51 protein-coding genes, 1 tRNA gene and 1 pseudogene (1 of these 53 running past the window's edge) are annotated in these 57,671 nt (G+C 46.3%); 35 read left to right on the top strand and 18 right to left on the bottom strand.

Annotated elements, in window-relative coordinates; genetic code table 11:
• From bhcA to BGP75_RS10145, 7 genes are all read left to right on the top strand, one after another.
• Positions 1-1,004, top strand: partial view of an L-aspartate--glyoxylate aminotransferase BhcA gene (gene bhcA, locus BGP75_RS10180; RefSeq protein ID WP_076718389.1) — the 3' portion only. 178 nt of this gene lie to the left of the window's left edge; the window shows 1,004 of its 1,182 coding nt (coding positions 179-1,182); its start codon lies beyond the left edge, outside the window; the stop codon is at positions 1,002-1,004.
• Positions 1,005-1,069: 65 nt separating this feature from the next.
• The gene (gene bhcB, locus BGP75_RS10175) at positions 1,070-2,047 is read left to right on the top strand and encodes a beta-hydroxyaspartate dehydratase BhcB (protein ID WP_076718387.1); all 978 of its coding nucleotides are present in this window, start codon (positions 1,070-1,072) and stop codon (positions 2,045-2,047) included.
• 51 nt (positions 2,048-2,098) lie between these two features.
• Positions 2,099-3,268 (top strand): 3-hydroxy-D-aspartate aldolase BhcC, encoded by a 1,170-nt coding sequence (bhcC, locus tag BGP75_RS10170; RefSeq protein WP_076718385.1) that lies wholly within the window; start codon positions 2,099-2,101, stop codon positions 3,266-3,268.
• Positions 3,269-3,341: 73 nt separating this feature from the next.
• Entirely contained in the window at positions 3,342-4,370 is a 1,029-nt protein-coding gene (bhcD, locus tag BGP75_RS10165) for an iminosuccinate reductase BhcD (protein ID WP_076718383.1), read from the top strand.
• Between the two features lie 425 nt (positions 4,371-4,795).
• Positions 4,796-5,236: a YtoQ family protein gene (locus tag BGP75_RS10155; RefSeq protein ID WP_076718378.1), complete on the top strand. Its 441-nt coding sequence runs from the start codon at positions 4,796-4,798 to the stop codon at positions 5,234-5,236.
• Between the two features lie 313 nt (positions 5,237-5,549).
• Entirely contained in the window at positions 5,550-5,855 is a 306-nt protein-coding gene (locus BGP75_RS10150; RefSeq protein WP_076718376.1) for a hypothetical protein, read from the top strand.
• 68 nt (positions 5,856-5,923) lie between these two features.
• Entirely contained in the window at positions 5,924-7,276 is a 1,353-nt protein-coding gene (locus tag BGP75_RS10145; protein ID WP_076718374.1) for an HD-GYP domain-containing protein, read from the top strand.
• A 107-nt stretch (positions 7,277-7,383) separates the two neighbouring features.
• Here the strand turns inward: BGP75_RS10145 and BGP75_RS10140 are convergent, their stop codons facing one another.
• A complete protein-coding gene (locus BGP75_RS10140) occupies positions 7,384-7,965 on the bottom strand; it encodes a glutathione S-transferase family protein (protein WP_233152900.1) in 582 nt (193 codons plus the stop codon).
• 327 nt (positions 7,966-8,292) lie between these two features.
• On the opposite strand from BGP75_RS10140, the gene BGP75_RS10135 reads away from it, so the two are divergent.
• Positions 8,293-8,856 (top strand): cytochrome P460 family protein, encoded by a 564-nt coding sequence (locus BGP75_RS10135; RefSeq protein WP_076718372.1) that lies wholly within the window; start codon positions 8,293-8,295, stop codon positions 8,854-8,856.
• 60 nt (positions 8,857-8,916) lie between these two features.
• On the opposite strand, the gene BGP75_RS10130 is transcribed toward BGP75_RS10135, so the two are convergent.
• The gene (locus tag BGP75_RS10130) at positions 8,917-9,825 is read right to left on the bottom strand and encodes a LysR family transcriptional regulator (RefSeq protein WP_076718370.1); all 909 of its coding nucleotides are present in this window, start codon (positions 9,823-9,825) and stop codon (positions 8,917-8,919) included.
• On the opposite strand from BGP75_RS10130, the gene BGP75_RS10125 reads away from it, so the two are divergent.
• Complete coding sequence (locus BGP75_RS10125) at positions 9,820-10,038, top strand: hypothetical protein (RefSeq protein WP_076718368.1); 219 nt, start codon at positions 9,820-9,822, stop codon at positions 10,036-10,038. The two genes, BGP75_RS10130 and BGP75_RS10125, sit on opposite strands and share 6 nt — an antisense overlap.
• Positions 10,039-10,221: 183 nt before the next feature.
• Here BGP75_RS10125 and BGP75_RS10120 read toward each other — a convergent pair whose 3' ends face one another.
• Positions 10,222-10,866 (bottom strand): hypothetical protein, encoded by a 645-nt coding sequence (locus tag BGP75_RS10120; protein ID WP_076718366.1) that lies wholly within the window; start codon positions 10,864-10,866, stop codon positions 10,222-10,224.
• Positions 10,867-11,562: 696 nt separating this feature from the next.
• On the opposite strand from BGP75_RS10120, the gene BGP75_RS10115 reads away from it, so the two are divergent.
• A complete protein-coding gene (locus BGP75_RS10115) occupies positions 11,563-15,306 on the top strand; it encodes a carbohydrate binding domain-containing protein (RefSeq protein WP_076718364.1) in 3,744 nt (1,247 codons plus the stop codon).
• A gap of 308 nt (positions 15,307-15,614) precedes the next feature.
• Entirely contained in the window at positions 15,615-16,277 is a 663-nt protein-coding gene (locus BGP75_RS10110; RefSeq protein WP_076718362.1) for a hypothetical protein, read from the top strand.
• Between the two features lie 55 nt (positions 16,278-16,332).
• Here the strand turns inward: BGP75_RS10110 and BGP75_RS10105 are convergent, their stop codons facing one another.
• Positions 16,333-17,142 carry a phytanoyl-CoA dioxygenase family protein gene (locus tag BGP75_RS10105; RefSeq protein WP_076718360.1) on the bottom strand — a complete coding sequence of 270 codons (810 nt, stop codon included), beginning with the start codon at positions 17,140-17,142 and terminating at the stop codon, positions 16,333-16,335.
• Positions 17,143-17,451: 309 nt separating this feature from the next.
• On the opposite strand from BGP75_RS10105, the gene BGP75_RS10100 reads away from it, so the two are divergent.
• Positions 17,452-17,811, top strand: coding sequence for a hypothetical protein (locus BGP75_RS10100; protein ID WP_076718358.1), 360 nt, complete (start codon positions 17,452-17,454; stop codon positions 17,809-17,811).
• A gap of 90 nt (positions 17,812-17,901) precedes the next feature.
• Here BGP75_RS10100 and BGP75_RS10095 read toward each other — a convergent pair whose 3' ends face one another.
• The 3 genes from BGP75_RS10095 to BGP75_RS10085 are packed head-to-tail and all read right to left on the bottom strand — an operon-like array spanning position 17,902 to position 19,548.
• A complete protein-coding gene (locus BGP75_RS10095; RefSeq protein WP_076718356.1) occupies positions 17,902-18,267 on the bottom strand; it encodes a Rid family hydrolase in 366 nt (121 codons plus the stop codon).
• A gap of 45 nt (positions 18,268-18,312) precedes the next feature.
• Positions 18,313-18,825, bottom strand: a complete 513-nt coding sequence (locus BGP75_RS10090; RefSeq protein ID WP_076718354.1) for an ATP-binding protein — start codon at positions 18,823-18,825, stop codon at positions 18,313-18,315.
• Positions 18,826-18,867: 42 nt separating this feature from the next.
• Entirely contained in the window at positions 18,868-19,548 is a 681-nt protein-coding gene (locus tag BGP75_RS10085; RefSeq protein WP_083704734.1) for a VOC family protein, read from the bottom strand.
• Positions 19,549-20,023: 475 nt separating this feature from the next.
• Here BGP75_RS10085 and BGP75_RS10080 point away from each other — a divergent pair, with 475 nt between their 5' ends.
• Positions 20,024-22,033, top strand: coding sequence for an EAL domain-containing protein (locus BGP75_RS10080; RefSeq protein WP_255395931.1), 2,010 nt, complete (start codon positions 20,024-20,026; stop codon positions 22,031-22,033).
• A 27-nt stretch (positions 22,034-22,060) separates the two neighbouring features.
• Here the strand turns inward: BGP75_RS10080 and BGP75_RS10075 are convergent, their stop codons facing one another.
• From BGP75_RS10075 to BGP75_RS10055, 5 genes are all read right to left on the bottom strand, one after another.
• Positions 22,061-23,236 (bottom strand): hypothetical protein, encoded by a 1,176-nt coding sequence (locus BGP75_RS10075; RefSeq protein WP_198939334.1) that lies wholly within the window; start codon positions 23,234-23,236, stop codon positions 22,061-22,063.
• Between the two features lie 204 nt (positions 23,237-23,440).
• Positions 23,441-24,595: an SPFH domain-containing protein gene (locus BGP75_RS10070; RefSeq protein WP_076718348.1), complete on the bottom strand. Its 1,155-nt coding sequence runs from the start codon at positions 24,593-24,595 to the stop codon at positions 23,441-23,443.
• 236 nt (positions 24,596-24,831) lie between these two features.
• Entirely contained in the window at positions 24,832-25,239 is a 408-nt protein-coding gene (locus BGP75_RS10065) for a GFA family protein (protein ID WP_076718346.1), read from the bottom strand.
• Between the two features lie 172 nt (positions 25,240-25,411).
• Positions 25,412-26,707 (bottom strand): DEAD/DEAH box helicase, encoded by a 1,296-nt coding sequence (locus BGP75_RS10060; RefSeq protein WP_076718344.1) that lies wholly within the window; start codon positions 26,705-26,707, stop codon positions 25,412-25,414.
• Between the two features lie 9 nt (positions 26,708-26,716).
• Positions 26,717-28,324, bottom strand: coding sequence for an NAD(P)/FAD-dependent oxidoreductase (locus BGP75_RS10055; RefSeq protein WP_076718342.1), 1,608 nt, complete (start codon positions 28,322-28,324; stop codon positions 26,717-26,719).
• A 403-nt stretch (positions 28,325-28,727) separates the two neighbouring features.
• On the opposite strand from BGP75_RS10055, the gene BGP75_RS10050 reads away from it, so the two are divergent.
• Positions 28,728-29,525, top strand: a complete 798-nt coding sequence (locus tag BGP75_RS10050; RefSeq protein ID WP_076718340.1) for a CHAP domain-containing protein — start codon at positions 28,728-28,730, stop codon at positions 29,523-29,525.
• Between the two features lie 152 nt (positions 29,526-29,677).
• Here BGP75_RS10050 and BGP75_RS10045 read toward each other — a convergent pair whose 3' ends face one another.
• The 5 genes from BGP75_RS10045 to BGP75_RS10030 all read right to left on the bottom strand — a co-directional run bounded on the left by BGP75_RS10045 (position 29,678) and on the right by BGP75_RS10030 (position 31,963).
• Positions 29,678-30,073, bottom strand: coding sequence for a DUF2391 family protein (locus BGP75_RS10045; protein ID WP_076718338.1), 396 nt, complete (start codon positions 30,071-30,073; stop codon positions 29,678-29,680).
• A 56-nt stretch (positions 30,074-30,129) separates the two neighbouring features.
• Positions 30,130-30,396 (bottom strand): hypothetical protein, encoded by a 267-nt coding sequence (locus BGP75_RS26790; protein WP_143821033.1) that lies wholly within the window; start codon positions 30,394-30,396, stop codon positions 30,130-30,132.
• Positions 30,397-30,450: 54 nt separating this feature from the next.
• The gene (locus BGP75_RS10040) at positions 30,451-30,786 is read right to left on the bottom strand and encodes a hypothetical protein (RefSeq protein ID WP_076718336.1); all 336 of its coding nucleotides are present in this window, start codon (positions 30,784-30,786) and stop codon (positions 30,451-30,453) included.
• Positions 30,786-31,262 carry a DM13 domain-containing protein gene (locus BGP75_RS10035; protein ID WP_076718334.1) on the bottom strand — a complete coding sequence of 159 codons (477 nt, stop codon included), beginning with the start codon at positions 31,260-31,262 and terminating at the stop codon, positions 30,786-30,788. Before BGP75_RS10035 ends, BGP75_RS10040 begins: the two co-directional genes overlap by 1 nt.
• A 272-nt stretch (positions 31,263-31,534) precedes the next feature.
• Complete coding sequence (locus tag BGP75_RS10030) at positions 31,535-31,963, bottom strand: CBS domain-containing protein (RefSeq protein ID WP_076718332.1); 429 nt, start codon at positions 31,961-31,963, stop codon at positions 31,535-31,537.
• A gap of 302 nt (positions 31,964-32,265) precedes the next feature.
• Here BGP75_RS10030 and BGP75_RS10025 point away from each other — a divergent pair.
• The 21 genes and pseudogenes from BGP75_RS10025 to BGP75_RS09920 form a co-directional block, all read left to right on the top strand.
• Positions 32,266-32,667, top strand: a pseudogene (locus BGP75_RS10025) (NADH-quinone oxidoreductase subunit A); the annotation flags it as partial.
• A 181-nt stretch (positions 32,668-32,848) separates the two neighbouring features.
• The gene (locus BGP75_RS10020; protein WP_076718328.1) at positions 32,849-33,481 is read left to right on the top strand and encodes an NADH-quinone oxidoreductase subunit B family protein; all 633 of its coding nucleotides are present in this window, start codon (positions 32,849-32,851) and stop codon (positions 33,479-33,481) included.
• 115 nt (positions 33,482-33,596) lie between these two features.
• Entirely contained in the window at positions 33,597-35,360 is a 1,764-nt protein-coding gene (gene nuoC, locus BGP75_RS10015) for an NADH-quinone oxidoreductase subunit C/D (protein WP_076718326.1), read from the top strand.
• A gap of 87 nt (positions 35,361-35,447) precedes the next feature.
• Positions 35,448-36,002 (top strand): NADH-quinone oxidoreductase subunit NuoE, encoded by a 555-nt coding sequence (nuoE, locus tag BGP75_RS10010; RefSeq protein ID WP_076718323.1) that lies wholly within the window; start codon positions 35,448-35,450, stop codon positions 36,000-36,002.
• A 71-nt stretch (positions 36,003-36,073) separates the two neighbouring features.
• Entirely contained in the window at positions 36,074-37,348 is a 1,275-nt protein-coding gene (gene nuoF / locus BGP75_RS10005; protein WP_076718322.1) for an NADH-quinone oxidoreductase subunit NuoF, read from the top strand.
• An 87-nt stretch (positions 37,349-37,435) separates the two neighbouring features.
• A complete protein-coding gene (gene nuoG / locus BGP75_RS10000; RefSeq protein WP_076718319.1) occupies positions 37,436-40,384 on the top strand; it encodes an NADH-quinone oxidoreductase subunit NuoG in 2,949 nt (982 codons plus the stop codon).
• Positions 40,377-41,330, top strand: a complete 954-nt coding sequence (gene nuoH, locus BGP75_RS09995) for an NADH-quinone oxidoreductase subunit NuoH (protein ID WP_076718317.1) — start codon at positions 40,377-40,379, stop codon at positions 41,328-41,330. Before nuoG ends, nuoH begins: the two co-directional genes overlap by 8 nt.
• Before the next feature lie 163 nt (positions 41,331-41,493).
• Positions 41,494-42,009: an NADH-quinone oxidoreductase subunit NuoI gene (gene nuoI, locus BGP75_RS09990; protein WP_076718315.1), complete on the top strand. Its 516-nt coding sequence runs from the start codon at positions 41,494-41,496 to the stop codon at positions 42,007-42,009.
• A complete protein-coding gene (nuoJ, locus tag BGP75_RS09985; RefSeq protein WP_076718313.1) occupies positions 42,006-42,626 on the top strand; it encodes an NADH-quinone oxidoreductase subunit J in 621 nt (206 codons plus the stop codon). The genes nuoI and nuoJ overlap by 4 nt, the downstream gene beginning before the upstream one ends.
• A complete protein-coding gene (gene nuoK / locus BGP75_RS09980) occupies positions 42,626-42,934 on the top strand; it encodes an NADH-quinone oxidoreductase subunit NuoK (RefSeq protein ID WP_076718311.1) in 309 nt (102 codons plus the stop codon). The genes nuoJ and nuoK overlap by 1 nt, the downstream gene beginning before the upstream one ends.
• A gap of 1 nt (position 42,935) precedes the next feature.
• Complete coding sequence (gene nuoL / locus BGP75_RS09975) at positions 42,936-44,777, top strand: NADH-quinone oxidoreductase subunit L (protein WP_076718309.1); 1,842 nt, start codon at positions 42,936-42,938, stop codon at positions 44,775-44,777.
• Between the two features lie 121 nt (positions 44,778-44,898).
• Positions 44,899-46,599: an NADH-quinone oxidoreductase subunit M gene (gene nuoM, locus BGP75_RS09970; protein ID WP_076718307.1), complete on the top strand. Its 1,701-nt coding sequence runs from the start codon at positions 44,899-44,901 to the stop codon at positions 46,597-46,599.
• A complete protein-coding gene (locus BGP75_RS09965; protein ID WP_076718305.1) occupies positions 46,596-48,095 on the top strand; it encodes an NADH-quinone oxidoreductase subunit N in 1,500 nt (499 codons plus the stop codon). Before nuoM ends, BGP75_RS09965 begins: the two co-directional genes overlap by 4 nt.
• Positions 48,096-48,211: 116 nt before the next feature.
• A tRNA-Tyr gene (locus tag BGP75_RS09960) sits at positions 48,212-48,295 on the top strand.
• A 201-nt stretch (positions 48,296-48,496) separates the two neighbouring features.
• A complete protein-coding gene (locus BGP75_RS09955; RefSeq protein ID WP_076718401.1) occupies positions 48,497-49,210 on the top strand; it encodes a lytic transglycosylase domain-containing protein in 714 nt (237 codons plus the stop codon).
• A gap of 228 nt (positions 49,211-49,438) precedes the next feature.
• Entirely contained in the window at positions 49,439-49,858 is a 420-nt protein-coding gene (locus BGP75_RS09950) for a PilZ domain-containing protein (protein ID WP_083704733.1), read from the top strand.
• Positions 49,859-49,979: 121 nt separating this feature from the next.
• On the top strand, positions 49,980-50,822 hold the full coding sequence (gene kdsA, locus BGP75_RS09945) for a 3-deoxy-8-phosphooctulonate synthase (protein WP_076718396.1): 843 nt from the start codon (positions 49,980-49,982) through the stop codon (positions 50,820-50,822).
• A 36-nt stretch (positions 50,823-50,858) separates the two neighbouring features.
• Positions 50,859-52,934, top strand: a complete 2,076-nt coding sequence (locus BGP75_RS26785) for an SUMF1/EgtB/PvdO family nonheme iron enzyme (protein ID WP_076718303.1) — start codon at positions 50,859-50,861, stop codon at positions 52,932-52,934.
• 227 nt (positions 52,935-53,161) lie between these two features.
• Positions 53,162-54,142 (top strand): malate dehydrogenase, encoded by a 981-nt coding sequence (locus BGP75_RS09935; protein ID WP_076718301.1) that lies wholly within the window; start codon positions 53,162-53,164, stop codon positions 54,140-54,142.
• 144 nt (positions 54,143-54,286) lie between these two features.
• Complete coding sequence (locus tag BGP75_RS09930) at positions 54,287-55,618, top strand: TAXI family TRAP transporter solute-binding subunit (RefSeq protein WP_076718299.1); 1,332 nt, start codon at positions 54,287-54,289, stop codon at positions 55,616-55,618.
• An 18-nt stretch (positions 55,619-55,636) separates the two neighbouring features.
• Positions 55,637-56,935: an ankyrin repeat domain-containing protein gene (locus BGP75_RS09920; protein WP_143821032.1), complete on the top strand. Its 1,299-nt coding sequence runs from the start codon at positions 55,637-55,639 to the stop codon at positions 56,933-56,935.
• 274 nt (positions 56,936-57,209) lie between these two features.
• On the opposite strand, the gene tnpA is transcribed toward BGP75_RS09920, so the two are convergent.
• A complete protein-coding gene (tnpA, locus tag BGP75_RS27030; protein WP_158070089.1) occupies positions 57,210-57,359 on the bottom strand; it encodes an IS66 family insertion sequence element accessory protein TnpA in 150 nt (49 codons plus the stop codon).
• Between the last annotated feature and the right edge of the window lie 312 nt (positions 57,360-57,671).

Below are 57,671 nucleotides of genomic sequence, written 5' to 3'. Positions count from 1 at the left end.
TCCCGTCTACCGGTACAGGTGGCTGGGAAGCAACTATCAGCAATACACTTTCTCCGGGAGACAAGGTACTTATCGCGCGTTATGGTATGTTCTCACACCGCTGGATCGACCTCTGCCAGCGCCATGGCCTGGACGTTCAGATAATCGAATGCCCGTGGGGCAATGGGGCACCAGCCGATCAGTTCGAAGCTATTCTTCGGGAAGACAACGAGCAACAAATCAAAGCTGTTTTGACGACTCACAACGAGACGGCCACCGGTGTACGCAGTGATATTGGCGCAATTCGCAAAGCGATGGATGCTTCAAATCACCCCGCTCTATTGTTTGTCGACTGTGTTAGTTCATTGGCATCGATGCCTTTTGAGATGGATACCTGGGGGGTTGATATCGCGGTATCAGGATCACAAAAGGGCTTTATGCTAAGTACAGGCCTGGCAATCCTGGGAGTGAGCCAAAAGGCGCAGGCAGCCATGGAAACAGCCCAACTGCCCCGCACTTTCTTTGATTTTCGCGACATGATGGCAGCCAATTCCAGCGGTGGTTTTCCCTATACACCACCTCTACAGCTGATTTACGGACTCAAAGAAAGCTTAAAAATGCTGTTTGAAGAAGGTCTCGATAATGTCTATGCCCGGCATCACAGACTGGCTGAAGGCGTCAGAAAAGCGGTTGACGCCTGGGGAATGAAACTATGCGCCAGCTCTCCCGAGCTTTATTCCGATACCGTAAGTGCTATTTATGTTCCTGAAGGTTTTGACAGTAACGAACTGACCGAACATGCATTCAATACTTACGGCGTATCCTTCGGTATTGGTCTTGGTGAAATGAACGGCAAGGCATTCCGGATTGGTCATCTGGGTTCTCTGACAGACGTTATGGTTTTGTCTGGATTGGCAACCATTGAAATGGCAATGGCCGATCTTAATTACCCGATAGAACTGGGCTCCGGGGTTCGTGCTGCGCAAGAACACTTCCGCAGTACCGCTCGCTACCTAAAAGACTGAAACTCCAATAAGAGCATAAAAAAGAAGTAGTTATTCATCTATCATTTTATTTCGTGAGGCACAACATGAGCAGTTCAACCGAACAGACCATGAGGATTCCGACTTACGATGACGTACTGGTCGCCCATGAGCGCATTAAGCCCTATATCCATGAAACACCGGTACTGACATCTCGATTTTTAAACGAATTGACTGGCGCTGAATTGTTTTTCAAGTGCGAGAACTTCCAAAAAGCAGGTGCCTTCAAAGTACGTGGGGCCTGCAATGCTGTTTTTGGACTCGACGAAGCAACGGCCTCTATCGGCGTGGCCACCCACTCTTCCGGTAACCATGCCCTGTCACTGTCCTATGCAGCAGGACAACGAGGCATTCCTGTTACAGTGGTAATGCCAAAAACAGCACCGCAGGCTAAGAAAGATGCAGTGCGTGGCTATGGCGGTACTATCGTAGAATGTGAGCCGTCAACCAGCTCCAGAGAAGCAGTATTTGCCGAAGTCGTCGCTGAATCCGGAGCGGAGTTTGTCCATCCTTACAACGATCCCCGGGTTATTGCCGGCCAGGGAACCTGTTCAAAAGAACTCCTCAGTCAGGTGGATGATCTGGATGCGGTCGTTGCACCTATCGGTGGTGGTGGAATGATCTCAGGCACCTGCCTGACATTATCCAACATCGCTCCCGAAGTAAAAATTTATGCCGCAGAGCCATTGAATGCCGACGATGCCGCCCGCTCTTTTCGCGCTGGCCATATTATTGCCGATGATGCGCCTGAGACTATAGCTGATGGTCTTAAAGTACCACTCAAAGACCTGACCTGGCATTTTGTCAGCAACCATGTCACCGATATCCTCACAGCAACCGAGGAAGAAATCGTAGATGCCATGAAACTGATCTGGAAGCGCATGAAGATAGTAATGGAGCCCAGCAGCGCTGTCCCCTTAGCAACAATCCTGAAAAACCCTGAAGTGTTTAAAGGAAAGCGCGTCGGAGTAATTATCACCGGTGGCAATGTTGATCTCGACAAACTGCCATGGCTGAGCAACTAAGAAAGGCCCCATGGCTTAACAACTGATATAAGTTTCCACAGGAGAATACCAATGACTTCATTGACCCCCACCACGTTGACCCCCACAGAACAGGAAGTTGGCTACGATGTACCTGCAGTTGTAGGTATGGACGAAGCGGATATCCAGACTCCTTGCCTGATTGTGGACCTGGATGCACTCGAAAAGAACATCCGCACCATGGGTCAGTACGCCAAAGAAATGGGCGTTCGTCACCGTGTTCACGGCAAAATGCACAAATCCGTAGATATTGCGCTACTTCAGGAAAAACTGGGAAATAGCTGTGGTGTTTGCTGCCAGAAAGTTTCAGAAGCTGAAGTCTTTGCTCGTGGCGGCATAAAGGATGTGTTGGTATCAAACCAGGTTCGTGATCCAGCAAAAATCGACCGTCTTGCACGCATGCCAAAGCTTGGAGCGCGCACTATCTGCTGCGTTGATGACATAGAAAACGTCGCGGAATTATCAGCAGCTGTTCAAAGGCATGACACACAAATCGAATGCCTGGTGGAAATCGATTGTGGCGCAGGCCGTTGTGGTGTTGAAGCAGGTCAGCCAGTTGTCGATATTGCCAAAGCGGTCGAAGCAGCGCCAGGCTTAAAGTTTGCCGGCATTCAGGCATATCAGGGTGCAATGCAGCACATGCAAAATTATACCGACCGTAAAGAAAAAATAGATATCGCGGTTGAAATGGTTGCCCGCACCATTGAAATGCTCAAAAGTGAAGGACTGGAGTGCGACATTGTGGGTGGCGGAGGAACGGGCTCCTACTACTTTGAAGGCAACTCAGGTGTATTCAACGAGCTTCAGTGCGGTTCTTATGCATTCATGGATGCTGACTACCAGACCATCCACGATGAAAACGGTAAGCGAATTTCCGAATTTGAAAACTCACTTTTCATCCTGACCAGCATCATGAGCCACTCTAAAGCCGACAAAGCAATCTGTGATGCAGGCCTTAAAGCTCAATCAGTAGACAGCGGTCTACCCTACATCTTCGGCCGCGACGATGTGGAATACATCAAGTGTTCAGATGAGCACGGTGTTATTACTGATCCAAACGGTGCATTAAAAGTTAACGACAAGCTGAAGCTGGTTCCTGGTCACTGTGATCCAACCTGTAATGTGCATGACTATTACGTTGGCGTTCGCAATGGCAAAGTAGAAACCCTTTGGCCGGTATCGGCACGCGGTAAAGCGTTCTAATCCATTCTGATCAGACCATCCCGAACGATTCTTTGTTCGGGGTGATTTCAGTCCAATTCAAAGGAGAAAGTCGATGGCGCCTTCTATAAGTGCCGCTACCAGCGCAGTATCTAACCAACCTTCGGTTGATAAAGGCATTTCCATTGTCTCCGAAGCTACTTGTGAAGCAGTCGTTGGCAGGGCTGATGCATTTACTGCGGTTGAAAACGTATTTGCTGCTATGGCGAGGGGAGATGCCTATAATTTTCCCGTTGTTCGTGAAGCCATAGGTCATGCAGATGCACTTTACGGGTTTAAATCCGGATTTGATCGTGCAGGTATGACACTGGGTGTCAAATCTGGAGGTTACTGGCCGGGGAATGTAGTTAAAAACCTCACAAACCATCAGTCAACAGTCATTTTGTTCGATCCGGATACTGGAAAACTGAAGTCCATTGTCGGTGGTAATTACCTGACCGCAGTTCGCACAGCAGCATCTTCAGCCGTTTCTATCGCCCACCTGGCTAGAAAAGACGCAAAAGTATTAGCAATGGTCGGAGCTGGACACCAGTCAACCTTTCAGCTACGTGCTGCAGTCGAGCAACGAAACTTTGAAAAAGTGATTGCCTGGAATCCACACCCAGAATACCTACCAAGACTGGCCAAGGTCTGCGAAGAGTTAGGACTGCCTTTCAAGAGTGTAGAACGAGAACAACTGGGGGCTGAAGCCGATGTTATTATTACCATCACTTCTGCTTTTGAACCGCTGATAATGAAGGAATGGATCAAGCCAGGAACTCATATTGCCTGTATGGGAACAGACACTAAGGGTAAACAGGAAGTAGACCCGGCATTGCTAGCAGCGGCAACCCTGTTTACCGATGAAGTGGAACAATCCATCACCATTGGAGAGGCCCAGCATGCCGTTACTTCTGGGGCGATTAAGGCTGAAGACATTACCCCTATTGGGGAGGTGATCAACGGTACTCATTCCGGGCGAACCTCCGATGAGGAGATTACCCTGTTTGATGGCACCGGTGTTGGCCTTCAGGACCTGGCTGTAGCTTCAGCGGCGGCCAGACTGGCTGACGAAAAGGGATTATCCAACCAGATCAACCTGTAGATTGTCAGCCCGGTCTGATTTGACTCGTACGAGTCCACACATTTGATTTGGCGGGAGACGATGACAGCTTTCAATGAACATTGTCATCTGATCCCTGCGACGCGAAATCCGTTCTTGCCGAGCTTTGCTCGGCTTTTTTTCGCCAGTTTCACCGGAATTAAATCCGTAAAGCACTTTTCCGGGACACATAAATTCTGGACAATAATGAGCATGGAAGCGATCAAGCCTAAAGCTGATGCTATTAAACCCAGGCAGATTTAGATCCCAAAATGGCGATATCCAAGCACAATCACAGCTAAGTGCTGCTGAATCGACATACGACTATATCCAGGTATTATCAAAACTGAGTACAGTTAAGCTTGAATGCGCTCAAATTTGAGCACGATAAACTTAAGTACAAACAAACCTGCATCAGGAGAAAAAACATGAGCTACAGAGTCTATCTTTCCGGGGAAATTCACTCTAACTGGAGAGAGGAAATAAAACAGGGGTCAGAAACTCTGGGACTCAATATCGAGTTTTTATCTCCAGTAACTGATCATGACTCCAGTGACGCTGCCGGTGACCAGCTAGGTCAGGAAACAGATAGCTACTGGAGGGATCATAAATCCTCCAAGGTCAATTTAATTCGAACCAAAGGACAGATCGAAAAAGCCGACCTGGTCGTCGTACGCTTTGGGGACAAATACAAGCAATGGAACGCAGCCTTCGACGCTGGCTATTGTGCAGCATTAGGGAAGCCATACATCACGCTTCATTCCGAGGACATCATCCACCCTCTGAAAGAAGTAGACGCATCAGCAATGGCTTGGGCACAGTCAACAGAACAGGTTGTTAAAATACTTCAATATGTACTCCAACCCTAATGAACCTGATACCACTGTATTAGGACCATTGAACTTCACAATTTTCAATAACTAAGTTATCCCCTTGGCAATATGCCGTTTGGCCGGATTTATCCGGCCTTTTTTCTCTGGGTATAACCCTTCTTACTCGTCGTTGGCGGCAAGAGGAGCTGTAAGAGAACCTCTGAACAACGGGCTTCAAACATTCGCCAAAACACCTTCTGATTTCCATTTCATTGTTTTTAGGCTAAATATTAATTGCGCTGCTTAGCCTGCCCCAGCTATTGTTAGGAAACAGTGACAAAGGCATCGATGGCCACAGGGAGCATAGGAAATGTTTATCTGGATTCTGGTTGTGGTAATACTGGTAGCATTTTGTGTCTTTAACTGGGCGGAACTGGGACAACGTATGCATGGACGTAATCTTTGGATGGTCCTTGCCTGGTCTGCTGCAGCTTTGACCACCTGGCAGATATCATTAGAAATACTTGGACTCAACCAAATATTGTCCTTTTTCATACTATTGCTGACGCTAGTCCTGGGCTACTACCACCTACACAAAATCAACCCCAAAGCCAAACGCTCAGTAAAACGAACGAAATCCCGTTCGAAAAAACATCGATATAAAAAACATCACTGAATATCAGCCTACCGCTAGCCGTCTGTGTCCAGCCACACTAATTACCACACCTGAATAGAAGTCTATCCATGCCAGAACAGACCAACCATTATTTGCAGCGACTTACCGAACTCAACGATACCCAGGAAGTCACCGCCAGCGAAGATATTTTCAATCAATTCGGTGTGCTGTTAATCGCCAAAGGTAGTCGGATCAACAGTAAGGCACAAGCCCAGCTTCAGCGACACCAGTTAAAAAAAGATATTGACGATCAGGTTTCACTTGAAACCACCTTTAGTGACAAACAGATCTATCAAAAAACGCTGGCAATATTGGATCAGTCCCCCGAACTGAACAATTTACAGCAGCAAAATCAGTTTGAAGACCCATTTCGACACATCTGTCTATCTGGCAATCTACCACTGCAAATGCGCCAGAAACTAACGGTTATGTCACACCAGCTACCGGAACAGTTCCAACACAGCCTATTCAACGGCTGGGCATCTTCATTGATCGCGAAGGAAATGGGGCTAGCTCCTGAAGATTGCCGTGAAGCATATATTTGCGGCCTGCTACACGATGTCGGATTACTGCACCTATCACCAGATGTACAAACTCAAACTCCTCTGAGTGAAGAGAACTGGAGAGCCTTACAAAGCCACGTTATCATCGGCCAACGCTGTGCGGACACTTCAGGTTTACCCTCGACAATAGGACGTGGCATTCTTGAGCACCATGAACGGCTCGATCAAACAGGCTACCCGACTCGTAAAGCTGCAACAATGCTGGGCCCACTGGGTCAAATAGTGGCCAGCTCCGATTTACTCCACAACCTATGTACCAATGAACTAAGCTACTCAAAAGGATCAATTCACGAAGCTTTACCCTACTTCAAGATTCATCGCAGCAGTTTTAACGAGTCCATTCACTCTGCGCTGATGCGGATACTGTCTCGATCTGAACTTGACCAAATTGATAACAAACAATCAGTCCAACCCGTCAATCTGGAACGGGTACGAGCAATAAACTCCCAACTACTGTCTTTGCTGGCTCCGCTGGCTGACTTGAGCAGTGAAATAGTTGCATCTAAACGAACGGAAAGCCTGAGCGTTGCCACCATGATGCAATCAATTATTTCATTGCGTGATAATTCAGGGATCAGTGATGGCCAGCTAAACGATTGGTTGATGAGCGAACTTGACCCTACTGATTCAGATAACTACAGCTGTCTGAAAGAAATCGATGCAATGCAATACGAATTGTTGTGGCTGGTTAAACGGCTCGGCTGGAATTTGAAGAATTTACTCGAATCATCAGCCTCGAAATCTGAACCAGCCACGGCAGAGCTAAACAGTTACTACGAACGGCTGAAAGAGCAGCTAACACTGGCGTTTGGGCTCTATAACCCAGAGATCAAACCAAGCGATCATCAAGACGCATAAGCGCTATTTCTCCCTATATTCATCTGCTCGAACCAACAAGTCTATTGTTCATAGAGTCCGATGAACAGTCTACGACTTGAAAAGGCATCAACCTGTGCTGTTTTTTTCTATCCCTTACGGGGATCAGTGTTCTCCACACCATCCCGCTTAAGACACTGATGACGAAAACGCAGTAGATCAGGGTAAACACTGAAGTCGCACAATTCCCGTAACATCACCCAATCAATCATGCAAAACAGACAAATCGCTGGATAATCCCACTGTTTAAATTTACCGGCCCCGACCTGCTCATCAAGCAGTGTTAAAGTTCGTTTAATCCGCTCCTGTTGTAAGGTGAAGAAAATCCCATCCTGATCAGTCGGCACACCACTACGAGATAACAACAACAAAGAAACAAAAGAATCATTAGCAGCATCAATGACTGTAAGAGAATTCTCTTCATCCCAGGAAAGCGAAGGTTTCTCAAATTTTTGGCTCAGATAACGAAAAATTACTCGCGAATCGTATATCTCCTGCTCACCGTCAATCAGCGCAGGCACCTTCTGGACAGGATTATAGGTTTTCAGAGCTTCTCGGCCCTCTCCTTCGAATATATTCAATGCAACAAACTCGTAATCTACACCCTGTAGCCACAAGCGCAGTCTGCGAACAAATGGTGACGTTGTAGAACCGATCAGTTTAATGGACATTCGTTCTTCTCCAGTCATTTAAACGGTGATGAATTAATTCAGATCCAATCTGATGCCAAGTGGTATGAATCTGCAAGTGATCATGCAACAACGCTGCACAGAATAGTCCAGAAATCGATTACCCATATGATCAAAATCACCAAAGCCAACCCTTAGCCCTTAGCGCTACCTATAGGAGATGCCAATACTTCCATAAGAAATAAGTATTCGATTTAGTCAATCCAACGAAATATTCTGAAATCACATAACCACAAAGAGTCCGTACAGAAATATAAAGAAAAATAACCACCCGGTTGATTCACAATACCTGTCATGAAGGACAATACAATGAATACCTTCCGAAAAGCAGCAGTACAGACAATAGCGTTCTCTCTTCTACTCCAAACGGGGAACATTCTGGCAGACACGGCTTCCTTTTCCCCCTACGTCGATAAAGATGGAAACATCAGCTTACCTGATGATTTTCGCACTAACATGGTTCACCTGGGTTCCTGGTTTGTTCCGACAGGAGGCGCAAGTGGATTTCATGATGTCTACACTGAGCGCCGCAGTGTTGAATCCTTCCGTAAAACAGGAGCATTTCCAGACGGTGCCACGCTGGTCAAGGAGCTTCGTGCATCTCACTCCGGAGATTTCACAACAGGAAAAGGGGTGAGTTATGCGACTTCTTCAGTCAAACAATGGTTCATTATGATCAAGGACAAAAAAGGACGTTTCTCCGATAACAACTCCTGGGGGGACGGCTGGGGCTGGGCACTAATCAAACCTGGTGCAGAAAACAGCAATGTCTCTGCTAACTACCAGCAGGATTGCCTTGGTTGTCATACTCCAGCGAAATCCCAGGACTGGGTTTATCTTGAAGGTTATCCTACGCTGAACAAACAGCGGTAAAAACTTGTCCTGGTCTTTCCCTGCCTGGAGGAGTTATGCCGGTCAATCAATGTAAAAGGGCTACCCAGCCCTTTGGTTTACCATAAGCTGCCCACAGTACTCCCTGGTAATAGCCATAAACTCTTCTGTCACCTGATTTATATACCGATCAGGCTTCTTGATCAGGATAATCTCCCGCTTGGCTTCATCGGTATCGAGGCTAAAATAACTTATATTCTTGTCATAATTCTCATCCCTCACAAGTCCCGGCAGTATAGTCACCCCATAATTTGTCATCAAAAGCTGTTTAACCGTAATAACATGGCTAGCCTGAAACAGTATTTTTGGAATAAATTCCTGATCAAAGCAAAAATGCTCTATCTGCCTGGCCAGGCAGTGAATATCATCCAGCAGTATGAATGGTTCAGTCGCCAAATCAGCCAGGACTACGGTGTCTTTTGAGGCAAGAGGATGGTCACTGTTTATGGCTATATAAAACCGGTCTTCCATCAATACTTCAGATTCAAGACTCGCTTCGATCTTGGGACTTGCCGTTATAACAATATCTAACTCATCTCTTGCACAGGCAGATTGCAGTACCTCAGAAACCCCTTCACGAACTTCTATCATTGCAGCAGGGTATCTGTCCGATAGTCTCAGCAGGAGTGTCGGGAGTACACAAGGCCCGATAGTGGGATTGATTCCGATGGAGATCTTTCCATGAGCTGAGTCCCTGACATCACTCATTAATTTCTTCGTCGAATCAACCGACTCAATAATTTGCCTGGCCTGCTGATACATCAGTTTGCCAGCTTCCGTCAGCTCCTGTTTTCTGCCTGCACGATTAAAAAACTTATGCCCGACACTGTCTTCCAGCTTAGCCATTTGCTGACTGATGGACGGCTGCGACACATAGCACTTTTGCGCAGCCTTAGTAACACTCCCCGTTTCAACAATTGCAACAAAGTATCTGAGTTGATGAAGATGCATGAATTTCGCCTCCTGGTCGGAAATTCAATTAAACGCGAGCAAACGGTAAAAGCAAGCAAAGCCTTAGGTGAAAAGTTAAATCAGAGTATTGCGAAGATCAGTCGAGTCTCAGAAGAGTCTGCCGTCAGTGCAAAGAAAATAGACACTGCTACCGCAGACTTAGCCCAACGTGTAATGAGCCAGCAAAACCAAGTTGCCCAATTCAATCGCTGATGCGACTGTACTGTCTGGGGCTGTTTGTAGTCAAAACACAGTACACAATTAAAGCGCTGTATATTAAGCAAAACAGGCCGACTGTCAGAATGACACCCCTGTTTTGAAGACAAGCTCACTCATATTTCACAGAGTACTTGCTTTCCTCGGACCAAGTACTCTGTAACAATCGAAAAAACCCGACTAGTCTGCGGCAAAACAATAGAACTTCCCCGCCCCGCCAGTTTTTTTAAGGGCTTCCTGGCTGCAGCCCCGAGAGGCATGAGCTGAATTCCAGGAAGTATTACCACCGCCGTGACGATCATGATGCCCTAGCTGGGCGCTACCCTCATTACTGCTCGTCCAATTGTTGCAGGTATGGTCCTTATCATCAGGAAAATAAGGCGTTCCATCTTCCTGGGTGCCGGTAAGAATATCGTGTTCGTTTGGTTTGTCACCACGGCCCTTAATTCTATTACCCGCCTCATCAAGCGCGGTCTCAAGCGTTATCGTCTTGTTATAAAGATGAAGATCTGTGGCATTAGTTGCGATAAGAACACCATGGGCATTGTACCAAGGACCGTTACCGATCCTTTGGCGAGCAAAAACGCCTCTTTTCTTTGGTGCTTCAGTACTGAGATAGGCACGCCAATCCCGATTCCCTGCTCCGACTGCTGTCGCCAGTTTTTTACAGTGTGCATCCGCGCCTTCCAGACCTCCCAGATCGCCACCATTTCCCATCCCCACACTTGTCACAAAAAAACCCATCGGCCGATCTTCAGCACTAACTGAAAATGAACCAAACATCACTCCCATACCCAATAAGGCCGCACACAGTTTATTATTCATAAAATCGACTCCATACAAATATACCCTCAATGCCTACCCCAACAGGCCAACGTCATGTACAGCGGTAACTGTTGTCCCTATATTCGGATAACCTTGACAATTTAGGTTCTGAAAACAAATAATTCCAACGTTCAACAGTATGGACCCGATTCCCTCGACCCGCTCATTAAATAAGTTACAAATAGCGAAGGAAGCAGCCATTGTTCATTTTGACAAAGACCATTAAGGTCTTTTCCAAAAACACAAAAACAAATTATCACATTGATAAATAAATGTTTTTAGGATATAAATTTCAATTTTGACGGATCGTTAAGGACTTGATACTTGATTGTTCCGCTTGCAACTCAACTCACTATTCTACTCTCCGTAAACGCAGTAAAGTTCGAAGAAGATGTGTACGCACTGATAAACTACTTAGGTTTCTTTACTGAAGTATTCATCTTTCGAGTTTATTTCAAGCATTTCATAAAATATTAGTATCATTTAATTTAACTAACTCTAATTAAAATAAATACTATAAGCCTGATAATAAATGATTCAGATCATTCTTTATTTAATCAGGATTTCCGTTGATTTAACGGCTATGTTATTTCTAATTATCATAGATAAATTAATAAAACCTTATTGTAACAATTATTCAAAAACGGTGACTATCAACACCCAATCACAGCAGCCATTATTAAGAGGAAAGGGATAATGGAAGATCTAATATCCAGGGAATCAACATGTTCAGAGCCCATATTCAAGTTCCAGCGAATTATCAGAAACATTCCAGGATTAACACTCATTTTCTGTTTAACCATAACCCATCTTTTCCCTGCTGCCGTTATGGCGCTGGGTGCAGACTTAATTGAAAATGGAGATATCGAAGCCGACCCGATACAGTTCTGGGAGCCCTATGGCGCAAGTATATCGATCACCACAGAGGATATGCATAAGGGTCTCCAGGCTCTTCAGATCAGTAACAGAACCAAAAAACATCATGGAACATTGCAGGACATCACTGATCGAATATCTCTTGATTCTCTGTATATGGGCGGAGCCTGGATTAAGCTGTCATCCCCCTCTGACCAGGTGAAAATGACGATCAAGTATTACCTTGCAAATGGAAGTCGTGAATATCAACGAGTGGCCGTTATAAACAACCCCGTTGCCAACCAGTGGTACCATATTTCAGGAGGATTTACCGCCTCATGGTCAGGAACTCTTGATCGAGCTGTTGTATATTTTGAAGTCGATGATGATCAAAACAACGGTATTTATTCCAATTACCTGATTGATGATATTAATCTTGAATTAACGCCTCAGGAACCCATCGGCGATAAAAGCATCGTGCCGACGTTTGAATCACTGGGTTTATACTGGAGCCCAACGGACGGCTCAAATGAAAACACCGCAAAAGTCAGGTATCGACAACAACATGAAACTGAATGGCAAGATGGACTTGATTTATGGTTCGATGAACGAAACGCGGAATATAGAGGGAGCCTGGTTCATCTAACTCCCGATACTACTTACGAGATAGAGCTGAAGCTTGACCAGAGTGGTACTACTAAACTATTAACCGGCACCACCTGGAGCGAAGACTTTCCGATAGGAGAAGTCATTGAATTGCCAGCCTTATCAGATCAAACACTGCGTATTACTGAATCAGGGACTCCGGATAGCTATCGTTTATATACCGTTGGTTCAACCGGAGAGGCCACTATAGATGTTGCAAAAAACGCCGACCACAACATTGAAATTAATGCCTCTTACGTCATTGTCAGGGGATTAACACTGAAAGGAGCAAATAAGTCAGCAATCAGTATTGAGCCCACTTCAGAAGAATACACTCAAAAGAAAGTCATTATCGAAGATAACGATATCAGCGACTGGGGTAGCAATGGCATCTGTGGCTCGGGTCCTTGCCCGTTTGGTATCAATCAACAGGCGGGGGTTTATGTGGTTGGTTCCGCCAACACCGAAAACATTCAGCAGATAATCATCCAGCGGAACCAAATTCACCATCCAAGTACGGATTCCAATAGTTGGGATGAAATCAATCCGGAAACCAATGATGACCACCCTAACGGCCCCCATGGCGTTACCCTGTATCAAACCCAGGGTAATCATGTTATTCGCTACAACCATTTTTACTCCGATAATGATCACCGCTTCAACGATATAGTTGGCGGCAAGCACAACTTTTCCTACGGTGGCTTCGCTAAAGCGGACATGGATATCTATGGAAATATTTTTTCGTACAACTGGGATGATGCAGTCGAGTCAGAAGGCGCCGGAAAAAATATAAGAATCTGGGGAAATTACTTCAGTCACACTTACACCGATGTTGCTACTGCAACCGTGTCTGTTGGCCCTACTTATATCTGGCGCAATATCACCACGATTACTGATTGTTCAGATAACTCCCACAACGGCGTATTTGTTAAAGCTGGTGGAGATGATGGTGGAACAGGGGATCACGGTATCTACTGGGGCGGCAGAATCTATGTGTTCCACAATAGCATTCTTCAACCACAGGATACCAACGGAGAATATATCGGTAACCACTCAGGTATCACCGATCACGGTACTGGAATGGATAATCTGATTGCACGAAATAATATTCTCCATATGTATAAAAGCAGCGCGGCAGCGATAAAAGACAGAGGACTCGATACCAGCAATAGCTTTGACTTTGATCTCTACCATGGCCAAATCACAGCTTACGAAGGGAGTGAACCTAACGGAATCAACGACCGTCCCTATTATGCTCTCAACTACGGACAGGGGAATTGGGAACTGGATCAGGAAGGAACCGGAAACTTTCAGCTTGACTCCAGCTCTGCAGGCTATGATGCCGGCATACCCCTTGCTAATTTTAATGATAACGCCAATGGATTACCCGATATTGGAGCCCACGAATCCGGACAGTCCCGAATGCGGTTTGGCCCGGATGCCGCAACCTCTCTGGACATTATTAAGAATGGAAAATTCAGCAAAGGCACGATTGACTGGAACGAGTACAACGCAACCCTGACACCCGATACGCTTGATTTTCATTCTAAACCTCAATCAATGCTGATATCTGATCGAACAGCACGTTACTACGGATTAGACCAGACGATCATAGATCGGGTAACCAATGGCTCGACTTATGTGGGAAGCGCATGGCTCAAAATCGAGTCGCCTTCTGACCGGGTCAAAATGTCTCTTGATTATACGGATGATACCGGTCGGCACTGGAACAATATTGTCAATCAAAGTAATCCAACGATAGGCGAATGGTTCCAGATTTCCGGCAGTGTCGATATGTCCTGGATAGGAACACTACAGAAGGCAAGGGTTTACTTCGAAGTCTATGACAGTAATGGAAACGGGAACTATTCTGATTATCGGATTGATGATGTGTTTATGGAACGTCAGTTCCCTGGCAACCAGCCACCTCAATTTACTGCAAATCCGGTTTCTCTGGCTGAAGCAATTGAGAGCGAAAATTACACCCAATCAATCGTTAGTGCTGTTATTGATCCAGAGGGCGATCCATTGGCGTTTCAAAAACTCAGCGGACCGGAATGGCTCGCTCTGAGCATTGACGGAGATGTCAGCGGAACTCCAGAAAATGCTGACGTAGGAATTAATCAATTTCTTGTTCAAGTAATTGATGGAAACGGCGGAAGCGATGAAGCCGTCATTGAGATTTCCGTTGCGGATGTGAACCATCCTCCAGTCTTTATGGCAAACCCCATTGATAAGAATCAGGTTAATATAGGTAGTGTATTCAATAGCTCTTTAATCGAAGACGCTGAAGATGCTGATGGAGATCAGCTCACATTTTCAAAGCTTAGTGGTCCTGCCTGGTTAACTGTCGAAGCAAGCGGAGTATTAACTGGCCTCCCCACCACTGATGACCTAGGTCTGAATACATTTACTATCAATGTTTCTGATGGCCACGGAGCTGATGCTCAATCCACACTACTCATCGAAGTTCGTCATACCGGCGCAGTAATCATAAATGGAGGGTTTGAAAACAGCACAGTCTCCTGGTCAGCAAACAGCGCGACCATTACTCAGTCTGCGGCTGATGCACACTCGGGCGGATATTCCTTATCGGTCACAGGCCGTAATAAGCGATATCACGGAACAGAGCAATTTGTTACCGACTATCTGCAAGCTGACACTCTCTACTCGGGCAGCGCCTGGCTCAAGATATCCGGCGATTCCGACAGAGTTAAAATGACTATTGATTACACTGATGATAGTGGCCGCCACTGGATTAAGATAGCCAATCTGAGTAACCCTCCTTCAAACGAATGGTTTAAGCTCAGCGGCAGCGCCACGTTTACCCCCACAGGCACGCTTCAACGGGCACGTGTTTACTTTGAAGTCTATGATCATGACAACAATAGTATCTATCCGGATTACCTGTTGGATGACGTCAGGCTAGACGCTCAATAAAGCAACGGCCAAATCAGCACAACCGAGCTCTAGAGACGCAAAAAGCACTGCCACCGCAGTGCTTTTTTATTGGTTGTTTTATAACGCCCTGAAATTCATTCGGGCTCCTGATAAGGCTATATTTTGCCGCATCAGATGCAATTAACTGCCAGACCCGAAGAATAGGGTTCAAACATTCCCCACAATCAGGGAGTTTTTTACATTTAAACAGTGGCACATATCTTGTATATGCCTATTAACGAAATTAAATAATCAAGACACTTAATCAGGTTACCGACCCGGGTACCCTCACTATAGGACCAAAAGGAATGTCCAGTATCAGTTCAATCCGTTACGAAGCTCCCAGCGTGCAAAACAACGATATAGAAACGGCTTCGGCTTCCGCTGCCAATAATGTCGCAGAGAATAAATCAGCTGATACACAAGAAGGTAATCGCTCCAATGTTGATCTTTCAACCAGAGCGCAGAAAATCCAAAAACTCAACGAAGAGTTTTTTAGCGGCGGGCCTCATACGCTAAAAATTACGCCTGCATTTATTGAACGTTTAAAAGAATACGGGTTTCTCAGCTCAGAGGAAGCAAACAGACTAAGCCCAGCCTCCACCACTTCAGACAACCAAGAACTTACCGGTGCTCTCGGTGATCTAACCCAGTTTATTGATCGTTTTAGCAAGCAGTTGAAGGAGGTAGACGCCAGCGACAACCTGATAAGCACCTTACAAAAAGCTAAATCCATCATCAACAATTTTGATGGTTCAACCCCCTCTTCCATGGCCACGGATATAAAAACAGTCACCGCTGAATTAAGCCAGTACAGGCACTCTGAAACAGCTGCTTCACTCACTGACAACGATCAGAACTCGCTAAAACAATTGGAACTGGTGCTCAAAATTGCAGATAAACTTAACCCTGAAAACCTCTCTTCTCAGAAGGTTAATCATTACCTGTCAGTACTTGGACAGACTTTTTGATCAGCAATGCCTAAAAGACCCAGGCTCCATGAGCTGAATGCTGCTCCTGTTCGCCTTATAGGCCAAGGCCCTTATAGGTGTAATAACCGGTAATGATTTTACGCTCCCCCTCTTCCAGTACCGTGGACCGATGCAGGGCACGAGAATCGAAGATAAACAGAGTACCTGCTTTACCGGTGATCGCTTTTTCACGATAGTTCCATCTCTTTCGAATCGTCTCAACCTCATGAGGCCAGAACATTCCGGAATAATCTGTTAAGGGCGTAAATTGATTATTTTCATCGGTACGAAAATGAAGGTAATAGTTGTATTCATGCCAGAACCGCCACCAATGATCTTTTTGACTACCGAGCATGATCCTGGTGGGCGCCTGTTTCTCTGTCACATCCGTCAGATAAACCCAGACCTTGACCCGGTGGCGCCAGTCGTCAAAATGAGTATGATTCGATTGTGAAGAGACTCCGAGTTCTTTTTTTTCCTCGTAGAAACTTCTAAGTAACCGGCAATCTCGTGAGCAATAACCTTTAATGATATCCAGCACCATTGGATCTTCAAAAATGATGTTAGTAGAGGGTGCAACCTCTGTCAGATCAAAAACACGGGAAATACCGGTATCAATATGGCCATACTTTATCCTGTCGGCAGATGCATTACGTTTAGCCTGTTCAATATCTGCTTGAAATTCTGCCACCTGCTGAAGAGTAAAGTATTCAGGAAAAACCACACACCCATCTCTACGCAGGGTCTCTAATGCCTTTTGATGAATTGTCGGAACCCTGTGTTTTGAAAGCGCACAACGAAGCTTGTAATCAAGCTTTTTAACTATGAATTCGATGATAGAGTCTCTGGCATACAGGTTTATCATCGCAAGCTCCCTATGAAAGTCGGTTCTGCACGGAAGTGGGTTCTGCGCGGCAACCGGTTCTGGACAGTATCCATTTCTTTACAATCAGATTAGTCGAAGATGAGGAATTACACCTTAAGATTTGTTCTTATTTTTAGCATTAGCAAACAGCACCACTTAACCTTTAAACGCAGTACAGGTTTAGAAGTACAGCGACCAAAATCACGGCTAGTCTATTAAAGAGCTCCCCTGATAGAATGCTATGCCGATATCGAATACATTTCTCGATTAAGTTTTATCAATTTAATCAATGACAAGAGCCGGACAGCGATGAAACTATACGTACAGATTGATCATACAGATGGCATTGATGCTCTGCCAAAAACGGATATTAGCTCGGCAATAAATGCCTGGTTGGAATCATCCACCAGCAACGCCAGCCATGCCCAGCAGGAATCCAGTCCATCTCAGCAGATTTCCGAGCGACTGGGCATTCATATTGAAGTACAAAAGCGGATGGAGTTAAAAGAGCCGCTTAATTTTCTCTACTCACTGGCCAGGCAGCATAAGACCGAGTTCGTCATCGGAATTATTGATGAAAAAACAGGGAATCAGGAAGACGTATGTTACTTCGGATTCGAGGAAGGCAAGCCCGATATCTATGAAATATCCAACTACCTGGGGCTATAGAAAGCGCTCTTATTAAGAGGGTGCTACCAATTAGAACATAGAATCATTTATCGTATTTCAGCAGCAGAATTAGATAATCAGCCTCTTTACTTATGGGCTTTCTCCAGTGTCTCTTACCGCCATTACCGTCACTTCTATCAACGTGTCCCCCTCAAGATTCACCCCCAGGCAAGCTCTCTGGGGCCAATCTTCTGGATAGTCACCAATCCAACTCTTCCAGATGTTATCCATAATCGGTTTATCAGCCATCCTGGCAATATAAACCTGTGCCGAAATAATTCTGTTCTTACCAGAACCAAGCTCGATCAGATTCTTTTCAATCGTATCCAGGGTATCTTTCACTTGACCCGACATATCGAGACGGGTATCCGAAGATGTAGCAACGGTGCAGACCAGGTCATTATAGGCAGAAGATTTGTTCCGACCAATATAGTTACCACGAACTCGTTCAATCATACTATTACCACTACTCGATCAAGAAACTCATTAATCAATCAACCCTCAGTAGTTATCTATAATCTGTGCTCCCACAAGCTCTTCAGTGGTTGGAGCTTCAAAAAAAGCTTCCATCATGTCAAACATTTCAGGCGTTACTTTCAAGGAGAATGTTTTACTCTTTTCAGCATTTCTTTCAATAATTCGTTGACGCCTGGTTTCAACTTCAGCAGTCACATAATGAAGCTGAAAATCCACATCATATTGCTTTGCTTTCTTTCTGATCAGATCACGTTGCTCTTTATTGGCTGCAGCGCCATCCAATACTACTGACAATCTCTGTTCCAACAGCTGGTCACAGATTTTCCAGATTTGTCCTCGACAGCGGTGGTATTTTTCTGCCGCCCATGCTGTAACATCCTCTACCGGCTCATTCAACAATCCTTCAGGAGCATCGGCTACAAAAAGACGATCAAGCCATTCATCTTCAGAAAAACGAATAGCACCGCATTTTTCAGAAACGATATGAGCAACAGTTGTTTTCCCGGCCCCTATTGGCCCACATATAAGATGAATCATTTACAACTCCTATCGTCGTTTCCCAACTACGCAATAGAACTGCTATACCGAATTGCGTAACATATTTTCTAGACTGTATAACGTTTTTATCCCATTTGGTGTACTGATTTTCGCTGCCAGATAAGGAACCTGATCACTCGCCAGCGCATGAACTCCGATAAGTTTTTCAGCCCCGATAGATTCCAGAACCGATAACAGCCAAGCAGGATGAGGATGGTAAATCTCCAATCCCTGCAGTCGGCAGCCAAGATCAGCCATCTGATTAGACGGATGCATTTCCGTTAGCCATTGCATGGCATAGGGAAGCATACCTCCGGCCAGCAATCGTCCATCATCAGGGACACCAAAATACCAGTCTAAATTATTGCGACTCACGGACTCAACCGTACCGAATGAGATATTTGCCTGCCTCATCAGGGCACTGATATCCTGGGTATTAACCACCCAGGTCAGCAATGCAGGTTGCAGTCTGAGTTGTTGTCTGACAAACGGATCATCCAAACCATACCACCGTGGCCTTTCAGGTGATTCAAGCTCGGGGTTAAGCGAAATCACCTCGAGAAAAGTATCATCCCCAAGTTGCATCAGATGATTATGGGTTCCCATCTTCACATGTACACCACCAGCAGGTATATCGACCCCCAGGCTTTTTCGCACGTAGCTGACGCCCTGAGCAAGAGTCTCAGCACCAATGACAAGATGATCAATTTGTGTATTCATCATTTCCTTACCGAGTATCACTGACCGGGATTATCATCGATCAGGTAACGTCCCTACAACAGGACCAAGAGAGTTTGAACAAACATACCAGATAAAATTTGCACAATAACTTTACCCAATAAATCCATCGGGAGTCATCAGCAGGCTTTAATCCCCCCCCAGTACCAAATAGTTGGAAGCATTTACCGATTCAGATTATTCAGAGACTCATCCAAGTAAGCTGGAACTGAAACCGCGACCAAAGTAGTATTATAACAATTGACTTTTATTCTAAATGCCCATTGTTACTTCCAATTAGCGGTGCTGCCAAATAACCGAACTACCCGTTAACGGGGCCCCATTGAAAGCCAATCAGAGGAGTTGATATGAGCAGGTCTAGGTCACTAGAGTTGAGACGCCAAACTTGATTCCTCTTTCATCGCTAAGAAAAGGCATCGGCCTTCGATTACTTGCGCTGATTATTCTTTTCAGTTCCGCTGTGACTCTAATATCCACTGCAATACAACTGTACTTTGACTACAGACAAGATGTGAGCGCCATCGAACAGCGCCTTGATGAAATTGAAGAAAGTTACCTGGCAAGTATTGCAGCCGGGCTCTGGAATGTGGATATCACCCAGCTCAAGCTGCAACTGGAAGGTATCCTGCGTTTACCGGATATGAAAGCAGCTATCGTACAAGAGGACGGCTTAGCCGTTTCCGAGCCGATATCTGTATCCTTTGGTCAAAAATCAGAAAATGCAGCATTGTCTCGTGTATTTACAATCACTTATAGAGAAGGTGATGTAGTTCGGGATATAGGATCTCTGTATGTTGAAGCGTCTTTCACAGGCGTTTATAACCGTCTTTTCAACAAAGCAATTGTCATTTTACTGACTCAGGGTGTAAAAACATTCCTAGTATCAATGTTCATTTTGTACATCTTCAATTGGCTGGTAACTCAGCATTTATCCACTATCGCTAACTATGTTCGATCCTATAATTTTAATTCTGCATTACCAACGCTCAGTCTCAACAGGCGTAAACCCCATAAAGATGATGAACTCGACGCCATGGTCAGAGCGTACAATGCCATGTGTCAAAACCTGTTAAAGGCATACGATGAGCTGAAAGATGTCAACGCCAAACTTGAAGATGATATAGCGGCACAACGGGAGTACGAAGAAAGGTTGTTATATCAGGCCCATTACGATTTGCTGACCGGGTTAGCCAATCGTGTGCTCATGTTTGACCGGCTTGATCATGCGATTAGCACCGCTCAACGCAATCAATGCTATACCGCCCTGCTTTGTATTGATCTGGACCAATTTAAAAATGTTAACGATACGATGGGCCACGGGGTCGGCGACCAGCTGCTGGTTCAAGCAGCGCAGCGGCTTACAGCCTGCGTGAGAGAGTGTGACACCCTGGCCCGAATTGGCGGTGATGAATTTGTTATTATTTTGCCGGAAATCAGTGAAAAATCACTGGCCTTACAGGTTGCAGAACGAATCATCAATGCGTTCACAGAAAACTTTCACATTGCAGATCAAGACCACTTTGTAACTGCCAGTGTAGGAATATCGCTATACCCTCTCGATGGAAAGGATCATCAGATACTGTTACGTAATGCAGATCTGGCTATGTACAAAGCGAAGGAAGCAGGTCGTAATTGCTTTCACTTTTTTACTGAGGAAATTAACCAGGCACTCAGTAAGCGCCTTGAGCTAGAACGAGAATTACGGGGAGCAGTAGAACACGGAGAACTGGTTCTTCATTATCAGCCTGTTTTTGATCTCAAAAGTGGTATTCCGATTGCTTTGGAAGCTCTGATTCGTTGGCAGCAACCCAATGGGAGTCTGCGTGCACCGGACCAGTTTATTCCAATCGCTGAAGATATGGGACTGCTCCAGGAAATCGGTGACTGGGTGCTTGAAAGAGCCTGCGCCGAGATTGCAGCCTTAAATAAAAGTTTAGATTATCAACTTCGAGTAGCAATCAATGTATCTCCAAAACAACTGCAAGAGGCTGGATTCGGAGATTCGGTCAAACGACATCTAGACTTGAGCGGACTCTGTACAGACAATCTTGAACTGGAAATTACAGAGCGGGTATTGATGGATGACAGCCCGGAAACAGATACTAATCTTAAAAAAATCAATGATATGGGGATACGGCTATCAATTGATGATTTTGGAACCGGATACTCCTCGCTGGGTTATCTTCAGAAGTATATATTTCACACATTAAAAATAGACCGCTCTTTTGTTGGAGCAGCCATTATAGATACCAACACCAGAAAGTTAGTTGAAACGATCATTACTATGGCACACGGACTCGGTTTAGAAGTGATCGCTGAGGGCGTTGAGAACCTGGAGCAAGCCCAGCTCCTTAAACAAAAAAACTGCAATATGGTACAAGGGTTTTATTACGCACGCCCAGCACCTATTACAGAAATTTCACGTTATTTCGCATCCTTGCCTAACATAGCCAGAGCCCCGCTCGGGTAATTGTTGAAGCTAGGGTAATTGTTGAAGCTAGGGTAATTGCTGAAAGTGTTCATAGCCGAAGTAGCCACCTATACCCAGACCAACAACGACTAATACCGCAAGGGTTATTTTGACCCAACTCCAGGGCCTTTCTCCCTGAACCTCACCGGTTCTGGCATTAACCATAAAACGATAGACTTTTTTCTGGAACCGGTACGCACTTAACCAGACGGGTAATAGAATATGTTTAAAAGTAACATTGCTATGCTGTGTTTTTACCGAGGAAATCCGCTGTTCATCACCACCAATATGCCGCCTAATCGTCTCTCGAATAGTATCGCTCATAATCACTTTGGCGTTCTCAAACCCTTTAGCTAAATCAATATGATAGCTTTCGGCTTTAAAACCACTGAGATAATCATCTTTATAGCTGACCAAATTATGCAGATCCCAGGGCTCCAATTCTTCTGCATATTTTTTGGGGAGCGATTCACTGGCCAGAACAAGAACATCATCAAATTCATTGGTGACGGTACCAGAAACAGAATACCAGCGAGTTTTCCTGACCTGGGTGGTATAGGTTTCCCTATCACCATCAGAGTTGGTGCGGGTTCTCGTTTCCGTCACATAGTAATAGATCCCTCGCTGTCCGGTGTAAAAACTCAGTGTATCCGAATCATAAGTCCAGTAGGGCACGTAAATACCGTTAACAGCTACATCTAATCGGGCTTTTCGTTTAAGACTACTGGGCGCAAACCATAAATCTTTTAGCCAGTCTGTATACTTCTGCTTTGCCGTTTGACGGGTGATAGCAAAGGGCAGCAATGAACGGGGTTTCAATACTTTGACCGATTGCGCTGTAGTCACGATTTCCGTGTCACAAAACAAACAGTTTTGAGAAACAATATTGGCTTCTGATGTCGCTTCCGCCCCGCAATTACCGCATTTAACCACCAGCCTTTCTTCTGTCGATTCCTGCTGCAGCACATCCTTTAAATAGCTATTGAAATCAAGTTCTTCAATATCATCTTCAGTGCGGGGAATATCATTTCTGTGGTCACAATACTCACAGATCAGAGATTCGGTTCCTGGGCTATAGGTCAGTTTGGCACCACATTGCCGACACTTAAATTCGCTGGAACTAACCGTCTCAACTGATGCCGACAGTTCACCCTGGTTATCTTGCGGAGACAGTTCAGGTGGAAGAGGAGGTATCGGTGGCATACTAGAGGCTTCCAGGAAAAATACTGTGAACCCAGCCACTCTATGCAGTGGCTAGGGATAAGACTTTGATCAACCTGAGGGTTAAGTAGCAAGCGAAACCATAATGACTTCAACTTTCTGCTGTCACCCCACATAAGGCCCATCTGAATATTAGCCAGATTCAAAGCATCAAAACAAAAGGCATCAGAACCAAGCCTCTTCAGGCTATTGCGGAGGTAAAGGCGGCGGCATTGAGGCAAATAACGACTTCACCTCGTCCACTTCTGTTGCTTTCGCCCAATTGCTCATACCCTCGCACCATACTAGAGATTCCCGGGTTAGTGAGCCTTTGCTTACCAGCGATTTCATTTCACTTAGAGCCATCGGCCCCTGCGATTGGCCATTAACAGCAACATGAAACATTTTCTGCTGAGGGAACGGTGGTGGTGATGGTGCGGTTGTTTGATTGGACTGAGACTCACCTGATCGGGATTGCTGATACTGGGATTCATTTGGTTGAGACTGATTTTGCATACTTTGTCCCATCTGATTCGCCATAGCGAATCCCATCCCCATACCCATTCCACCGCCGGCCATCCCCGATGGATTTTCCGCGGCCTTTTCCATGGCGTTGGCAGTCTGGAACTGGGTATATTGGTGAAGATTGCCAATAATTCCCATACTCGTTCTTTTGTCCAGAACCTCTTCTACTGCAGGCGGCAAAGAAATGTTTTCCACCAGCATTTTAGTAACATCCAAACCATAGGCCAGGAAATCAGGGTGGATCTGCTTACCAATATATTCGCCAAGTTCATCATAGTTGGCAGCCATATCCAACACCGGTATCTTGGATTCACCAATAATGTCTGCAAAACGGGAAACAATCAGATTTCTTAGCTGATCAGTTATTTCATCAGTAGTGAAATGGCCGTCAGTACCCACTATTTCTTTAATAAAAGTCTCGGCGCTGTTCACCTTTATGGCGTAGGTGCCGAATGCGCGAATTCTTAGGGGCCCAAACTCGGGATCTCTTAAAGTAACAGGATTCTTGGTACCCCATTTCAGATTGGTAAAATTTCGGGTATTTACAAAATAGACTTCTGCCTTAAAGGGACTGTGAAAGCCATATTTCCAGCCTTTTAAAGTCGATAAAACAGGAAGATTACTGGTTTCCAACTCATAGTTACCGGGCTCAAAAATATCTGCAATTTGACCCTTATCGATAAAAACTGCGATCTGAGACTCGCGAACGATGAGCTTTGCTCCCATCTTTATCTCATTTTCATACCGCTCAAAACGATAGACCATAGTATCGCGGCTATCATCAGTCCATTCGACGATATCAATAAATTCGCCGCCTAACTTGTCAAAAAAGCTCACTATTCTATCCCTCTACTGTAAATACCGGTTTGACCTCAGAGCCCGCTGAAAACCTGCCCCCCCCCCATCTGTAGATTCTACAATACCCTAAAACCTAAGCAATAAGCCCTATTTTCCCTATCCTTGACTACAGAAACCCTTATCTAAAGGACCTTTATACAGAGGCATTTTTTTATAGGTTTTAAAATTAAGAGCCCTGAGATCACTCAGCCTCAGAAAGCTAAGATCATACTCACTTAATTACGCCCTGGTTCAAATCCGTCATACCTTGGTATGTCTGCATCGAGGTCATCCCAGCCAGCTTTTGAGGAAACAAAGTTGTGAGAAAGAGGTTTCTCATCAATTTCTGAGTCCAGAATACCAAGCCGTATGCGGATACGGCGGGGATCACTCTCATTGGAACTATAAACCGGAGAACCGCAAGCTGAACAAAAATGCCGAAAGCGTCCAGGCTTAAAAGTGAAAGTACTCAGCCGCTCAGCGCCTTGCACAATCTCAAAATGAGCGGTTTGCACAAAACCGTTAGTCGCATAAGCCGTTCCACTGGACTTTCGACAAAGAGAACAGTGGCAATGAATGATGTCACTGATAGGGCCGTTTATGTCGATAGACACGGCACCACACAAACACTTTCCACTATACATAGGGTAATCTGTCCTTCTGATATCATCGGGCTACTGATTGTATTTAGCCGCTGTTGTTGTAAAAAATCAGATGTAAAAGATCAGTTGTAAGTGATCGGTTTTAAGCAATCACTGTTTTAAACAACCGGATCTTATTCTGCTTGCCGTTAATCTAGGTAGACTTATAGATTGATTAACGCTTGCGCTTAGCCGGTTTCTTACCCAAGGCTCGATCTCTTGCTCTCTGCTTTTGAGCTGCGCGACTATTTTTTCGTGAAGGTTTCACCTCTTTGGTAAAATCAGGCTCATAGCCAGGTAGCCATTGTTGAGGAAGACTGGTGTCGAGTATCGCTTCCACTTCTTCTAACAGGTAGTTTTCATCAGCACTTAGCAATGAGACCGCTAACCCGGAACCACCAGCCCGACCAGTACGACCAATACGATGGATATAGTCTTCGGCATTGAACGGCAATTCATAGTTGATTACATATTTGAGCTGATCAATATCCAGTCCCCTTGCCGCAACGTCAGTCGCAACAAGCGCTCTAATATGGCCTTGCCTGAAGTCTTCCAGTGCCCTTTCCCGTGCTCCCTGAGATTTATCACCGTGGATCGATTGAGTTTTCAGCCCATCCTTGCACATCTCGCTGGCCAGATTATCGGCCCCCTGTTTCGTTCGGGTAAAAATCAATACCTGATGCCAGTTACGTGCACCAATCATATGAGAAACCAGTTCACGCTTTCGATCAGCATCCACAGCATAGACTATCTGCTCTACCTGAATCGCTGCTGTGTTACGCGCATCCACCTCAATCAAAACTGGCGACCTTAACAAGGTCTTACTCAGATCGAACACTTGCTGATCAAAGGTCGCGGAGAACAGCAGCGTCTGACGTTCAGAGGGAACTGATTTTAGAATCCGCTTGATCTCAATGATAAAGCCCATATCCAGCATACGGTCTGCTTCATCGAACACCAAATGCTCAATCTGACTTAAATTGACCGCCCCCCTGCTGATTAAATCCAGCAACCGCCCCGGTGTCGCCACCAGAATATCAACCCCTTCGCCAAGCTCCTTGATCTGAGTATTGACACTGGCACCACCGTATACCAGAGCTGATCGCAAGAGGCTGTACTTGCCATAATGGACAAAGCTCCTATATACCTGTTGCGCCAGTTCACGAGTGGGAGTAAGCACCAAAGCACGGACAGGATGATCTGAGACAGTTGACCTATTAACATTGATGTCAGCATCTGCACTTTCCGTCGCCATTTTTTCGGCATTAACAGGCAAACAACTCAGCTGCTGCAAAACAGGCAGGGCAAACGCGGCCGTTTTACCGGTACCGGTCTGAGCCCCGGCCATAATGTCTTTCTGCTCCAATATTGTCGGTATAGTAGCCGCTTGAATCGGGGTCGGTTCAGTGTAACCTTTCTCCGACAGGGCTTTTAATAACTGCGGATTAAGACCTAACTCGGAAAAATCCATATTAATGTGTTATCCCCTATCGCCATTGATGCTCAACGCAATAGCTTCAGCGATTTTAATACCATCAATAGCGGCCGACATAATACCACCTGCATAACCAGCTCCTTCACCTGCTGGATATAACCCTTGAGTATTGACACTCTGTAAGTCACCGCCCCGCTTGATAACAACAGGTGACGAGGTTCGAGTTTCAACCCCCGTAAGCAAAGCATCATCTTTGGCAAAACCTTTAATTTTCTTATTGAAGGCAGGGATTGCTTCGCGAATCGCTTCAATACAAAAGTCCGGCAATGCATCAGAAAGATTGGTCAATTTAATGCCCGGCTTAAATGATGGAATAACGGAACCCAATTTTTCCGAACGATCCCCTTTCAGGAAATCTCCTACTTTCTGGGCCGGGGCATCATAGTTTTCTCCCCCCATCAGATAGGCTTTACTTTCAAGTTGACGCTGAAATTCAACACCAGCCAAAGGGTTTCCAGGGTAATCCGAAGGGTCAATTCCAACCACTATAGCGCTATTGGCGTTACGCTCCTGTCGTGAGTACTGACTCATTCCATTAGTAACGACACGCTGTTCCTCGGAAGTAGCTGCTACGACAGTCCCCCCCGGGCACATACAAAAACTGTAAACAGAGCGTCCATTTTTGCAATGATGTACCAGTTTGTAATCAGCAGATCCCAAAATGGGATGACCAGCATTTTTGCCAAACTGGGCTTTGTCGATTAAAGATTGTTCATGCTCAATTCGAAACCCTACCGAAAAAGGTTTAGCTTCCATATGGACATTTTTGTCATATAACATTTGAAAGGTATCACGGGCGCTATGACCAATCGCCAGAACAATATGCCGTGAACGGATCGTCTCACCATTTGCCAGGCTGATGCCGGTCACCTGCCCCTCTTCAACATGAATGTCGTCAACGCGAGAACCAAACCGAACTTCCCCCCCCAGGGCGATAATTTTTGCCCGCATTTTTTCCACCATCGACACCAATCGAAAGGTTCCAATATGGGGTTTACTGACATACATGATTTCTTCTGGCGCACCGGCTTCAACAAATTCCGATAAGACCTTACGGCCGTACAATTTAGGATCTTTTATCTGGGTTGATAATTTGCCATCGGAGAAAGTGCCGGCACCACCTTCACCGAACTGAACATTGGATTCAGTGTTGAGTTTTTTTTCACGCCAGAATCCGAATGTGTCCTTGGTCCGCTGCCGCACTTCTTTCCCGCGTTCAAGGATAAGCGGTTTGTAACCCATTTGCGCCAACACCAGTCCAGCCAGTAAACCACAGGGGCCAAAACCTATGATGACAGGACGCTGCTGTAGATCAGCAGGAGCCTGCGCAACAAATTTATACTCCATATCAGGCGCGACCCGAATAGATTGGCTACCGGAAAACTTTTCCAGCAGCTGATCATTAATCCGGGTTTCTATATCGAGAGTGTAAATCAGTGTGATGCTGTTTTTTTTACGAGCATCGTATCCACGTCGACGTATTTCATAAGCTATCAGTTGCTCAGAGGTTATTTCTAAACAGGTTAAAATAGCGCTGACCAACGCTTGCTCATCATGGTCAAGCGGCAACTTAATATTTGAAACACGTATCATTTAATAAAAACCCGAAAAATAACTGAAAATAGCGCAGACGGACCATTTTACTGCATTTCTTCAACCGATGTTATAAGGGGACCAGTTATCTCCAACGCATCCACACAGTTAAAAAAAAACGATGAAGCAGTTGAGCAAAAAACCTCAGAAAAAGTCGAGCGCTATGGATATCTGCCGTGAAATCCTGAACCGGTTTCAGTCAGCCCCTCGCATCACAGACTGTCTATACTTAGCAATACGTTTCTACAGTTTCAAACAGGCCGACGTACTCCGCCTATCAACATATCAAATGCTTATTCAGGGTATAAGCGATGACTGCTAACCCAAACTTGCTTAGAGAATCAGACAGGAGAGAGTATTTATCTGGATAAATAACAACCCTGAGACTTAAAAGGAGAAACTGATGCCTTCTACATTACGCAGACTCGATGCTGATCAACAGGTCGTTCATTTACAACATCTACTGTCATCCCACGGATACTTCGAGGGGAAACTTCCCTCCCATGGAATTTTTGAAGATACCACCCATGATAATGTCGTCCTTTTCCAGTTACAGCATATCGATAAAGAGAAACGCCCATTGAAGCCAGATGGTGTTGTCGGTAACAAAACCTGGTGGGCTCTGAACAACCCAAGCGGAAGTGCCCAGAAGAACAGCTTCCTCCCGAGTATCCCAGAAAACTTAACAGCAAAACGGCGGCAATTGCTGGACTTAATATTTGAAGAACATGCAAAGCCTGTATTTGAAGTTCCCGATGGATCTAACCGTAGTGTAGATATTGATGAGTATTGGGGAGACACCGGTGTTATCGGAAAAGCCTGGTGTTGTGCATTTGTTTCATGGTCATTAAAGGAGATAATGGGGGAATACCCTATCGGTGATAAACACCACTTAGGGGTGCAAGCCGTGTGGAAAATAGCCCGTCAGGCTGGTATGGAGACAAGGACTCCCAAACCAGGGGACATCTTTATCCAGATAAAATCAGGAGGAAAAGGACACACAGGATTTGTAGTGGGTATATCAGATGATGATAAATCAATTTACACAGGTGAGGGAAATTGCGGCAACCGGCTGAAAATTGGTTTACGAAAAAAGTCCACCATTAATCACTTTGTAGACTGTATCGCAGATGGCCAGTCACAAAATTTCAGCCGAAGCAGATTCGATGTTGAGTCAGTCAATCAGCATGGAACACGATAAGAAAGCGATAGCGGTTGAAAAACTATCGTCGTCAATGCACTGGTCCGACCATTTCTTACACCGTATCGACTTTTAACCGGGTTAGCTGCACATTATCATCCATTTTTATCAAACAGACTGACCCCACTAATTAAACTTCCTTAAGGAACTGCTTATTCCTTATCAAAACTATCAACAATAATCGCCCCCATAGAGGCTGGCATGGTTATGACAATCAACCGCTTTAATGCGATACCAGGTTCTGTAAGGAGAGGAAATTTATTAAGTGAAAATAACACAAGTGCTACCACTAATACTGCTATCATATATGCAATGATTATTCGGATAACAAAAGCTGAAACTCTATACTTTATATTTGCCTGAAACACACTTTCATATGCAAAAAAACTTAGAAAAAGAACAGAAAGAACAAAGATAAAGAGAAGGTTTGTTAAAGGCAGAGTTTCCCCTAGTTTCCAAGCCTCTTCAGAAAACGAAATAGGTACAGCTAGAGCAAACGCCCCAATAGTGACTTGACTTGCATCTTCCAGGTTAAAGCTCAGATTCATACTTGTCTACCGGCACCTGTATTACAATGAATTTGTAGCGAGAATCATACGACTTCTTACAAGCGACAGACCCTTTCCCTGGCTGCCATTGAACGATAACAGTTTGCCGAAGGCAAGTGCCAGGATGACAGACGACTATTCCGGGAGTCATGAAACATCTGCTTATCAAGGATACAAACTTCTGTATTTAGCAGCATCATCGTCGCCCATTTCAATCGTCCCTTACGCATAAAACTGGCAAAATATGACCAACGATCACGATAAAAATACGATGGACGTGATACCGAGATCAAAACTGCTATTTGCGCAGCTTCATCAAGCACAACATAACCTGGGGACTTGCAGCACAAGAGTATCGTACAAATAAAAAATATATTCTACTGACTATTCCTGCACTTTTGCGTTTTTAACCAAAAAACCTCTTGGCACTGACTAATAAACGACTTCCGTATCGGGGTTATTTTTACAGTCGATGAATCCATCACCTCATAGCTGATCCAACACTCTGGACATACTTCAGATAATTGGAGTGTTTCATCAAACTCCACACAGTATTTCAAAGTAACACCATTGGAAAAATAAAACAGAACTTCAGTACTATTTACAGTCATGCCCTGGTCGCAGTAGGACAGATCTTTTTCTACTTTATCAATAATACGCAATTTTTCATTATTACTTTTTATAGCTTCTATATAGGTAAATAAATTATTCATTATTGGTACTTTGCAGACGTAATAAACTCACCAAAAGTTTCACACCATATAATAATGGTATTATAACGGGATGGATCAATGTCAGGAGGTACTGCTACAACAAAGTTATTAAAGGTCTTAACCTCTCCGACATGAGCCATAGTTGTCTTCAATCGTTTAAAGTCAGCTTCGGTCTCGACGAATTCAGTTGATAGGTAAAGCTTGTAATCTGGACCTGGGGCAACTTCACCCATTAAAGTGATGTACGTTGAACCGATTGTAACTTTACCTTCTCCCCAATGAAGTGCATCGCTATCCATCAGATCTTTTCTGAAATTGGCAGAATACTGAGCTTGCGAGGACATTTCCTTGATTTCAGATTCACTGGGAGCAGGCGGCGCGATAAGAATGGGCAGAGCGTAGATCCCTGCTCCAAATCCAACAACACCCACCAGCAGGTGTGTCACGACAAGTAATATTAAGAATCGCTTTTTCACAATATTTCCAATGTAGGTTCGTCTGACGCCTCAAACATAATCTCAGCTTTTCTGCATTTGAATGCTCCAACCAACCTAAATCAGCTTAAAGCATAAGATCTCTGCAATACCACCAGTATTGTTAAGGAAACCGTTGAATAAATCCTATTCAGCTAAGGAGCCTTCGCATTAAATCCATTATTTTTTAAGCAAACTCCAGAATGGCTAAATGCGCGAAAGACAGCGTAGCGGAATGATGAGTCCTTTCCAAGCGATAAGACCAGGCAGCTAGCCTAAGCCCTGCCGTGGGCTCCCTCTCCCGTATGCTCATCAAAATCGTAAATAACTTTTAGAATATCCGGACAACTTAAAATACCCACCAGTTTGCCGTTATCCATCACCGGTATCGAACGGCGCCAGCCCTTTTTGGTAATATTATCCGCCACATCGACGATATCATCATTGGGGCTGATGGTTAGTACCTCCGTTTGCATGTAATCTCCCACGGTACCACCAACCTCTTCATAATAACTACCATGAAGAATTCGTTTCAGACAATCCCACTCCGACAGAATGCCGATGACGTTACCTTCTTTATCGAGTACGGGTGCGCCTGAGATCTTACGCTCTAACATCGTACCAATGGCTTGAAACAAATCGGTATCTGCTGTAAATGTCATTACATAGTCTGTCATATAGTCGCTGACTTTTACGGATCTCATGTCCTTTCCCCTTTACTTACCGGCGGCTCTCCTCATTTATTTATTGCGAAAACCGACTCTGTTTTAAATGGATCGTTGTACATCAGACTAAGTCATTATAAGCGTAGACCCTGATATCCAGCCACTGCAACTAACTATGTGTTTTTTCGATAAAAGTAGATTAGTAGGGTTGATTTCTTTTCATTTTGAAATCTTCGCCTAGACTTTCTTGGTGTGAGCACTGAAGTGGCCGTGTTTACCGTCGCAGTCGATCTTGGAGCCAATAAGAAGGGATCCCGGTCTGAAGGTGAACGATAGAGGGGATGGTCTTGAACGAATTAAGCACACAACTTACTGATGTCTGGCCATTAGCCGCCTATTTTATGGTGGTACTGTTGTTGGTACTGTTTATTCTCACCCTCTCTCATCTGTTGGGGCAAAAACACAAAGAGCCAGCAACGGGTGAACCCTTTGAGTCAGGAGTCGTACATATTGGCAGTGCTCAGATTCGTTTCTCGGCACCCTATTTTCTGATTGCCATTCTGTTCGTTATCTTCGATCTCGAAGCTGCTTTTATTTATGCGTGGGCAGTTGCATTTCGGGAAACGGGCTGGCCCGGTTATTTAGAAGTTCTGGTATTTATTATTATCCTTGGTTTGGCTTTGGTCTATCTGTGGAAACTGGGGGTTCTTGATTGGGGACCACAGGGACGCTCCAATCGCAGAGAGGCACCGTTACAGGGAAGAAGCGGTATTCTCGAAGGACGCCCGGCCCCTGTTCGCGGAGCAGGAGATGGAATAACAGCAGCCAGTTCAACTTTTACAGTTTCTAAATCAAATACTGATACCTCCTTGTCATCTGCTTCTGTTGCATCCCCCCCATCTGAGAACAAGGATTAGAACCGCTATGGACTGGAAACTGCAATCACCTGATGAATCAATAATTGCCTCAAGCGGGTCGGTGGAGGAAGAGGTCCGTCGCAATACGATTCTAACTGGCTTAGAGGATATGGTGGCCTGGGGCCGGAAGAACTCGGTCTGGCCATTCAATTTCGGGCTTTCATGCTGCTACGTTGAAATGGCTACAGCCTTTACCAGTCGTCATGATATTGCGCGTTTTGGTTCTGAGGTAATTCGTGGAACCCCCCGAGAAGCAGACTTGATTGTTATTTCAGGAACCGTATTCAGAAAGATGGCTCCCGTGGTTCAGAGGCTCTACGAACAGTTGATGGAACCCCGATGGGTTATATCCATGGGTTCCTGCGCTAACTCGGGGGGCATGTACGATATCTATTCCGTAGTGCAGGGTGTCGACAAATTTTTGCCGGTCGATGTTTATGTTCCCGGCTGCCCTCCCAGACCGGAAGCACTGCTTCAGGGGTTAACCCTGTTACAGGAATCAATCGGAACCGAACGTCGTCCACTCAGCTGGGTGGTCGGTGATCAAGGGGTTTACAAGATGGAAAAGCCAGCTCAACGGGACCTTAAACAGCCTGAACGAAGTCAGGCTACGGGACTAAAAACACCAGATCAGGTTTAACACGGAATAGAAGTTGACCATCGTTACTGAGCCAGTTGAATATGACGTATTACCCGGCCCTTAGGACCCATTAGCATATACCAGGTATCAAACCGATATAGGCAGACGAAATTCAATGGACCAGATAGTCGCCAACCAAGTCTCCGGTATACAGGCTGAATTGCTGCAACAGTTCGGCGATAACTGTCTGCAGCCGCAATACACTGCCGATGAGATATCTACGCTCTGGGTCGATAGAACGAGACTGTTACAGGTCTTACACTATCTCAAGCTTGAGGTTGAAGGTCCCTTTCTTTGTCTGTACGACCTCTGCGGGATTGATGAACGAGTACGAACCCATCGAACCGATCAGCCCGAATCAGATTTTACCGTTGTATATCATTTACTTTCCTATGATCGTAACGATGATGTCCGACTAAAGGTTGCGCTGATGGAAAATGATCTGGACATCAGCACCATCACTTCTCTTTGGCCTGCTGCTAACTGGTATGAATGTGAAGTCTGGGATATGTTCGGTATTAATTTTCACGGACACCCTAACCAGCGCCGAATACTCACCCCTCCCACATGGACAGGTCATCCCCTGCGTAAAGAGCATCCTGCCCGGGCAACAGAGATGGAACCCTTCAGTCTCCCCAGCGAAAAACAAGAAAAAGAACAGGAAGCCCTGAAATTTAAACCTGAGTACTGGGGTATGAAACGCCAGGGTGAGGACACAGACTTTATGTTCCTCAATCTGGGACCCAATCATCCCAGTGTTCACGGGGTTTTTCGAATTATATTACAGCTGGACGGTGAACATATTATCGACGCAGTGCCAGAGATTGGCTACCACCACCGAGCGGCAGAGAAAATGGGAGAACGCCAGTCCTGGCATAGTTTCATTCCCTATACCGATCGAATCGATTATCTCGGAGGGGTGATGAACAACCTGCCCTACGTGCTAGCGGTAGAAAAGCTCGCAGGTATCCAGGTACCCGATAGGGTTAAAACTATCCGGGTGATGATGGCTGAACTTTTCCGTATCGCCAGTCACTTGGTTTTCTACGGCACCTTTGCCCAGGACGTAGGTCAGCTCTCTCCTGTTTTTTATATGTTTATCGATCGGGAAAAACTGTTCGGCATTATCGAAGCCTTTACCGGAGCACGAATGCATCCAAGCTGGTTTCGAATTGGCGGTGTCGCGCAGGATCTCCCTAAGGGTTGGGATCAGAAGATTCGGGAGTTTATTGACTATTTGCCTGCTCGTCTGGACGAATATGAGCGCATGGTCATGGATAACAGCCTACTTAAGCGCAGAACCGTTGGCGTTGGTGATTACACAACAGCAGAAGCCATTGAATGGGGTGTTACCGGCCCCGGTCTGAGAGCCACCGGTCTTAATTGGGATTGGCGTAAGCATCGCCCTTATTCCGGCTACGAAAATTTTGAATTTGAAATCCCAACCGGTAATCGAGGCGATTGTTACGACCGCTGCCGGGTAAGAGTGGACGAAATGCGCCAGAGCCTCAGAATTATCAGACAGTGTCTGAACAATATGCCCGAAGGCCCTTACAAAGCAGATCACCCTCTGACAACCCCTCCACCCAAAGCCCGGACTATGAAAGATATTGAAACGCTGATCGACCACTTTTTAGGGGTTAGCTGGGGACCGGTAATTCCTGCCGGGGAAGCCAGTATCGGCGTCGAAGCGACCAAGGGTAATAACAGCTATTATCTGATTAGCGACGGCAGCACCATGTCATACCGCACCCGAATTCGCACCCCTTCATTTGCGCATCTTCAAATGATTCCGCTAATCAGTAGGGGTCTGATGATTGCAGATCTGATTGCAATTATCGCCAGTATCGATTTTGTAATGGCAGACGTAGATAGGTGAACAATGTGCAAACATACCAGTTGTGCATTTTTGGCACTGATAAGCAGCTGTTAACACTAAAGGTTTAGATTATGGAGGCCTTGGCTAATGTCCGCTAGCAGTGTTCAAACCTTGCATGTTAACGAGCTAAGCACTGAGGAACGTCGCGAGATTGAGGCTGAATGTGCTCACTATCCTCAGCGCCGTGCTGCGGCTATTGAAGGACTAAAGGTTGTACAAAAATACCGAGGTTGGGTTTCCGACAGCAGTATTGAGGCGCTTGCCCGATTTCTGCAAATGCCTGCGGGAGAATTAGAAGGAGTTGCAACTTTTTACAATCTGATCTTCCGTCAACCGGTGGGTAAACACGTAATAATGCTTTGCGACAGTGTCTGCTGCTGGATTAAAGGTAGCGACAAAATGAGGCAGCACCTTACCCACACCCTTGGTATTCAACCTGGAGAAACCACCCCCGACGGATTGATAACCCTGTTGCCTATTGTCTGCCTGGGCGACTGTGATCGTGCACCAACCCTGATGATCGATGACCAGCAACACGGAAACCTGACGACTGAAAAAGTTGACGAACTCATTGCGGCTATTCAAAACACGTCATCCGCTAAAAAAAATCCACCAAAGTCAAAGGAGACGAAGCATGACTAATTTGGTGGATAGCTTTTCAGGTCTTTGTTGCTTGACTTTTAAACGACCGACCCCGGTGACAGGAGCTAGTCATGGATAAGCCCCTGACAGCAGACATTCGCCCGGATCGCCGTCCTCTGTCCCTAAAAGAGTATCGGGCGACTGGCGGCTACAGAGGGCTGGAGAAAGCCCTGAAAAACTTAACTCCTGATCAAGTCATAGCAGAGGTCAAGGCCTCCAACCTCAGAGGACGCGGCGGGGCAGGATTTCCAGCGGGCCTTAAATGGAGTTTTATGCCTCGGGGCGAAGATGCACCGCAGCCGCGATACTTGGTCTGTAACGCAGATGAAATGGAACCTGGTACCTTTAAAGACCGGCTATTAATGGAAGGAAACCCTCACCAGCTAATAGAAGGTATGGCAGTCACTGCCTACGCTCTGGGCGCTAAAATAGCCTTTATATTCCTGCGGGCAGAGTACAGCACAGCTGCCAGAAATATTGAAAAAGCCCTCCATGAGGCCTATGACTCAGGCTATCTGGGCAGCAATGTACTGGGATCTGAATTTGGACTGGAACTTTACCTGCATACCAGCGCCGGACGCTATATCTGTGGAGAAGAAACAGCCCTGATCAACTCTCTCGAAGGCAAACGAGCCAATCCAAGAGCCAAACCTCCCTTCCCTCAGGTCAGCGGCCTGTTCGGCCAGCCTACCGTCGTCAATAACTGTGAAACACTCTGCAACATCAGCCATATCATTGATAAAGGCGCCGACTGGTTTAAAGGTCTGGGACGTGGTGAGGACAGCGGCACCAAGATATTTGGCGCTACCGGAAACGTCAAACGGACAGGCTTGTGGGAGCTTCCTATGGGAACACCCATCCGTGAGATATTTGAAGACTGTGCTGGCGGCATGGAAGAAGGTTATCAGATGCGAGGATTCCTGCCCGGCGGCGCATCCACCGATTTCCTGTTACCCGAACATCTGGATCTGGCGTTTGACTACGATGTTATCGGTAAGGCGGGCAGCCGCATGGGTACAGGGTCGTTGATCATTCTCGACAACAAAACCTGCCCCGTTGCCATGGTTAAAAATCTCACCCACTTTTTTGCTCAGGAATCCTGTGGCTGGTGTACACCCTGCCGTGATGGTCTTCCCTGGGCGGAACAACTGCTGGACAAAATAGAACAGGGCAAAGGGACGATGGAAGATCTGGAAACACTGGCCTGGCAATGCACGTTTATGGGACCCGGAAATACCTTCTGTGCCCTGGCCCCAGGAGCTGCTGAACCGATTCAGAGTGCGTTGAGGTATTTCCGCGAAGATTTTGAACGTCATATTCATGAAGGTCAGTGCCCCTGGCACTGATGAGGCCCAAAAAAGAATACTGGATTAACACTGATTACAGGCTGTAACTGATCGAAAACAAAAGCTCTACCAAAGCGAGAACGAGTGATGGCAACAATCACCATTGATGGCAAAAGCTACGAAGTTGGAGAGGGACAAAACCTGCTTCAGGCTTGCCTGGGCCTGGGTCTGAATCTGCCTTACTTTTGCTGGCACCCAGCCCTGGGTTCGGTCGGGGCCTGTCGTCAATGTGCATTAATTCAGTATCAGGATGAAAACGATCAACGGGGGCGTCTGGTGATGGGTTGCATGACACCCGTTACCGATGGCCAGTTGCTTTCAATCAACGCAGATAATGCCGTTAATTTCAGAGCCGGTGTCATTGAGGCACTGATGACTAACCACCCCCATGATTGCCCTGTCTGTGAAGAAGGCGGGGAGTGTCACCTGCAAGACATGACTGTCATGAGTGGTCATCACAGCCGTCGCTATGAAGGTTTAAAACGTACCTTCAGCAACCAGCAACTGGGTCCTTTTATTAATCATGAAATGAATCGCTGCATCACCTGCTATCGCTGTATACGCTATTACCGGGATTATGCAGGAGGGGAAGATCTGCATGCGATGGCTTCACGCAACAAAACCTACTTCGGCCGCTTTGAAGACGGGACTCTGGAAAGCGAGTTCAGCGGTAATCTGGTCGAAGTCTGCCCCACAGGGGTGTTTACCGATAAACCCCTGAGTAAACATTACAGCCGTAAATGGGATCTACAATGTGCTCCATCAGTTTGCGTACATTGCAGCCTCGGCTGCAACATCAGCCCCGGTGAGCGCTATGGTGTTCTAAAACGAATTCAGAACCGTTACAACTCAGAGGTGAATGGCTATTTTCTCTGTGATCGAGGCCGATTTGGCTACGATTTTGTCAACCACACTGATCGCCCCCGAGCCCCAATGATAAGGGACACCCGCAGTCAACCCTTAGAAACGGAGAGCCTTCCACCCTGGAGGGAAATTACCCCGGCAGAAGGAATAGGCCAGCTCGGCACACTGCTGGCAGATGAGCGAATTAAATGGATCGGTATTGGTTCGCCCCGGGCAACGCTGGAGTCTAATCTGGCATTAATGCATATGGTCGGTAGCGATCACTTCTTCTCTGGACTGAACCGACAAGAAGAAGACCTCAATCAGTTAATGCTGAAACTCTTGCGTAGCGGTCACGGAGACGTCATTTCCATGGCTCAGGTGGAACAAGCCGACGCGATATTTATTCTCGGCGAAGATATCACTCAATCCGCACCTCGACTGGCATTGAGCGTCCGTCAGGCAATACGAAGCGCAGGCCGGGCAAAGGCGGCAGCCATAGGAATCCCCCCGTGGCAGGATCAAGCCGTACAGATCGCCGGTCAGAATAACCTCTATCCGTTGTATTTAAGCTGTAGTGGTTCCACCAAACTGGATACTCTTGCGAAGGCCACCTATCGAAGTTATCCACTGGAACAGGCCAGGCTGGGTTTTGCAGTGGCCCAGGCTATTTGCGATGAAGCCCCCAGAGTAACCGGATTAACCAAAGAACAATCCGGCCTGGCCGAACAGATCGCCACCGCGCTGGTCCAGGCAAAACATCCATTGGTCATTTCCGGTTCAGGGTCAAAATGCCCGGAACTGATAGAGGCTGTTGAACAAATTCTCTTTGCTCTCAGTAAAGTTAAGGAACAGGTCACACCTTGGGTCAATCTGGTATTCAGCGAATGCAACAGTCTGGGACTTGCCCTGCTCAATCATCGAGGTCATGAAAACTGTCTGGATGATGCCTTCAGTATCGCAGCTATCGATCATCAAGACAGTGACCCAACAAATAATCAGACGATCAACTCCACTGAAAATACAAACAGAGCCAAGCATCCATCGACTCAGATTGGCGTCATTATTCTGGAGAATGATCTTTATCAACGCGCCTCTGAGCCCTCTGTTAATGCCTTCTTTAATCATCTGGACTACCGCGTCCTCATTGATTATTTACCCAGCAAGACCCTCTCCCGGGCTGATCTGGTATTACCTTCAACAACATTTGCTGAGACCCAGGGGATAATCGTTAATAACGAAGGACGCGGTCAGTCACTGTTCCCTGTTTACCCGGTTCCTGACAAATTGAGGATGGGGTGGCAATGGCTTCAACAGGCGGATAAATCTGCTGACTCTCCTCTGGCGGAGCTTGATAGCCCTGAGAAGATGTTACGAAGCTGCATCGAAACCGAACCCATGCTGGCAAATTTGAAAATCGTTCTCGCTGATGAAAATATGCGCTTTGCAGGCATGAAAATGGCCCGAATGACTCACAGAGCCAGCGGCCGCACGGCTATGCGCGCACAGATCAGTGTGCATGAACCTAAGCAACCGAAGGATTCTGCATCAGCCTTAGCCTATACCATGGAAGGGGTACCATCGATGGTCATGGCGTCAGCCACACAAATGGCCAAGACCAGAGACGATCAAGCTCCCGGCAGCGGTTTAATGCCTTTTAGCTGGTTTCCTGGCTGGAATTCCAATCAATCAAATCATAAGTTTCAGCAGGAAATCACTGCCTCAGCCAGCGAAAAGTCCGCTGCCAAATCATCCTCAACCGGTATAAAACTCGCACTTCATACCCATACCGAATACCACGAAGACTGGAACAGCCCCCCTAAAAAAACCCGAGGTAAAGCAGACAGCCTACAACTGATAGCCATGGCAAAAATTTTTGGTAGTGACGAGCTCAGCATGAAAGCTGATGCCGTCATCGAGAGGAGCCTCCCTCCGGTTGTATCTCTTCACCCGGAGGATGCCAGAACGCACAATATTGAGCCCGGCGATCTGGTGCAAATTAATATTGACGGTAGCCACATACAGCTACCCGTCTCTATTTGCAGGGATCAAGCAAAGCGGACGGCCTTGATTGATGACAGTCATCCAGCTTTACAGGGACTTTTCAGTGATGGAGCAAGTATCTGGGTCAGCGTTCGATCTCTTGGTCCAAACCCAGTGATAGCCAGCGACAGGAGAGGAACCGATGTTTGATGTCATCCTGACCTTATTTGGCATTATTTTCACCATTTTAACGCTGATGGTGTTGGCAGCCATGCTAATTTGGGGTGAGCGAAGGTTGCTGGGTATTTGGCAAGACCGCCTGGGGCCTAATCGGGTGGGACCATTTGGTATTCTGCAAACCGCTGCAGATATGATTAAGATCTTCTTTAAAGAAGACTGGATTCCCCCCTTTGCTGAAAAAGCCGTATTTTTCTTCGCCCCTTGCGTGGTAGTTATCACCATGTTGATGGCCTTTGCCGTCGTCCCCTTCAGTCCATCTCTGGGGATTATCGATCTGAACATTGGCATTTTATTCTTTTTGGCCATGAGTGCTTTGGCGGGATACAGCACAATTCTCGCGGGTTGGTCCTCCAACAATAAATACGCCTTATTAGGAGGAATGCGTTCGGCTGCCCAGATGATCAGCTATGACGTATTCATGGGATTGTCGTTGATGGGCGTCGTAATGTTAAGTGGCTCCTTTAACCTGCGGGAAATCGTCGAAGCCCAGCGGGATGTCTGGTACATCATTCCACAGTTTGTCGGTTTCTGTATTTTTATGGTGGCAGGAATCGCTGAAAGTCATCGTTTACCTTTTGACCTGCCAGAAGCAGAGCATGAAATCATTGCGGGATTTCATACCGAATATTCTGGCATGAAATTCGGGCTGTTTTTTGTGGGAGAGTATCTGGGGGTCATTCTGATTTCTGCATTAACAGTGGTGCTGTTTCTCGGTGGTTGGCTGGGTCCGGTATTACCACCCTTTATCTGGTTCTGTCTGAAAACACTTCTGGTCATATTGTTCATTATTCTGTTACGAGCAGCGCTGCCGCGCCCTCGCTTTGACCAATTGATGGCCTTCGGCTGGAAATACATGTTGCCACTGGCATTGATAAATCTGGTCCTGACCGGGGCTATCGGGCTCGCCTTAGGCTAAGCGAAGCTCGGGAAAGTTTGAAAAATCAGTTTTGGAATACTGCTATACGAATAAATTGTGATGAGAGCAGACCTGGAAAATGTCGGAGACAAGAACGGATCCAAGCCAGGTAAACAAGGATGCCAATTCATAAGCATCATTTGAGACACAGGGGGTACAACCTATGTTGAGCCAGCTACGGACACTTTGGGAGGTGTTGAAACACACCACCACCAAAATAGACACCGTGGAATACCCTGATGAGCAGCCATATCTGGCTCCCCGCTATCGGGGCCGCATCGTCCTGACCCGTGACCCGGATGGGGAAGAGCGCTGTGTTGCCTGTAACCTTTGTGCTGCGGTCTGCCCGGTGGATTGCATAGCCCTGCAAAAAACAGAGGATGAGAATGGTCGATGGCGTGCCGAATTCTTTCGTATTAACTTTTCCCGCTGCATTTTTTGCGGCCTATGTGAAGAAGCTTGCCCTACTTACGCCATCCAACTTACGCCGGATTTCGAGATCTGTGAGTATCAGCGCCCGAACCTTATTTATGAGAAAGAAAATCTACTGATCAGCGGCACCGGAAAATATCCGAATTACAATTTCTACCGCAATGCCGGTAAAGATGTTGGCGTTAAAGAAAAAGGGGCGGGAGAGAACGAGGAGCAACCAGTGAATATTAAGGGTCTTCTGCCATGATAACGATCCTCTTTTACAGCGCTGCTATTATCGCTTTGTTCTGCACAATAATGGTAATCACCCGAACCCATGCTGTCCATGCTCTGCTCTATTTGATTGTCGCGCAGCTCGCCGTAGCACTCATTTTCTTTCTGCTGGGAGCCCCCTTTGCGGCAGCACTGGAAATTCTTGTTTACGCCGGGGCAATAATGGTGATGTTTGTTTTTGTAATCATGATGCTGAATCTTGGCCGAACAACCATCGAGCGAGAACGCCTCTGGTTACCTAATTCAGTCTGGTTAATTCCGACGGTACTGTGTGGCACCCTGTTATTAGAGTTACTTTTTGCGCTGGAAAACAATACAGCTCTGACGGCCCACTGGGTTAGTCCCAAAGAGGTAGGAATCACCCTCTTTGGTCCCTATTTGTTAGCAGTTGAATTAGCCTCAATGCTACTTTTGGCAGGGTTAGTCGGTGCTTACCATCTGGCACGCCCCTACCTGGAAAAACCGGATCGGGGAGAAAATGAATCCCCTCAGGGGATAGCTCTTTCAGCTCCTGACCCGATTGGCACCTCATCAGCAGAAAATAATCAACACCCCCCTCAACTATCCCCCTCAACAACAAGGAGGCAGTGATGAGCGAAGAACTGCTTAATCCAGGATTGGTGCTCGCAGCAATGCTGTTTTGCCTCGGGCTACTCGGTATCCTCGTTCGTCGAAACCTGGTCTTTATGTTGATGAGCCTGGAAATCATGCTAAATGCCGCCGCCCTGGCATTTGTCGTAGCAGGATCGGTCTGGCAGGAAGCTGATGGACAGGTCATGTTTTTGCTGGTGCTGGCCTTAGCGGGCTCTGAAGTCGCGGTGGGTCTGGCACTGGTTGTACAACTGCAACGCCGTACCAAAACCGTCGATATTGATACCCTGAACCGGATGAGGGGGTAGCATGCTGAAACTACTCTGGCTAATACCTGCATTACCGTTATTCAGCAGTATTATCCTGATTCTTACCCAGGGAAAACTGAGTAAAAATCGAGTAGCCTTTTTCGGGGTTGGCTCGGTCGGGCTGTCAGCGCTGATCACCATTTCATGCGCAATCAGTTTTAGTCTCGCCCCCGAGGGCAGTGTATACAGCCAAACTCTTTGGCAATGGATTGATGTTGTTGGTCTGCAACCCGCTGTGACACTCTACCTTGACGGGCTCTCGCTGGTAATGGCTCTGGTGGTCACCTGCATCGGTTTTTTGATCCATCTCTACGCTTCTGGCTATATGTACCCCGATAAAGATTACAGTCGTTTTTTTGCCTGTATGAATCTGTTCCTTGCATCCATGTTGATTCTGGTGCTGGCCGATAATCTGTTACTGCTGTACATGGGCTGGGAAGGCGTAGGACTGTGCAGCTATCTGTTAATTGGTTTCTGGTATCAGGACCCGGCCAATGGTCAGGCTGCTCGTAAAGCCTTTATTATCACCCGTGTCGGTGATACCGCTATGGCCATTGGGCTATTCCTGATCTTTCGGGAACTGGGAACCCTCAATATCCAGGAAGCAATGAATGAAGCCAGCAGACAATGGCCCCTTGGATCGATTTACGCCTCTCTTGCCGCTTTACTCCTGTTGGCTGGTGCTGTGGGTAAATCAGCTCAACTGCCGCTTCAAAGCTGGTTACCGGATGCAATGGCCGGCCCCACGCCAGTCAGTGCCCTGATCCACGCCGCAACAATGGTAACCGCAGGCGTTTACCTTATTGCCCGTACCCACGAGTTGTTCCTGCTAGCTCCTGATATCCAGATGCTGGTCGCGATAGTGGGTACCCTGACATTGCTATTGGCAGGTTTTAGTGCATTAACTCAAACCGATATCAAGCGTATTCTGGCCTATTCAACCATCAGTCAGATTGGCTACATGTTTTTAGCTCTGGGCGTAGGGGCTTGGTCTGCCGGTATATTTCACCTGGTCACCCATGCGTTCTTTAAAGCGTTGTTATTCCTGTCTGCCGGCTCAGTCATACTCGCATTACATCATAAGCAGGACATCCATGAGATGGGCGGACTCTATAAGCGCTTACCGTTTATTTTCTGCGGTTTCCTGATTGGGTCGGCCTGTCTGGCAGCACTTCCATTTACTTCTGGCTTTTTCAGCAAGGAGCCGATTCTGGCCCAGGCATGGCATCAGGCACCTTTACTTTGGCTGGGGGGATTGGTCGGCGCATTTCTTACGGCTTTGTATAGTTTTCGCTTAATCTTCATTGTGTTCTTTGGACCGGTTCGAACCGAACCTCAACCGCTGCATATGCCAGATAGGATAAAAATGAGGATGTCGGTATCTCTCCTGACATTGACAGCCTTAGCCTTATTTGGCGGACTCTTTTCACTGCCGCTGGAACGAGTCCTACCCGAATCTGATCCCCATGCGCCCGCCGGTATTGAAACGCTGAATATTTTGTTACCTCTGTTCGGAATCTATCTCGCCTATCATTTATTCCATCGTGATCCTGACAGGTTGCAACAACTGAAATCCAGGCCTGGATCAGAGAAAATACGCTTATTCTGGCTTGATGGCTGGGGATTTGATGGACTATACGATCGACTACTACGGTTCCCGTTTCTTCGCTTAGCTCATAGCTTACGAAACGATTTTGCAGATGCATTAAGCCACAGCACTGAAAAAGTCAGCAGTTACTTTCACGGATTGTTGTCCGAAACTCAAACCGGCCAGGTCCGCTGGTATGCCAGTATCATGGTGGCAGGCATCCTGGTGTTGATGGGTATAGGGGTGCTGAACTGATGAAAGCATTTGTTCAAACATCAGTATTTGCTGCGCATCACAGTGAGCGGCTTTTTCTTCCCGGAAAGATTTTCTCTGTGAAGCCATTCATACGGTTACCTCCAATAAAGGAGCTGTCACTATGTTGAGTGCTCTGATCCTTCTACTCTTAATTTCAGGAGCCCTGGCTTGGTATACCGGTCAAAAGAATCCTCAGTTATGCCGCTGGATCGCAACAGGATCTCTGGGAATGTTGCTGCTAATTACTCTGCCTTTTTTGCCTGAGGCACTATCTAGCCCAATTCAGTCGAACACTCTCAATCCAGGTATTCTTAACGGCCCGGATCATCGTATGAACTGGCTTGCATTCCAGCAAATTGATTGGATTCCCCGTTTTGGTATCAGTTTCTTACTTGCTTTGGATGGCTTGAGTTTATTACTGGTGATTCTCACCCTCGTGCTCGGCTTAGTAGCCGTCGCTGCATCCTGGAACGAAATCACCGAAAGAGTCGGGTTCTTTTACTTCAACCTGCTTTGGAGCCTGGCAGGAGTGCTCGGGGTGTTTATGGCCTTGGACCTGTTCCTTTTCTTCTTCTTCTGGGAAATCATGCTGGTTCCAATGTATTTCCTGATCGGTATCTGGGGACATGAAAACCGGCGCTACGCTGCAATCAAATTCTTTATCTTTACCCAGGCAAGCAGCTTACTGATGTTGATTTCTATTCTGGCCTTAGCTTTTCAGCATCAACAACAAATGGGAGTCTACAGCTTTAATTATTTCGATTTGCTAGGTAGCGGCGATCATTCCCTGTATGGGTTCTGGCTGATGCTGGGGTTCTTCATCGCCTTTGTGGTAAAGCTTCCGGCGTTTCCCCTCCATACCTGGCTACCAGATGCACATACCCAGGCGCCGACCGGCGGAAGTATTATTCTGGCCGGAGTACTGCTCAAAACCGGAGCCTATGGCCTGATCCGTTTTTTGATCCCCTTATTCCCCGGTAGCCTTGACTATTTTGCTCCCTACGCCATGGCCATCGGCGTGATAGGAATTCTCTATGCCGCTATCCTGGCTTTTACCCAGACTGATCTGAAGCGGCTAATCGCCTACACCAGTATCAGCCATATGGGATTTGTACTGCTTGGCGTCTATGCCTGGAACACCCTGGCACTGCAAGGAGCCGCCATGCAAATGTTAACTCACGGGCTCAGCGCTGCTGCACTTTTTATGATCGCAGGATCAATTCAGCACCGCATTCATACTCGTGACTTAGATAAAATGGGAGGATTCTGGAGTTCTGTTCCCAAGATCGGCTGTATCACCTTGTTTTTCGCCATGGCTTCGCTGGGCATGCCCGGGCTGGGTAATTTTGTCGGCGAATTCCTGGTGCTGATAGGCAGCTTCCAGGTCAATATCCCTATGACGTTAATCGCAACTCTCGGATTGGTTGCCGCTGCTGTCTACTCACTGATTATCATTCAAAAGGCATTTCACGGGCCTCCGAATACGGATGATATTACTCTGGACTTAAATAACCTGAAAGATTTTGATCGACGGGAAATGGCCGCAATGGGTGTTATGATTGTTGGCTTAATCTGGATGGGTCTTTACCCCCAACCATTACTGGATACGCTATCACCAGTCTTTTCTCAGCTGGAAGCATTTGTTTCGCTGTCAGCTACAGTAGACAAGGCTCACTGGGCGCTGCATTCTATTTCACAACAATCCCCTAATGAGTTGCTACCGTTAGAACAGTTGCCACCAGCCCCCTTCCCCCTGCAAGAAGCATCTTTACACCAGGTATTACCAGACCGGGGACAAGCAGTCATAGGAAGGCTCCCATGAATACCACGACCCTCTTCAGTTTATTACCACTGATAATCATCAGTATTGCACTGCTTACACTCATGATGATTATTGCCTTCAAACGTAATTCGACGTTGAGCTTTCAGGTTACGCTTAGCGGCCTGGCTGTAACCTTTGTCAGTTTGTTTATCGTCAGCGATATCTTGCCCCAGCAAGCCACCCCACTATTGATAATCGATGGCTACGGATTGTTTTTTATGGGTTTGATATTAGTCACGGCTATGCTGCTGGTACCCCTTTGCCATGATTATTGGAGCCGCTACGCACAGGTTAGCGATGAGTTTTATCTGCTTTTTTTGATCTCTATTTTAGGCGCCATGGTACTTGTCTGCAGCAGTCACTTTGCCTCCCTCTTTCTGGGGTTAGAATTGCTGACACTGCCGTTAATCGTAATGGTGGGCTATCCATTTTTCAGCCAATACCATGCATCACTGGAGTCTGCGATCAAATACCTGATCCTCTCTGCTGCCGCATCAGCTACATTGTTGTTTGGTATGGCACTTATTTACTCTCAACTGGGGTCCATGGATTTTATGCCAGTGACGTACTCAGTCATCAATACTACCGGGCCTCATCAGGTCCTGGTTAAAGCCGGTGCAATGATGATCATTGTCGGTATCGCGTTTAAACTATCACTGGTCCCATTTCACCTCTGGACGCCCGACGTCTATCAAGGAGCACCACTACCCGCTACCGCATTTCTGGCGACCATATCCAAAGGAGCTGTCTTTGCAGTGTTATTACGCTATTACCTTACTGCTGAGATTTTTCTTACTAACTCACTGGTTTGGTCAATAGCTACTGTCGCAATCGCATCCATGCTGATCGGTAATCTACTGGCGCTGTTCCAGGAAAGTCTTAAACGTCTGCTGGCCTATTCATCGATTGCTCACTTCGGATACCTGCTCGTAGCTCTACTTGCAATCAGTCAGTCAGCAGGAGCGGGTATCGCCATAGAATCCGTCAGCTATTATCTGGTGGCTTATCTACTTTCAACTCTGGCGGCATTTGCCGTATTAATTCGGTTTCCAGAGTCACAAGACTCCACCGACCAACCGAAACTGGAGAATCTGCGAGGTTTGTTCTGGCGGCACCCGCTACTGGCAGCAATCATGTCCCTTGCCATGCTATCGCTGGCAGGCATTCCTCTAACCGTCGGCTTTATCGGAAAATTCTATATTTTTGTTGCAGCAGTAGAAGAATCGCTCTGGAAACTGCTACTGGTCGCAGTTCTCGGTAGCGCTATAGGACTGTTTTATTATCTCCGGGTCATCTTGGTAATGACCTATAAAGAAAGTGATCAAGCCGCGATTAAAGAACAGCCCACACAAGGGCAGATTCAACAAAACAGCTTACCAACGACTCAGGCTAGTCAATTTGCGTTGCTAGCCGTTGCATTTATAACGCTGATTCTTGGCGTGTTTCCGGCACCTTTGATTGATCTGATCAGGGATATGACCCGGAGTCTTTTCTAGAAAGCTTCTCTGGTCAATATAAAAACCTTAATCTTGAAAAGCCACTTTACATCATCCCTAATAATATCTACTATACGCGCCTCTCGACGTCCGGCAGTTCAAGGACAATGTCCTCTGGTGAGGTTCCCGAGTGGCCAAAGGGATCAGACTGTAAATCTGACGCGCAAGCTTCGGTGGTTCGAATCCACCCCTCACCACCATTCATTTGCTTTTTTCAATATTTAGTAGCTTCTTTTCAGTATTAGTAGTTCTTACGGCATCTCGAACCAACCCTTAGTCGTTAACCCCTATCAAACAAGGCCCTTCGGCCTCAGGCCTTCAGTGCGATTGGAGATCAAACCAACATCCGCTTTCAATCAAGGAGTGACGAAATCCTGTAAAAAGACTACTATTTGACTGTTATGCGTATAACTTTAACTCTTTTTGCAGTCTCAGCTTTTCTACTGGCTACATTTGTGCAGGCGGGAGATCCTGTACGTAAAATTATCCACCCTGACGGTGTTGTCGAATACACTAATCTTCCTGGCGGAAATGATACAAAAATTGTATACACCCAAAAAAAGCCTACCCACGGAGCCATCTACAAATATCGTCAATCAGATGGGGTACTCACCTACACAAACTTTAAACCCAATGAGGGGATAGAGTTTCAGGTTCTTAGATTTGATTGCTTTGCCTGTAATCCGACTTCAACTATAGATTGGTATAAAACGCGGCTGAACCTTAAAGCTTATCGCATTCAAATAAACAAGATGGCAGAAAAATATACTGTAGATCCTGCGCTAATTCGTGCAGTAATTCACGCCGAGTCATCGTTTAATCCTGTTGCAAAGTCCAGCCAAGGGGCACAAGGGTTAATGCAACTAATGCCAGCTACAGCAAAAGAGCTGGGGGTTGAAAACCCGTTAAACAGCGCAGAAAACATACAAGGAGGTACTAAATATCTTTCTAAATTGCTCAACTTGTACAATGGCGACATTCAACTCGCTACAGCGGCATACAACGCAGGACCCGGTGCTGTAAAGAAGTATGGAGGTATACCGCCTTATGTCGAGACCCAAACCTATGTAAAACGAGTCGCAATTCTTCACCAACGCTACCAAAAATCCCACTGATAACCGTAGCCGTCAGTTGTATTAAATGACCCTCGACTAAATTAAAAACTTACCGGCTGTATTTAAATTACCGACTAAACTTAAATAAAAATAAGATTCTGATAATTGAATTGAATTCATTGCTATTCATATTCTTGTGAGAAATTTACCTCTTCAGGTTTATAAAGAAGTCAACATGTTCTGCCGATAACCCATATATCGGTGATTCAAGGAAGGGAGAATTGAACGTTGATTACTCGGGAGCAATATATATCCCACCCTTATCAAATCCCCATTTGCCTGGAGAGCGCTGAAGCTTTCGTCTCTGAAACTCACGAGCCATTGAGCTATGGCGGGTTACGCTGCTGCTGGAAAGATAAAATAACTGTCGGTCGATTCTTACAGATATCTCTTCCTGAACTAGATCCTGATTTCTTTGCCGAGAGCCAGGTCATCTGGAGACGAGCACTGGATAATGGTTATGAACTTGGCTTGGTTTTTCTTGATCCTAACCAGGCTTATCAGATGAGAATGCTGGAGCAGGTTTGTTATATCAGCTGCTATCGACAGTGGATTTATCAACAAGAAGGCAGGAATTTGGATAAGGAGGAAGCCGCATTGGAATGGATCAATAAGTTTGCGGGACGATTCCCGAAAATAATTAGCTAAGACCCCCGCGAACATATCCATTGAATATCAGAACTCATTATTCCTGCAATTTTCTTTCTAGATTAATATAATGATCGTCCTATCCAAACGAATACCAGCTTTGGAAGAACGAGATTTCGAGATGCAAAAAACTGTTAAAGTTTCTGATTTGGAAATATCCAACGAACTACCCTTTGTCCTATTTGGAGGGATGAATGTTCTGGAATCCAGAGACATGGCCCTGACGATCGCCGAACAATACGTTGAGGTGACCCAGAGTCTTAAAATCCCTTATGTATTCAAGGCTTCTTTTGATAAAGCTAACCGATCATCCATCACTTCGTTTCGCGGACCCGGCCTGGAAGAAGGCCTGAAACTTTTAGAAGAAATCAAAACACAATTCAAAGTCCCTGTTATCACCGATGTGCATGAGCCCTGTCAGGCTGCCCCGACCGCAGAAGTTGCAGACATCATCCAGTTGCCTGCTTTTCTGTCACGACAGACTGATTTGGTGGTGGCTATGGCAAAAACCGGAGCGGTAATCAATATTAAGAAGGCGCAGTTTCTGGCCCCACAAGAAATGATGCATATACTAAAGAAATGTGAAGATTCGGGAAACAGTCGACTGATTCTCTGTGAGCGGGGCAGCAGCTTTGGTTATAACAATTTAGTGGTCGACATGCTGGGATTTTCAATCATGAAAAACATGGAATATCCGGTCATGTTTGACGCCACACACGCTCTTCAGATGCCAGGGGGAAGAACTGATTCTGCTGACGGGCGGCGGGCTCTTGTCGCACAGCTTTCTCGAGCAGGATTATCTCAGGGAATTGCCGGGCTATTTCTGGAAGCCCATCCAAATCCGAGTGAAGCCAAATGCGATGGTCCCTGCGCCCTTCCATTGGATAAATTGAGACCCTATTTGGAGCAGATGAAAGCAATAGATGATTTGGTTAAATCGTTCCCAGCTTTAACAACAGACTGAGATCAGGGCTACAGGATTAAGTAATAAGGAGAATCGATGGCAGACCCACGCCCCTTGGATTTCAGCTCATTGCGTAAAGGCATGGTGCTGGGACCGGAACACCACCAGTTCAAGCTTATAAAGCCAGTAAGCAATAGTCCTATTGGGCAGGTTTGGCACGCTCAGGATCTTTCCACGGCAGCCAAAGACAAAGAACCGGATAAGGTCGCTCTGGAAGTCATCAATCCATTATTGTTAAAAAGCAATGCTCTCGAAACCTTCAAAACTCAGGTAACGCTCTGCAAGCAATTGGATAATATCCATATCGCTAAAACCTATGGTTATTTTATGAGCAGGGAGGGATGGCTATTTACAGCAATGGAACCGATAAGTACTCGAAGCCTTGCCAAAATACTGATGGAAGATGGCTACCAGCACTTAAGTACAGAAAAAGCCCGAATAATCCTTATCCAGGTGGCCAAAGCCTTGGGTTACGCCCATAACAAACGTATCAGCCATGGAGACCTGACTCCCTGGAATATAATCATAACGCCTAAAACAGGCGCTAAGTTGGTTAATTTTGCATTCCGACAACCACTGCTTCAACAGATACAACAACAAGGAATGCGTATACTTAATACCGAATTTCATGCTCCGGAAGCCTTCGATCACGTACCATTGGCCAACAGTGCGGATATCTATTCATTTGCTTGTCTGACCTACCAGCTATTCACCGGTCATCCTCCATTCAGCCCTGAAGACCCCATAGATAGCCGGGATATTGAATCTCTGGAGCCACCTAAGCAACTTTCAGCTGAGCAATGGTCCGTTCTGAAACCCGCTCTCTCAGACAATCCCGGTGACAGGCCTGCCACCGCAGCAAAGCTAATGCAGGAGCTTTTCCCGCCGAAGACAGTCCAGTCCCCAGAGTCAGAAAGCCCTGCAGAATCTGGCAAAGGTATCTCAGATAAACTGAAAGGCAGTAAAAGCTCAGCTCGCTCGGCATTACCCCATATCTCATTTGCCCGTCTCGGAATTGCTGCCCTTATTTTTACTGCGGGTTTGATATCAGGCTATCTATTGGCAAGCTATTATCTTGATAAGCAAAACGAAGAACTTCTGGCTAAGTTTGCCGAAGTACAGAAAATACTGACCCTGACTCCCAGCTTGGAAAATAAAACACTCCTCAATCAAAAATTTGCAGAACTCAGAATATTGAATACTGATCCCGCTTTAATCTCTGCTATAGGTGCGCAAGTCGAAGGTTATAAGGTTCGTCTCCAAAACAAGAACGCTGAACGAAACAGACCCAAAAGCATTATCGTCTCAGACAGCGCAATAAAGCCGACGACTTCAAAACCTGAAGAAACAGAGCCAGGCTCAGCATTTACCAACGGTTCGGTATTTAAAGATGAAATTTTACCAAACATTTTTGGCCCTAACATGGTGGTTATACCCAGCGGCAAGTTTAAGATGGGAGACAGAAACCGGCGGGGAGATGATAATGAATTACCTATCCATCAAGTAACCATCCGTCGTCCATTTGCCCTATCACAGCATGAGATCACATTTGCCGAATATGACTTGTTTGCTATAAATACCGGTCGTCCCCTACCTGACGACGAAGGTTGGGGACGAGCAAACAGACCTGTTATCAACGTATCCTGGAACGATGCCAACGCCTATGCCGATTGGGTGCGCCGACAAACAGGTCTTGCTTATCGTCTCCCAACAGAAGCCGAATGGGAGTACTCTGCCCGAGCGGGTAGCTCAACAGCATTCTGGTGGGGAAACGACAAAGGCATTAATAATGCGGCCTGTGATGATTGCGGCAGCCAATTTGATGGGATTCAAACGGCTCCTGTCGGTTCCTTTAAAGCTAACCCCTATGGCCTCTATGATATGACCGGCAACATCTACGAGTGGGTATCGGATTGCTACAACGATAATTATGAAGATGCTCCCAATGATGGCTCAAGCTGGAACGTCGGACAATGTAACTATCGCGTTATGAGGGGAGGCTCCTGGTACGATATATCACGGCTGATTCGCTCAGCCAGCCGCTATCGCCATCCGGCAAATTCAAGTCGCAATAGCTGGGGATTTCGTTTGGCGCTTGATCTGGAAAATTAGCTGCTAACAGAAGCGCTCTACAAATGACATTTGCCATTTATAAGGTTACAAATTGATCCACTAATAACAGCGGTAATTAATTACAGTTTCGTTTTAGTAGATCATTGGTCTTATCCGCCTTTATGTGCATGGCAAAAAAACTCTTAATACTGCTATAATCCGCCCACTCTTTAAGAACCCGAGTTTAATTTCGGATTCTCTCATTCACCAAATTAAGGGGTTACTCCATGAAACAACCAGTTCGCGTTGCAGTCACCGGCGCTGCGGGTCAGATCAGTTACTCTCTACTGATTCGTATCGCTTCAGGCCAAATGTTAGGCGATGACCAGCCCGTTATTCTGCAATTGCTGGAGATCACTCCCGCACTGGACGCCCTCAAAGGCGTCGCGATGGAACTTGAAGACTGTGCCTTCCCATTGTTGAACGGTGTTGTTCAGACAGACGATCCTAATGTCGCCTTTAAAGATGCGGACTATGCACTGCTAGTAGGTGCTCGCCCACGTGGACCTGGCATGGAGCGTAAAGACCTTCTGGAAGCTAACGCAGCAATCTTCTCTGTACAGGGTAAGGCTTTGAACGATCACGCCAGCCGTGACGTCAAAGTATTGGTTGTAGGTAACCCTGCTAACACCAATGCTCTTATCGCTCAACAGAATGCCCCTGACCTGAACCCTGGTCAGTTCACTGCAATGACTCGCCTGGACCACAACAGAGCAGCGGCTCAGCTGGCTAATAAGACCGGCAAGCACGTCACAGATGTTAAAAAAGTAACCATCTGGGGTAACCACTCCGCGACTCAGTATCCAGATATCAGCACAGCGACTATTGATGGAAAGGCAGCCACTGAACTGGTTGAAGACAGCTGGTACAAAGAGGAATTCATTCCTGTCGTTCAGCAGCGTGGTGCTGCAATAATCCAGGCACGTGGACTATCCAGTGCCGCTTCTGCTGCTAATGCAGCCGTTGATCACATGCGCAGCTGGGCTCTGGGAACAGCTGAAGGAGACTGGGTCTCTATGGGTATTCCAAGTGACGGCAGCTATGACATCGCTGAAGGTTTGATTTATTCATTCCCTTGCACTTGTAGAGACGGTCAGTACGAAATCGTTCAGGGCCTTGAAATCAGTGATTTCAGCCGTGAGAAAATGTCTGCTACAGAGCAGGAGCTTTCAGAAGAGCGTGACGCCGTTAAGCACCTGTTCCCCTAAGCACACACTTAACTGGTAGTTTAAAAAGCCGCACCCGAGAGGGCTGCGGTTTTTTTTGTATCAATACTTAATGACTCCCTTTATCTGTTGATTATTAAGAGAAAGTGCACATAATTACTGTTAGTTATCGCAATGGCTAAGTAAATGTCCAAAGAATTAGAGCGTCATTATCGGAAAGAATCCTTCCTGCTATATGGTGGTGGTTTCTTATTAGTCCTTTTCGGATTTATTCTAGCTTATCAATTCGTTGAACCTGCACCACCTGATACCATCCGGATAGCTACTGGAAACATACAAAATGCCTATTATCGTTTCGGAACGGAGTATCGACAGGAACTGGCCAAGCAGGGTATCGAATTGGAAGTACTCGAAAGTGCCGGTTCTGTCGAAAACCTGGAGCTGTTAACCAGTGGTCAGGTAGATATAGCTTTTGTTCAGGGAGGTATAGAAGCCCCCAGCATCGAAAACTTGCAAACGGACCAGCATCCCAATTTGCAGTCCCTTGGAAGCCTCTATTTTGAACCCCTTTGGATATTTCATCGAAAAGGCATGGACCTTTCACTTCTTTCAGACCTAAAAAATAAGCGAATAGCAATTGGTTCTGGTGGCAGCGGTACCCGGCCGGTAGCCTTGCAATTACTTAAAGAAAATGGTGTCAATGAAGATAATGCTCAGCTGCTTCCCATTGGTGGTAACGATGCAGCCACAGCACTAACAAATAACACTGTCGACGTTATAATGATGGTAACCAGCCCCAGATCTCCTCTAATCCGACAGCTAATTGACAACAGTTCATTCAAGCTTTTCAGCTTCCAGCGAGCAGAAGCCTACAAACGCCGTCACCGATACTTATCCAGTGTCACCTTACCAATGGGTGTGGCAAACTTAGAACAGAATATTCCCGCTACCGATGTAACTTTGTTAGCGCCTACAGCAACATTGGTCGTACGAGACGACTTTCACCCTGCACTCTCAGCATTAATACTCCAGGCAGCGACAAAAAGTCATGGGAATGGAGGATTATTTGAGCAAACAGGAGAATTTCCATCGCGCCAGTTTGTCGACTATCCACTCAACGAAGATGCCGAGCGGTTCATTCGTTCAGGGCCTCCTTTCTTGCAGCGCTTCCTTCCCTTCTGGGCTGCGAATTTAGTTGATCGGCTAATCGTTATGTTGGTCCCTTTAGTTACACTGATGATACCTTTATCAAAAATTCTTCCCCCCACCTATCGCTGGCGAGTGCGCTCCAGAATTTACCGCTGGTACGATCAACTGCGCTCTTTGGACTTCAAAGCTGAAGAAATAGAAAACAGGCAGCAAGCTATACAACTCCTGGAGGAGTTGATAGAAATTGAGAAAGATGTGATGCGAGTAGTCGTCCCCAAATCCTATGCCGATACTCAGTATAATCTCCGCATACACTTACGACTGATACGTGAGCGCCTTGAACGAAAAATAGCGCAAACGAAATCGTGACACAGGCGCACCTCTAAAATGCATTCGATACGAAACTTCCTGAGACTGATTTTTGCCCCACTACTGCTTAGCACTCTATCAGGCCATGCATTGGCCATCGACAGCTGTGAAAAAGATGGCGAGGTCATCTTCACACGTGAATGTATTCAAGCCATGCTTGATCAGGAAGAAAAACCCAGCCAGACCGATACCCCTACATCCCAAACAAATATTGAAAGCAACCTTCCAACACCGCAGCCACAGCCACAGCCACAGCCACAGCCACAGCCACAGCCACAGCAAATTAAGGATCAGCTTCCCGTTGCAGAATTGCAACCTGAACCCAGAGCAGCAGAACTAACAGTCCCTGACAACAAGCCTGATCCGGAGACGACGCAAGCTCCGAAAACCCGGAGGATCATTGCCCCCCAATCTCTGGAACCGATAACAATCAACTCGATATGCAAGGCAATGGAGTTCTTAGAGGCGGCGCAATCAGGCAATCTTAATGCGCTTAAACGTTGTGGGACAGATCGGGATTTAGTAGAAACAACAGATAGCAGACCGAAAACAACGGGAAGAACAGCTCTGCACTGGGCAGTTAAAAACAATCACGCCAAAGTAGTCCAGTATCTTCTGGACATCCAGGCACCTCTAAATACTCGCTCCCGCTCAGACTTTGGTGGCTACCCCATCCACATTGCCGCTGATAACGGCAATATTGAAATGATTAATCTGCTGTTAGAAAGGGGGGCTTCAATTGCAGCCAGCGACCTGCTAAAGCAAACACCATTGCATCGAGCAGCCAGAGCCGGAAAACTCGAAGCGGTAGAATTATTTCTAAATAAGGGTGCTTCCATTGACGCCCAGGACCGTATAAGAAGAACTGCTATCATCGCAGCAAGCCAATCAAACAATCTGGCACTACTCAAATTGTTAATTAAACGTGACGCTGATGTAAACGCTCAAACATCCGGCGGAATGACTGCTCTCCATTATGCTTCTCAAAAATCCGCCTCAATGACACAACAGTTACTGAATGCAGGAGCGCAGATTAACGCTGAAAACGGTGAAGGCGACACACCACTATCTCAACTAATCACCACAAACATAGGGCATCATTGGCCCAGAATCCGTCTACTGGTTCAACGTGGTGCCAATCTTAATAACCGTAATCTAAATGGTCAGACAATCATAGATCTGAGCCTTTCCGAAAATCATCTACCGCTGTTTAAGCTACTGCTGGATAAAGGAGCAGAAACCAGTCAGATTCAACTTCATCAACTTAAAGGTAAACCGAAGTTTATTAAGGCTTTACAAGAAAAAGGGATCCTCTAAGAATCAATCACCTGTCCAACTGAGCGAGCGTTTTTGGTTACTCGTTGACATCATGGTGATCACCTTTGATTAAAGATCATGACCTTACCGGGCCAGCCACCCCTGCTACAAATGGAGTAAATTATCGCTGACGAAACGCACTAGCGCCAGTCTTCACAGCCTGAGAGAAACCTATGGGTATCCAGCCAACCTACTGTGAAATAAGCTGAGGCCATCGAAAAGCTTCTACCCTGGAATCAACATCCCGCCTGACCAAGGTGGGCTCCTTGATCGCCTACCTACAGCGATTTTTCCAGTAGGTCATCTGATGAGATTTCAGTCCATGCACACGGCAGTAATCGACTTGAGACTGACCGCTTTGCTTCCAGGCTTCAAGGTGCTGCTTCCAGGTATTACACAGGATTTCCAGTTCACTGGAAGTCATTATGATCTCCTTAATTCAAAGATCATGACCTTAGCTGGACGGTCATTGCTGTTAAAGGTGGGTTCCTCAATCCAGGGGATTTTAAATCGCAGCCATAAAAAAAGCCCCGTCCGTCAGGACGAGGCTTTCTCTGTTAGGCGCTTGGCGATGGAAGGTAAGCGATTGAGGAACCCACCTTGATTGGGTGGGTTTGTTATTCTAGGGTAGTCGGTTTTCTGTAAACTAGGACTCAGCTAAAGCCAAGGGTAAGTTGGGTTAGCGCAACGTAACCCAACAACAGCTTTTGATCAGGAGGGCTGATCGTTCCAGGGT

The organism is Motiliproteus sp. MSK22-1, from assembly GCF_001968815.1.
Taxonomy (GTDB): domain Bacteria; phylum Pseudomonadota; class Gammaproteobacteria; order Pseudomonadales; family Balneatricaceae; genus Motiliproteus.
Note: the sequence above shows the minus strand (reverse complement) of the source record. Positions and strands in the feature narration are given on the sequence as shown.

Coding starts and splice junctions, on each gene's coding strand:
- bhcB (WP_076718387.1), top strand. CDS start 1,070: ATGAGCAGTTCAACCGAACAGACCATGAGGATTCCGACTTACGATGAC.
- bhcC (WP_076718385.1), top strand. CDS start 2,099: ATGACTTCATTGACCCCCACCACGTTGACCCCCACAGAACAGGAAGTT.
- bhcD (WP_076718383.1), top strand. CDS start 3,342: ATGGCGCCTTCTATAAGTGCCGCTACCAGCGCAGTATCTAACCAACCT.
- BGP75_RS10155 (WP_076718378.1), top strand. CDS start 4,796: ATGAGCTACAGAGTCTATCTTTCCGGGGAAATTCACTCTAACTGGAGA.
- BGP75_RS10150 (WP_076718376.1), top strand. CDS start 5,550: ATGTTTATCTGGATTCTGGTTGTGGTAATACTGGTAGCATTTTGTGTC.
- BGP75_RS10145 (WP_076718374.1), top strand. CDS start 5,924: ATGCCAGAACAGACCAACCATTATTTGCAGCGACTTACCGAACTCAAC.
- BGP75_RS10140 (WP_233152900.1), bottom strand. CDS start 7,965: ATGTCCATTAAACTGATCGGTTCTACAACGTCACCATTTGTTCGCAGA.
- BGP75_RS10135 (WP_076718372.1), top strand. CDS start 8,293: ATGAATACCTTCCGAAAAGCAGCAGTACAGACAATAGCGTTCTCTCTT.
- BGP75_RS10125 (WP_076718368.1), top strand. CDS start 9,820: ATGCATGAATTTCGCCTCCTGGTCGGAAATTCAATTAAACGCGAGCAA.
- BGP75_RS10130 (WP_076718370.1), bottom strand. CDS start 9,825: ATGCATCTTCATCAACTCAGATACTTTGTTGCAATTGTTGAAACGGGG.
- BGP75_RS10120 (WP_076718366.1), bottom strand. CDS start 10,866: ATGAATAATAAACTGTGTGCGGCCTTATTGGGTATGGGAGTGATGTTT.
- BGP75_RS10115 (WP_076718364.1), top strand. CDS start 11,563: ATGGAAGATCTAATATCCAGGGAATCAACATGTTCAGAGCCCATATTC.
- BGP75_RS10110 (WP_076718362.1), top strand. CDS start 15,615: ATGTCCAGTATCAGTTCAATCCGTTACGAAGCTCCCAGCGTGCAAAAC.
- BGP75_RS10105 (WP_076718360.1), bottom strand. CDS start 17,142: ATGATAAACCTGTATGCCAGAGACTCTATCATCGAATTCATAGTTAAA.
- BGP75_RS10100 (WP_076718358.1), top strand. CDS start 17,452: ATGAAACTATACGTACAGATTGATCATACAGATGGCATTGATGCTCTG.
- BGP75_RS10095 (WP_076718356.1), bottom strand. CDS start 18,267: ATGATTGAACGAGTTCGTGGTAACTATATTGGTCGGAACAAATCTTCT.
- BGP75_RS10090 (WP_076718354.1), bottom strand. CDS start 18,825: ATGATTCATCTTATATGTGGGCCAATAGGGGCCGGGAAAACAACTGTT.
- BGP75_RS10085 (WP_083704734.1), bottom strand. CDS start 19,548: ATGATGAATACACAAATTGATCATCTTGTCATTGGTGCTGAGACTCTT.
- BGP75_RS10075 (WP_198939334.1), bottom strand. CDS start 23,236: ATGCCACCGATACCTCCTCTTCCACCTGAACTGTCTCCGCAAGATAAC.
- BGP75_RS10065 (WP_076718346.1), bottom strand. CDS start 25,239: ATGTATAGTGGAAAGTGTTTGTGTGGTGCCGTGTCTATCGACATAAAC.
- BGP75_RS10060 (WP_076718344.1), bottom strand. CDS start 26,707: ATGGATTTTTCCGAGTTAGGTCTTAATCCGCAGTTATTAAAAGCCCTG.
- BGP75_RS10055 (WP_076718342.1), bottom strand. CDS start 28,324: ATGATACGTGTTTCAAATATTAAGTTGCCGCTTGACCATGATGAGCAA.
- BGP75_RS10050 (WP_076718340.1), top strand. CDS start 28,728: ATGCCTTCTACATTACGCAGACTCGATGCTGATCAACAGGTCGTTCAT.
- BGP75_RS10045 (WP_076718338.1), bottom strand. CDS start 30,073: ATGAATCTGAGCTTTAACCTGGAAGATGCAAGTCAAGTCACTATTGGG.
- BGP75_RS10040 (WP_076718336.1), bottom strand. CDS start 30,786: ATGAATAATTTATTTACCTATATAGAAGCTATAAAAAGTAATAATGAA.
- BGP75_RS10030 (WP_076718332.1), bottom strand. CDS start 31,963: ATGAGATCCGTAAAAGTCAGCGACTATATGACAGACTATGTAATGACA.
- BGP75_RS10020 (WP_076718328.1), top strand. CDS start 32,849: ATGGACTGGAAACTGCAATCACCTGATGAATCAATAATTGCCTCAAGC.
- nuoC (WP_076718326.1), top strand. CDS start 33,597: ATGGACCAGATAGTCGCCAACCAAGTCTCCGGTATACAGGCTGAATTG.
- nuoE (WP_076718323.1), top strand. CDS start 35,448: ATGTCCGCTAGCAGTGTTCAAACCTTGCATGTTAACGAGCTAAGCACT.
- nuoF (WP_076718322.1), top strand. CDS start 36,074: ATGGATAAGCCCCTGACAGCAGACATTCGCCCGGATCGCCGTCCTCTG.
- nuoG (WP_076718319.1), top strand. CDS start 37,436: ATGGCAACAATCACCATTGATGGCAAAAGCTACGAAGTTGGAGAGGGA.
- nuoH (WP_076718317.1), top strand. CDS start 40,377: ATGTTTGATGTCATCCTGACCTTATTTGGCATTATTTTCACCATTTTA.
- nuoI (WP_076718315.1), top strand. CDS start 41,494: ATGTTGAGCCAGCTACGGACACTTTGGGAGGTGTTGAAACACACCACC.
- nuoJ (WP_076718313.1), top strand. CDS start 42,006: ATGATAACGATCCTCTTTTACAGCGCTGCTATTATCGCTTTGTTCTGC.
- nuoK (WP_076718311.1), top strand. CDS start 42,626: ATGAGCGAAGAACTGCTTAATCCAGGATTGGTGCTCGCAGCAATGCTG.
- nuoL (WP_076718309.1), top strand. CDS start 42,936: ATGCTGAAACTACTCTGGCTAATACCTGCATTACCGTTATTCAGCAGT.
- nuoM (WP_076718307.1), top strand. CDS start 44,899: ATGTTGAGTGCTCTGATCCTTCTACTCTTAATTTCAGGAGCCCTGGCT.
- BGP75_RS09965 (WP_076718305.1), top strand. CDS start 46,596: ATGAATACCACGACCCTCTTCAGTTTATTACCACTGATAATCATCAGT.
- BGP75_RS09955 (WP_076718401.1), top strand. CDS start 48,497: ATGCGTATAACTTTAACTCTTTTTGCAGTCTCAGCTTTTCTACTGGCT.
- kdsA (WP_076718396.1), top strand. CDS start 49,980: ATGCAAAAAACTGTTAAAGTTTCTGATTTGGAAATATCCAACGAACTA.
- BGP75_RS26785 (WP_076718303.1), top strand. CDS start 50,859: ATGGCAGACCCACGCCCCTTGGATTTCAGCTCATTGCGTAAAGGCATG.
- BGP75_RS09935 (WP_076718301.1), top strand. CDS start 53,162: ATGAAACAACCAGTTCGCGTTGCAGTCACCGGCGCTGCGGGTCAGATC.
- BGP75_RS09930 (WP_076718299.1), top strand. CDS start 54,287: ATGTCCAAAGAATTAGAGCGTCATTATCGGAAAGAATCCTTCCTGCTA.
- BGP75_RS09920 (WP_143821032.1), top strand. CDS start 55,637: ATGCATTCGATACGAAACTTCCTGAGACTGATTTTTGCCCCACTACTG.
- tnpA (WP_158070089.1), bottom strand. CDS start 57,359: ATGACTTCCAGTGAACTGGAAATCCTGTGTAATACCTGGAAGCAGCAC.